The 57,671-nt window shown below is 54.5% G+C and carries 46 protein-coding genes and 1 tRNA gene; 21 read left to right on the top strand and 26 right to left on the bottom strand.

The features are described from left to right. Positions 1-629: 629 nt before the first annotated feature. A complete protein-coding gene (locus SACSAC_RS07320) occupies positions 630-1,019 on the bottom strand; it encodes a RidA family protein (protein ID WP_037284993.1) in 390 nt (129 codons plus the stop codon). A gap of 440 nt (positions 1,020-1,459) precedes the next feature. Next, on the bottom strand, positions 1,460-2,854 hold the full coding sequence (locus SACSAC_RS07325; RefSeq protein WP_037284995.1) for an ATP-binding protein: 1,395 nt from the start codon (positions 2,852-2,854) through the stop codon (positions 1,460-1,462). A 235-nt stretch (positions 2,855-3,089) separates the two neighbouring features. On the opposite strand from SACSAC_RS07325, the gene SACSAC_RS07330 reads away from it, so the two are divergent. The 3 genes from SACSAC_RS07330 to SACSAC_RS07340 are packed head-to-tail and all read left to right on the top strand — an operon-like array spanning position 3,090 to position 5,319. Continuing rightward, positions 3,090-3,947: a carbon-nitrogen hydrolase family protein gene (locus SACSAC_RS07330; protein WP_037284997.1), complete on the top strand. Its 858-nt coding sequence runs from the start codon at positions 3,090-3,092 to the stop codon at positions 3,945-3,947. An 8-nt stretch (positions 3,948-3,955) separates the two neighbouring features. Next, a complete protein-coding gene (locus tag SACSAC_RS07335) occupies positions 3,956-4,669 on the top strand; it encodes a GNAT family N-acetyltransferase (protein ID WP_084777955.1) in 714 nt (237 codons plus the stop codon). After that, entirely contained in the window at positions 4,651-5,319 is a 669-nt protein-coding gene (locus tag SACSAC_RS07340; RefSeq protein WP_037284999.1) for a hypothetical protein, read from the top strand. Before SACSAC_RS07335 ends, SACSAC_RS07340 begins: the two co-directional genes overlap by 19 nt. A gap of 29 nt (positions 5,320-5,348) precedes the next feature. Here the strand turns inward: SACSAC_RS07340 and SACSAC_RS07345 are convergent, their stop codons facing one another. Together SACSAC_RS07345 and SACSAC_RS07350 are read right to left on the bottom strand one after the other, a co-directional pair. Beyond that, positions 5,349-5,603: a hypothetical protein gene (locus tag SACSAC_RS07345; RefSeq protein ID WP_037285000.1), complete on the bottom strand. Its 255-nt coding sequence runs from the start codon at positions 5,601-5,603 to the stop codon at positions 5,349-5,351. Between the two features lie 110 nt (positions 5,604-5,713). Next, positions 5,714-5,941 (bottom strand): CsbD family protein, encoded by a 228-nt coding sequence (locus SACSAC_RS07350; RefSeq protein WP_211251331.1) that lies wholly within the window; start codon positions 5,939-5,941, stop codon positions 5,714-5,716. A 355-nt stretch (positions 5,942-6,296) separates the two neighbouring features. Between SACSAC_RS07350 and SACSAC_RS07355 the strand changes: the two genes are divergently transcribed. The 7 genes from SACSAC_RS07355 (at position 6,297) to SACSAC_RS07385 (ending at position 14,654) form a co-directional block, all read left to right on the top strand. Beyond that, on the top strand, positions 6,297-7,232 hold the full coding sequence (locus tag SACSAC_RS07355; RefSeq protein ID WP_037285002.1) for a hypothetical protein: 936 nt from the start codon (positions 6,297-6,299) through the stop codon (positions 7,230-7,232). A gap of 139 nt (positions 7,233-7,371) precedes the next feature. Continuing rightward, complete coding sequence (locus tag SACSAC_RS07360; protein ID WP_037285004.1) at positions 7,372-9,249, top strand: FAD-dependent oxidoreductase; 1,878 nt, start codon at positions 7,372-7,374, stop codon at positions 9,247-9,249. A gap of 216 nt (positions 9,250-9,465) precedes the next feature. Next, positions 9,466-9,897, top strand: a complete 432-nt coding sequence (locus SACSAC_RS07365; protein ID WP_037285006.1) for a hypothetical protein — start codon at positions 9,466-9,468, stop codon at positions 9,895-9,897. 2 nt (positions 9,898-9,899) lie between these two features. Next, entirely contained in the window at positions 9,900-10,880 is a 981-nt protein-coding gene (locus tag SACSAC_RS07370) for a polyprenyl synthetase family protein (RefSeq protein WP_037285008.1), read from the top strand. Between the two features lie 899 nt (positions 10,881-11,779). Further along, on the top strand, positions 11,780-12,256 hold the full coding sequence (locus SACSAC_RS07375) for a heme-degrading domain-containing protein (RefSeq protein ID WP_037285009.1): 477 nt from the start codon (positions 11,780-11,782) through the stop codon (positions 12,254-12,256). Between the two features lie 209 nt (positions 12,257-12,465). Next, positions 12,466-13,302, top strand: coding sequence for an SDR family oxidoreductase (locus SACSAC_RS07380; protein ID WP_037292302.1), 837 nt, complete (start codon positions 12,466-12,468; stop codon positions 13,300-13,302). Positions 13,303-13,328: 26 nt separating this feature from the next. Further along, positions 13,329-14,654 carry a methyl-accepting chemotaxis protein gene (locus SACSAC_RS07385; RefSeq protein ID WP_037285011.1) on the top strand — a complete coding sequence of 442 codons (1,326 nt, stop codon included), beginning with the start codon at positions 13,329-13,331 and terminating at the stop codon, positions 14,652-14,654. A gap of 109 nt (positions 14,655-14,763) precedes the next feature. Here SACSAC_RS07385 and SACSAC_RS07390 read toward each other — a convergent pair whose 3' ends face one another. The 8 genes from SACSAC_RS07390 to SACSAC_RS07425 all read right to left on the bottom strand — a co-directional run bounded on the left by SACSAC_RS07390 (position 14,764) and on the right by SACSAC_RS07425 (position 23,144). Beyond that, positions 14,764-15,636, bottom strand: a complete 873-nt coding sequence (locus tag SACSAC_RS07390) for a UbiA-like polyprenyltransferase (RefSeq protein ID WP_037285013.1) — start codon at positions 15,634-15,636, stop codon at positions 14,764-14,766. Then, a complete protein-coding gene (locus tag SACSAC_RS07395) occupies positions 15,633-16,967 on the bottom strand; it encodes an aspartate aminotransferase family protein (protein ID WP_084778431.1) in 1,335 nt (444 codons plus the stop codon). The genes SACSAC_RS07390 and SACSAC_RS07395 overlap by 4 nt, the downstream gene beginning before the upstream one ends. A gap of 140 nt (positions 16,968-17,107) precedes the next feature. Continuing rightward, positions 17,108-19,186 carry a peptidase U32 family protein gene (locus SACSAC_RS07400; RefSeq protein WP_037285015.1) on the bottom strand — a complete coding sequence of 693 codons (2,079 nt, stop codon included), beginning with the start codon at positions 19,184-19,186 and terminating at the stop codon, positions 17,108-17,110. A gap of 265 nt (positions 19,187-19,451) precedes the next feature. Beyond that, positions 19,452-20,288, bottom strand: a complete 837-nt coding sequence (locus SACSAC_RS07405; protein WP_037285017.1) for an energy-coupling factor transporter transmembrane component T family protein — start codon at positions 20,286-20,288, stop codon at positions 19,452-19,454. Beyond that, on the bottom strand, positions 20,273-21,322 hold the full coding sequence (locus tag SACSAC_RS07410) for an ATP-binding cassette domain-containing protein (RefSeq protein WP_051506945.1): 1,050 nt from the start codon (positions 21,320-21,322) through the stop codon (positions 20,273-20,275). Before SACSAC_RS07410 ends, SACSAC_RS07405 begins: the two co-directional genes overlap by 16 nt. Continuing rightward, positions 21,279-22,166: an ATP-binding cassette domain-containing protein gene (locus SACSAC_RS07415; RefSeq protein ID WP_084777957.1), complete on the bottom strand. Its 888-nt coding sequence runs from the start codon at positions 22,164-22,166 to the stop codon at positions 21,279-21,281. Before SACSAC_RS07415 ends, SACSAC_RS07410 begins: the two co-directional genes overlap by 44 nt. Positions 22,167-22,198: 32 nt before the next feature. Beyond that, complete coding sequence (locus tag SACSAC_RS07420; RefSeq protein WP_037285018.1) at positions 22,199-22,753, bottom strand: Gx transporter family protein; 555 nt, start codon at positions 22,751-22,753, stop codon at positions 22,199-22,201. After that, positions 22,737-23,144, bottom strand: a complete 408-nt coding sequence (locus SACSAC_RS07425; RefSeq protein WP_342666450.1) for a NusG domain II-containing protein — start codon at positions 23,142-23,144, stop codon at positions 22,737-22,739. The genes SACSAC_RS07420 and SACSAC_RS07425 overlap by 17 nt, the downstream gene beginning before the upstream one ends. Before the next feature lie 568 nt (positions 23,145-23,712). On the opposite strand from SACSAC_RS07425, the gene SACSAC_RS07430 reads away from it, so the two are divergent. Continuing rightward, a complete protein-coding gene (locus tag SACSAC_RS07430) occupies positions 23,713-25,002 on the top strand; it encodes an Rv1352/Rv1906c domain-containing protein (RefSeq protein ID WP_156950965.1) in 1,290 nt (429 codons plus the stop codon). 792 nt (positions 25,003-25,794) lie between these two features. Here the strand turns inward: SACSAC_RS07430 and SACSAC_RS07435 are convergent. Genes SACSAC_RS07435 through SACSAC_RS07465 form a run of 7 tightly spaced genes read right to left on the bottom strand, consistent with a single transcriptional unit; the run spans position 25,795 to position 36,988 of the window. Then, complete coding sequence (locus tag SACSAC_RS07435; RefSeq protein WP_037285021.1) at positions 25,795-26,178, bottom strand: hypothetical protein; 384 nt, start codon at positions 26,176-26,178, stop codon at positions 25,795-25,797. 26 nt (positions 26,179-26,204) lie between these two features. Next, positions 26,205-28,007, bottom strand: a complete 1,803-nt coding sequence (locus SACSAC_RS07440; RefSeq protein WP_037285023.1) for a hypothetical protein — start codon at positions 28,005-28,007, stop codon at positions 26,205-26,207. A 56-nt stretch (positions 28,008-28,063) separates the two neighbouring features. Beyond that, positions 28,064-28,669, bottom strand: coding sequence for a hypothetical protein (locus SACSAC_RS07445; RefSeq protein WP_037285025.1), 606 nt, complete (start codon positions 28,667-28,669; stop codon positions 28,064-28,066). Positions 28,670-28,714: 45 nt separating this feature from the next. Beyond that, positions 28,715-32,251: a DUF4132 domain-containing protein gene (locus SACSAC_RS26905; protein ID WP_051506946.1), complete on the bottom strand. Its 3,537-nt coding sequence runs from the start codon at positions 32,249-32,251 to the stop codon at positions 28,715-28,717. A gap of 23 nt (positions 32,252-32,274) precedes the next feature. Next, positions 32,275-33,417 (bottom strand): VWA domain-containing protein, encoded by a 1,143-nt coding sequence (locus SACSAC_RS07455; RefSeq protein WP_037285027.1) that lies wholly within the window; start codon positions 33,415-33,417, stop codon positions 32,275-32,277. After that, a complete protein-coding gene (locus tag SACSAC_RS07460) occupies positions 33,402-35,900 on the bottom strand; it encodes a DUF5682 family protein (RefSeq protein ID WP_051506947.1) in 2,499 nt (832 codons plus the stop codon). Before SACSAC_RS07460 ends, SACSAC_RS07455 begins: the two co-directional genes overlap by 16 nt. Continuing rightward, positions 35,888-36,988 (bottom strand): ATP-binding protein, encoded by a 1,101-nt coding sequence (locus tag SACSAC_RS07465; RefSeq protein ID WP_211251360.1) that lies wholly within the window; start codon positions 36,986-36,988, stop codon positions 35,888-35,890. Before SACSAC_RS07465 ends, SACSAC_RS07460 begins: the two co-directional genes overlap by 13 nt. A gap of 382 nt (positions 36,989-37,370) precedes the next feature. Between SACSAC_RS07465 and SACSAC_RS07475 the strand changes: the two genes are divergently transcribed. Then, on the top strand, positions 37,371-37,613 hold the full coding sequence (locus SACSAC_RS07475; RefSeq protein WP_037285033.1) for a hypothetical protein: 243 nt from the start codon (positions 37,371-37,373) through the stop codon (positions 37,611-37,613). Between the two features lie 83 nt (positions 37,614-37,696). On the opposite strand, the gene SACSAC_RS07480 is transcribed toward SACSAC_RS07475, so the two are convergent. Further along, positions 37,697-39,313 carry a sensor domain-containing diguanylate cyclase gene (locus tag SACSAC_RS07480; protein WP_051506948.1) on the bottom strand — a complete coding sequence of 539 codons (1,617 nt, stop codon included), beginning with the start codon at positions 39,311-39,313 and terminating at the stop codon, positions 37,697-37,699. A 221-nt stretch (positions 39,314-39,534) separates the two neighbouring features. On the opposite strand from SACSAC_RS07480, the gene SACSAC_RS07485 reads away from it, so the two are divergent. Then, positions 39,535-40,119, top strand: coding sequence for a hypothetical protein (locus SACSAC_RS07485; RefSeq protein ID WP_037285035.1), 585 nt, complete (start codon positions 39,535-39,537; stop codon positions 40,117-40,119). Between the two features lie 331 nt (positions 40,120-40,450). Here SACSAC_RS07485 and SACSAC_RS07490 read toward each other — a convergent pair. Then, positions 40,451-40,522 (bottom strand) — tRNA-Thr (locus SACSAC_RS07490). A 116-nt stretch (positions 40,523-40,638) separates the two neighbouring features. Next, positions 40,639-40,959: an MTH1187 family thiamine-binding protein gene (locus tag SACSAC_RS07495; protein WP_037285036.1), complete on the bottom strand. Its 321-nt coding sequence runs from the start codon at positions 40,957-40,959 to the stop codon at positions 40,639-40,641. Positions 40,960-41,383: 424 nt separating this feature from the next. Between SACSAC_RS07495 and SACSAC_RS07500 the strand changes: the two genes are divergently transcribed. The 7 genes from SACSAC_RS07500 to SACSAC_RS07535 all read left to right on the top strand — a co-directional run bounded on the left by SACSAC_RS07500 (position 41,384) and on the right by SACSAC_RS07535 (position 51,953). Continuing rightward, a complete protein-coding gene (locus tag SACSAC_RS07500; RefSeq protein ID WP_051506949.1) occupies positions 41,384-43,426 on the top strand; it encodes an anaerobic ribonucleoside triphosphate reductase in 2,043 nt (680 codons plus the stop codon). 43 nt (positions 43,427-43,469) lie between these two features. Then, entirely contained in the window at positions 43,470-43,991 is a 522-nt protein-coding gene (gene nrdG, locus SACSAC_RS07505; RefSeq protein ID WP_037285038.1) for an anaerobic ribonucleoside-triphosphate reductase activating protein, read from the top strand. Between the two features lie 361 nt (positions 43,992-44,352). Next, positions 44,353-45,195 (top strand): TerC family protein, encoded by an 843-nt coding sequence (locus SACSAC_RS07510; protein WP_037285040.1) that lies wholly within the window; start codon positions 44,353-44,355, stop codon positions 45,193-45,195. Between the two features lie 260 nt (positions 45,196-45,455). After that, positions 45,456-45,905, top strand: coding sequence for an IDEAL domain-containing protein (locus SACSAC_RS07515; RefSeq protein ID WP_037285042.1), 450 nt, complete (start codon positions 45,456-45,458; stop codon positions 45,903-45,905). Positions 45,906-46,554: 649 nt separating this feature from the next. After that, positions 46,555-47,850 (top strand): serine--tRNA ligase, encoded by a 1,296-nt coding sequence (serS, locus tag SACSAC_RS07525; RefSeq protein WP_037285045.1) that lies wholly within the window; start codon positions 46,555-46,557, stop codon positions 47,848-47,850. Between the two features lie 353 nt (positions 47,851-48,203). Next, the gene (locus tag SACSAC_RS07530) at positions 48,204-49,790 is read left to right on the top strand and encodes a methyl-accepting chemotaxis protein (RefSeq protein WP_037285046.1); all 1,587 of its coding nucleotides are present in this window, start codon (positions 48,204-48,206) and stop codon (positions 49,788-49,790) included. 168 nt (positions 49,791-49,958) lie between these two features. Next, complete coding sequence (locus SACSAC_RS07535) at positions 49,959-51,953, top strand: methyl-accepting chemotaxis protein (protein ID WP_037285048.1); 1,995 nt, start codon at positions 49,959-49,961, stop codon at positions 51,951-51,953. Between the two features lie 142 nt (positions 51,954-52,095). Here SACSAC_RS07535 and SACSAC_RS07540 read toward each other — a convergent pair whose 3' ends face one another. Continuing rightward, positions 52,096-53,760: a bifunctional ADP-dependent NAD(P)H-hydrate dehydratase/NAD(P)H-hydrate epimerase gene (locus SACSAC_RS07540; protein WP_037285050.1), complete on the bottom strand. Its 1,665-nt coding sequence runs from the start codon at positions 53,758-53,760 to the stop codon at positions 52,096-52,098. A 79-nt stretch (positions 53,761-53,839) separates the two neighbouring features. Then, entirely contained in the window at positions 53,840-54,472 is a 633-nt protein-coding gene (locus SACSAC_RS07545) for an NAD(P)-dependent oxidoreductase (RefSeq protein ID WP_037292322.1), read from the bottom strand. A 338-nt stretch (positions 54,473-54,810) separates the two neighbouring features. Between SACSAC_RS07545 and SACSAC_RS07550 the strand changes: the two genes are divergently transcribed. Next, the gene (locus SACSAC_RS07550) at positions 54,811-55,740 is read left to right on the top strand and encodes a hypothetical protein (protein ID WP_037285052.1); all 930 of its coding nucleotides are present in this window, start codon (positions 54,811-54,813) and stop codon (positions 55,738-55,740) included. Positions 55,741-55,907: 167 nt separating this feature from the next. Here the strand turns inward: SACSAC_RS07550 and SACSAC_RS07555 are convergent, their stop codons facing one another. After that, positions 55,908-56,381, bottom strand: a complete 474-nt coding sequence (locus tag SACSAC_RS07555; protein WP_037285054.1) for a DUF4385 domain-containing protein — start codon at positions 56,379-56,381, stop codon at positions 55,908-55,910. A gap of 12 nt (positions 56,382-56,393) precedes the next feature. Then, positions 56,394-57,461: a lactonase family protein gene (locus SACSAC_RS07560; RefSeq protein ID WP_037285056.1), complete on the bottom strand. Its 1,068-nt coding sequence runs from the start codon at positions 57,459-57,461 to the stop codon at positions 56,394-56,396. Positions 57,462-57,671: the final 210 nt, after the last annotated feature.

Consider the following 57,671-nt stretch of genomic DNA (forward strand, 5'->3'; position numbering starts at 1 on the left):
CGGCTCGGCTCGGCTCGGCTCGGCTCGGCTAACGGATTCTATGTCCTTTAGAAGCCGAAATCAACCCTCTTCGCGATTTTAACGGATCGTATTGCTGTTAGAAACTCATTTCCCCGCTTTTTCCGCAAAAATCAAGCCAATTCCTGCTCTAAGCGTCATATGAATCCGTTAGAATTTTCAAATCGCTCAAAACAGCCTCTAAGCGTCGCCTCGATCCGTTAGATTTCAACCCTTTCCTTAGACGCTCGGCCTCCCGTCAATTCCCCAAAACCCAAAAAAGACGAAAGGCGGCATCCCGTCCGCCGCCTGTCGTCTTTATCTTTGCACTCCCTACAAAAAAGAAGCCGACTGCATAAAGCAGTCGGCTTGATTCGGCCGGAGAAACCTCCGGCCAGGGAAGGCCCAGTGGGCGCAGGGTGTAGTTGTGTAGGAGTTAAAGACTTTCGAAGAAAGTCACATCGTAAGCGTAAGCTATAGCGTTCGCCTTTGCTTTTGGAAAAACCCATCAGTCAACCATTCCAATTTTCCAAAAGCAACACGCGACCGAAACAACTACACCCGGAGCCCGCGCCCCGCCTTCCCGCACGCCCGGTTTCTAACCCGGCCGAGTCAAAAGGCCGCCCCCGAAATCACTCGGCGAGCGCGATGACTTCAACTTCAACAAGAGCGTCCTTCGGCAGACGAGCCACTTCGATCGTGCTGCGCGCCGGGAAAGGCTCGCTGAAGAACGTGCCGTACACCGCGTTTGCTGCCGCGAAATCGTTCATGTCTTTCAGGAACATCGTTGCTTTCACGACGCGGTCCAGGCCGCTGCCCGCCGCTTCGAGCAGCGCGCGGACATTTTCCAGCGATTGCTTGGCTTGCGCCTCAACGCCGCCGGACGGGAATTCGCCCGTCGCAGGGTCCAGTCCAAGCTGTCCGGAAGCAAAAATGAATCCGTTCGCCGCAACGGCTTGCGAGTAAGGTCCGATTGCGCTTGGTGCTTGGTCGGTAACGATTGGCTTTTTAGTGTTCGACATGTGATCCCATCCTTTTCGGCTTGTAATATAATCTGCTGGCCAATAAGCGTTTAAAACGCTTTATTCCGCTTCGCATATAGGCCTATTTTAAGCGGTGAACCGCCTTCCCGCAAGCCGTCCGTGAAGGACGGACGTCTCTTGCGAGCACGCAAAATCACAATATCAGTTTTTTTCAAGCCCCCGCAGTCTTTCGTCTAGTCAAACGTCGCAACAATGAAGCGCCCGTGCGTTTTCCGATTAATACCCGGCGTCCAACCGTAACGGAAAACGCAAGCAGCAATCCGCCGATCAGCTTCCTGAAAAACGACAAAAAGCCGCAGCTCGGATAAACGAATCATCCGGCAGCGGCATGAAACGGGTTTCGTCGGACCGTTCGAACAGAAATTCCGGGAATTTCGGCAGCGCCAAAATAGGCATCCGATATCGCGAAACCCGCATTTTCAGGAAAGAGGCAAGAACAGCTCAAACGTACTGCCTTTTCCTTCCGCGCTCTCCACCCGAATAAATCCGCCAAGCAAACGTGCCAAATCCCGACTGATCGACAGACCGAGGCCCGTTCCGCCGTATTTTTTGCTCACCGTGCTATCGGCCTGTTGAAAAGCTTCGAAGATCGTAAAATGCTTCTCCGCCGCAATGCCGATACCTGTATCACTGACCGCAAATACAACCCATTCCCCTTTTAACTGCGGCTCCTCGGCCTTGTAGATATTCAGCTCCACCTTGCCCGTCTCCGTGAACTTGAACGCATTCGCGAGCAGGTTGCGCAAGATTTGCTGGAGTCGCTGCGGGTCGGAACAGATCGTATCAGGCAGGTCCTCTTCCACCCGGATATCGAACGTTAACTGCTTGCGCTCGGCGGTAAGCTCGAAATACGGACCGACCCAAGTCGGAATCTCGACCAGACTGATATCTTCGGTGACCACTTCCAACTTGCCCGCTTCGACTTTGGACAGATCGAGAATATCGTTGATGATCTTGAGCAAATCCTCGCCCGAGTGGAAAATGAGCTGTCCGTAGCGGTGCATCTCCTCGCTGCTCGTATCGTCGGCCGAATCCGAGATGAACTGCGCCAGATTGATGATGCTGTTTAAGGGTGTCCGAAGCTCGTGCGACATATTGGCCAAAAATTCCGATTTGTACTGCGAGGCGAGCTGAAGCTGCTTGGCCCGATCTTCCAAAACGGCTTTGTTTTTCTCGAGCTCCTCCGTTTGCTGACGAAGCAGCCGATTCAATTTGCCTAGTTCGACGGCACGATGCTGATCCTTTTGAAAATCCCTCAGGATAAAAGCGAAGAACGAACACAACAACAGGCTGGTCGGCAGCGTGTACGGCAAGATATGCAGCAGATATTCATCCGCGGGAATAACGCCGAAAATCGCGATGTTCACGCAATTCAGCACGTTCATGACGCCAAGCGCAACGGCCGCCTGCCGCAAAAAGCTCCAGTTCACGCCGCGGAGCCAACTATTCAGTAACGCTCCCACGAGGCCCAAAATCGTCAAATTAATAAAACCGGCCAACGCCGCGTCGGTAAAACCGAAAGCAAAACGCGTCAATCCGATGCCTAACCCGACGACAAAGACGACAGGCGGACGTTGATACACGAATATGGCAATCAATAGCGGAACGATGCGCATATCGAAAATAATGCCTTCGCGCAATTCAAAACCGAAAAACGTAGCGGACCAGCCGCCTGCGATCAACAACAAAACCGAACCTATGTATTTCACGACACCCGACGTGCGGTAAATCGCATATTTGTAGATGAGATTGGCGATATAAGCAAACGTAACGAGAACCGCCATGTTTTGAATGAACATTTTGGAAAATTCCATCTCTTCGCCTCTGTTTCCTGGATCTCCCGCTCCGGCATTGTTGGCCCCATCATACCACGAAGTTTCGGTTGCGGATATATTCACCTTTTTTCGAACGTATGATCTTTTATTTTTATACACGATACATTTTTTGTCAAGAAAAAAGCGGGTTTGATAAGTGTTTTCCTAACATTTCCGCGTCGCCCCCGAATTTGCTATGATGAAGCTATCTTGAATTCAAGGAGGTTTCACGCCAATGAAAATGCGCGCAGCCGCCGTGCAATATCACCTGCATTCGATCTCGTCCTTCGACGAGTTTGCGGCGCAGGCGGAACACTATGTCAAAACCGCTCAAGAGTTCGAAACCGAATTTTTGCTGTTCCCCGAATTTTTCACGACGCAGTTGCTATCCATCCCGGACGAGCAGGGCAATGCCCGCGGAATCGAAAGTCTCCCTGATTATACGTCGGCGTACCTGGATTTGTTTCGCGACCTCGCTGCCCGCTCGGACATGCACATCATCGCAGGCACGCATGTGGTGCGCCGGGAGGGCAAGCTTTACAATACGGCCCACCTGTTCTATCCGGACGGACGGGTAGAAACGCAAGAGAAAATCCATATCACGCCGACCGAGGTCCATGAATGGAATATGGCCAAAGGCGACGGACTGACCGTTTTCCAGACGGAAAAAGGCACCATCGCGATGTTGACCTGTTATGACATCGAGTTCCCGGAGATCGTCCGCATGGCACGTGCCAAAGGCGCCGACGTGATCTTTTGCCCATCCTGCACGGACGATCGGCACGGTTTCCATCGCGTCCGCTATTGCTGCCACGCGCGCACGATCGAGAACCAGATCTACATCGTGACGACGGGTACTGTAGGCTCTCTGCCGACTGTCGACTTTATGCGCGGGAACTTCGGTCAAGCCGCCGTCCTTTCGCCGAATGATGTCCCGTTCCCGCCCAAAGGCATTGTCGCCGAAGGCGAAATCAACGATGACATGATTATCGTAGCCGACTTGGATCTCAGTCTTTTGGATCAGGTACGAGAAAAAGGTTCGGTCACGACATGGCGAGACCGCCGCACGGATCTGTATACGGATTGGTCCTGAGGTCCCCCATGAGCGAAACGGTGATCTACGAAAAAAGCTGCTATGTTTTCCGAAATGGACATCCCGAGCGATTACGCATTCGCAACTATGCGGAGCCGGACATTGAAGCTCTGATCGAGATTCAGCGCGAATGCTTCCCGCCGCCCTATCCATCCGAGCTGTGGTGGAACCGGGAACAACTACTTCAACACATGGAAAGATTCCCGGCAGGCGCATTATGCGCGGAAGTCGATGGGCGTCTGGTCGGATCGCTGACTACCATGATTACGTCTTTTGACCCGGCACACGCTGAGCATAGCTGGGCTGAAATGACAGATAACGGGTACATTGGCACCCACGACGCGGCAGGCGATACTCTATATGTCGTCGATATCAGCGTCTCTCCTGCCGCGCGCGGTCTCGGATTGGGCAAACAAATGCTTCAATCGGCCTATGAGCTTGTGGTCGCATTGGGACTCACTCGTCTGCTTGGCGGGGGGAGAATGCCCGGATACGGCGCGGTGCAGCATGAAGTCACGCCCGAGCGTTATGTAGACGACGTGCTGCACGGACGCCGACGCGATCCGGTTATCGGCTTTTTGCTCCACTGCGGACGCACGCCGCTTGCCGTCGTGCCCGATTATCTGGACGATGAGGAATCGGCCAATCATGCTTTGTTGATGGAATGGCGCAACCCGTTTCAATATAAAGGAGGAATCGTCGAATGGAATACACGAGAGTAACCGATATTGCCGATCCGCTCTTTGCAGGGCTGCATCGGCTGATGAGTGAAATTTTCCCGCCGGAGGAAGTGCTGGCGTTCGATCTTTGGAAAGAACCGCTGCAAGATCCCGGCATTCGAGTATTCGTGGCCGTGCATGACGGGGAAGTCGTAGGTGCCACAGAGTATCGATATTATGCGGAAGACGATATTGCCATGACTGATTTTACGATCATCGGTCGCTCCGGGCTCGGAATCGGGCCTTTCCTGGCTAACCGTCGCGAAGCTGATCTGAGAAGACTGGCTAGCGAAGCAGGCGGAATGCTCAAAGGCATGTTTGCCGAAATTTATGATCCCTATCAATCGCAGGAGCATGAATTTGGCAGCGTAAAACCGATGGATCCGTTTGTTCGCCGCGAAGTATTGGCCCATCTGGGCTATCGTCGTCTGAACTTCGGCTATGTGCATCCTTCCTGGCAGGGCGACGGCGAAGCCGTTGGCGGTCTTGACCTATGCTTCCTGCCTTATGAAGACACTTCATCCCTCCCCGGAAGCTTCATTGCCAAGTTCCTGCGCACGTATTACAGCGTTTTAGAACCGAAGCCCGCGCAGTGGACCGAGATGGTCGAGGCACTGGAACAGCGGGATGCTGTAGAGATGCTTCCTTTATAAAGGCTCAAAAAAAGAGTGCGACCGCGCCGTCAGGCGCGGTGGGCACTCTTTTTGTTTCCATGTTTTTTGGGAGCGGAGAACGCCTGGCGTTTCCACTTGGAAAGCACAACGGGAAAAGCGACTGAACGAAGGTTATTCTCCGCCCTTTCGCCTTCCGTCGTCTCTCCTTCCGGAAGTTTGTAATAACGAAGGTCATAGGAGCTTACAAGTCCGCCTTGAACGGTAATGACGACATGGCCGCGCTGCTCGATAATCCTGCCGGATACGACATGAGATTCCACCATGGCTGCGTCCCCTCTCTTCTGCTTCCGGATTTCAACCCGTGATCCCGCACGGCTTCCGCTTAATTCCGCTTCTACCCGGTGCGGACGCCGATTGGTCGTTTGTCCTTATATTAGCGATCGCTGCCCGTCGTGAGCGCGGACGCCCAAGACTTGTATTCCAATTCGGCCGCTTCGGCATCATGCCCGTAGCGCTCGCGAACTTTCTCGATCAGCTTTTCCTTGTCTCCGTTTATATACTCCAAGTCCGCTTCCGTCAGTTTGCTCCATTGTTTCTTCGCCTCGTGCTGCGTCTGATTCCATCTGCCTTTAATCACTTTGGTTTCGATTGGATTGGTCATGAGGTCAGCTCCTAACTAATTGGAAATCGGTTTAATTTGAATTACCCTGGCTTCCATTTGCTGAATCCGGACAAGGGTCGTTAAAGCCGTAAGCATGGGGTGAAAAAAATCGAAATTCGACACGGAACGCGCAGAATGAGACATATGCCACATACTTTGTGATTATTATCACATGAATACTTCAAATTGTATGTTATTCTGATATCGAAAACGGTGACGGACGGAGAAGGAACCCACGCAGCATCCGCATTCCGGAGCATTTTAGCCGGTTGAACACCGCTCTGACGGAATCGTTTTCGGTAAATCGTTGATCGTTCGGAACGATTCATTCAGACAATGACGGAGGGGTTAAGGAATGGGTAAAAAACATTGGTCTATCATGATGTGCAGCGTGCTGTTGTTGGGCGTATTGGCAGCATGCGGAAGCAACAACGAAACGGCAACAACAGCGGAACCGGCAGCGCAAACAGAAACAGCGGCGGAACCGGCGGCAACTACCGAAACAACGGAGCCGGCCGAAACGGCAGCCGAACCTGCTGAAGCAACATCCGATCTGCAAGACGGCATGTACTTCGCGCAAGGCGAAATGGACGCGAACTCCGGTTGGCAGCCTTACGTGATCCTTCAAGTCGAAGGCGGCAAAATCACGGATGCAACATGGAGCGCATCGAGCATCAACGCGGGTCTCGACAAGAAAACTTCTTCCGAAGAAGGCAAGTACGGCATGAAGGCAGGCGGCGCTTCTTCCGAGTGGCACGAACAAGCCGAGAAGATCGAACAATACCTGATCGACAACCAAGATCCGGCGAAAATCACGACTGACGCCGAAGGACATACGGATGTCGTATCCGGCGTGTCCGTACACGTGAATGATTTCACTGAGCTTGCCGCAAAAGCGCTGGCAGCCGGACCGGTTGAAGCCGGCCCTTATAAGGATGGCGCTTACCATGCGGAAGCAGCCGATTTCGATGCGGAAAGCGGTTGGAAAGAAACGGTTGACGTGACCGTTGCCGCCGGCAAAATCGTGGCCGTTAACTTCAGCGGCGTGAACGCGGCCGGCGAAGACAAGAAAACGAACTCCAAGGACGGCAAGTACGGCATGAAAGCGGGCGGCGCTTCTTCCGAATGGCACGAACAAGCCGAAAAAACCGAACAGTACCTGATCGAGAAGCAAGATCCGACGGCTGTCGAAACGACCGAAGACGGCAAAACGGACGCAATCAGCGGCGTATCCATCCATATCGGCTCTTACCTCAAATTGGCCGAAGAAGCTCTGGCAGGCGCGAAGTAATCGAAGCTGCCTGTCTCGCAACGAATACATTTGCATATTTTAATCTGAAACAACGGACGGGCTGCCGCCTGCCCCTCGCGAGCGATCGCGAAGGCCGGCGGGCGCGCGAAGTCCGTCAACGGAAAGGTTGGTTTTCCTGATGAAGAAGATAGTCGTATTGGGCGGCGGTTACGGCGGCGTTCTGACTGCAAAAAAATTAGCGAAAAACTTTAAAAAAAATGACGATGTACAGATTCAACTGATTGACCGCAATCCTTATCACACCATGTTGACCGAGCTCCACGAGGTCGCGGCAAACCGGACTTCCGAAGATGCGGTCAAAATGGATCTCAAAAAGATTTTTGCCGGCCTCAAGGTCGACGTAGTCCTCGATGAAGTAGAGAACATTGACTTCAATGCACAGTCTCTACAGGGGAAACGGTCTTCCTACGCGTATGACTATCTCGTCATCGGAACAGGTTCCAAACCTACTTTCTTCGGTATTCAAGGCGCTGAAGAAAACAGCTACACGCTATGGTCTTACGACGATGCCGTGAAACTGAAAGATCGCTTCCGCCAGATGTTCACCGAAGCTTCGAAAGAAACCGACAAAGCGATTCGTCGCGAAAAACTGTCATTCGTCGTGGTAGGAGCAGGCTTCACCGGCGTCGAGCTGATCGGCGAAATGGCCGAATACCGCAAAGAGTTGTGCCGCGAGTTCTTCATCGAAGAATCCGAAGTTCGCATGATCGTTGCCGATATGGCACCGAAGATCCTGCCTCTGCTGCCGGATAACCTGATTGCCAAAGCCGAAAAACGTCTGAAAAAGATGGACATCGAGATCATTGTCGGCAAGCAAATCACCGGCGTATCCGAAACGGGCGTCGACCTCGGCGATCAAAAGCTGATTGCCCGTACGGTCATCTGGACGGCAGGCGTCGAAGGCGCGGGCATTCTCGATAAGCTGGACGTTCAACAAAAAGGCCGCAAACGGATCGAAACGAATGCGCATCTGCAAAGTTTGGATCACGAAAACGTCTACGTCGTCGGCGACAATATCTTCTTCATTCCGGAAGGCGAAGAGCGTCCGGTTCCGCAGATGGTCGAAAACGCCGAGCACGCCGCACCGCTGATCGCGCACAATATCACGGCCGATATCAAAGGCGGTACGAAAAAAGAATACAAACCGGCTTTCCACGGTACGATGGTATCGATCGGCAGCCGCTACGGCGTCGCAAGCGTAGGTCTGCCGGGCAAATTCTTCCCTCTTACCGGACTGTTCGCGATGTTCGCCAAGCATGCCATCAACGTTCTGTACCTGTGCACGGTCCTGGGCTTCAATAAAGTCTGGACGTACATGATGCATGAAGTCTTCCATGCCCACGATCGCCGCACCTTCCTGGGCGGACACTTCTCGAAGCGCTCGCCGAACTTCTGGCTCGTTCCGCTTCGCGTATTCGTCGGCTGGATGTGGCTGCATGAAGGTTGGGATAAGCTTCAGAAGATTATTGACGATCCGAATAAAATTTTCCTGATCCCGGCTGACCCGCGTGCGGACGTCGTCAGCGCCGCTTCTCAAGCGGTGGGCAACGTTGCCGATACGGTCGACGCTCAAGCAGCCGCTTCCGCGGTTCAAACCGCTGGCGAAGCCGTTACGGCGATTCCGGTTCCAGGCTTCGTATCGGATATGGTTCAATCGATGATGAACCTGATGTTCTACACGGGCGACGGCGGCTATACATGGCTCGCTACCGCTTTCCAAATCGGCATGGTCGCCGCTGAAATCATCTTCGGCTTGATGCTGATCGCCGGTCTGTTCTCCGCGATTGCTTCGCTCGCAACGATCGCGATGGGCCTCATGATTTGGTCGTCCGGCATGGCGCCGACCGACATGTGGTGGTACTGGTTCGCGGCATTCGCTCTTATCGGCGGATCGGGAAGCATCTTCGGCCTGGACTACTACGTCCTGCCATGGCTCAAGAAACATTGGAAGAAAACCTGGTTTGCCAAACGCTGGTATCTTTATACCGACGACTGAGGCGTTTCGATAACGGAATCGCTATAACCAACCGACTTTGCGTTACGGGCGGGGTCATGTGCAGCTTACGACGCACATGACCCCGCTTTTTTTCAAACCGACCTAACAGTTACGCTTTGCATAATCAACGAATTTGTCTCATAATGTGGGGGAATCCGAGTGAACACGGTATATCAGCCGATTCGGTATTTTGTTAGTCCGTCAAGGGGTGCTTCAATGAACGACATAATGATCCGGGAAGCGCTGGAACGCCTTCAGGCCGAGATCGACCCGGTCACGCGCATCCGCCTCAAACCGGAAAAGTCGGTGCTTGTCGAAGCGTTAACCGCCTTCGAACGCTGCGGCGTAGAACCGCTGCGGCGACCGAGACTGTTGGCGATCTATACGCTTTTGGCCTCAGCGTTCGCTCGACATTCCGAGCCGCTGGAGTTGGACGATGCAGAACTGACCCGCCGCATCCTGGACGGCGATTATCTGTATAGTCTCTACATTCAATATGCCTTAAAATGCAAGGAAGAATCATTGCTCCGCGACTTGTCTCCGTTCGTCAAAAAAATCCAAATTGCCCGCGCGCTAGACCAAGACGAACAAGTTCCTCTTCTGTCGGCCTTCGAGCAAATCCTTCTGAATCATAAGGAGGCGAATTAGGCATGCCGTTGCACAAAAAGTTACGAATCGACCTGCGCCGGATCGATCGGGAGATGAAGCGGATCGTGAAGCACGACAAGGATGTGCCGCCTCATTCGGAACTGGAAAAATCCCTGTTGCAAACGATCAACGCAGGCGGAAAACGGCTGCGCCCGATGCTGGTCATGGTCGGAAGCCGCTTCGGCAGGCGTCCGAACGACAACCGAATCGTACAGCTTGCCGCGGCTGCCGAATTCATTCACACCGCCTCGCTGATTCACGACGACCTGATCGACCGCTCGCCGCTGCGGCGTGGGGAGCCTTCTCTGCACATGCTTATCGGTCCGGCAAAAGCAGTCTATGTCGGCAACTATATGTCGGCACGCGTTGTCGAGCTGTTATCCCAAGTGGACGAAGAGCCGGAAGGCGATCGACAAAGCTTCACCGCCGTCGCGACTGCGGAACTGTGCCTGGGCGAATACGAACAATTGGAACATGCCTACAACTACAACATGAGCCTGGATGATTATCTGTTGAAGTCCAGGCACAAAACCGCCCACCTCATGGCCGTCTCCCTCGAATTCGGTGCCAGAGCCGCCGGAGCCCCGGAACCCGTCTGCCAAAGCCTGTATCGGTTCGGCGAGCATTTGGGCCTGTCGTTCCAAATCCGGGACGACCTGCTCGACTTCACTGCTTCGGCGAAGCAGCTCGGCAAGCCGGCGGGAAGCGATCTGCTCGGCGGCCAAGTTACCCTTCCTGTGCTATACGCGCTCGAAGACGCGCAGCTTGCTGCGCAAATTCGCAGCGTAGGCCCGCATACGAAGCCGGAAGACATCCAGCCCCTGCTGGAACAAATCCGCACGAGCGGTGCTCTAAAACGCGCCGAGGCATTCTGCGACGCAGAACTGCAACGCGCCCGCGATATCGCTCTCTCTCTGGGCGATTATGCCGCCCAGGCTGATCTGTTGTCTTTGGCCGACTATTTCGGCGGGCGGACGTTTTAGAGGGGAAGCGGCGAGGCGGCTTCCGGGGCGAAGTTACTGTTCGTTTTTTCGCCTCCGGCGGGGCTTCGGGGGAGTGCGTTCCGGGCGCTGTCTCAACCGGGAAGCGGGATCGAATTACAGCGGAAGCTTCCCGATTTCAAAGGCGCCCTTCACCCACTCCCCTCCGCCCGGTCGGCCGACTTCAAAAACCGGAACTTCAGAAGCAAACCCAAAAGGCCGACGGACCCTATACCGTCGGCTTTTGGTTTAGATTACAGGCTAAACTAAATGCAAAATATCGCAGCAGGGCATTTTTTAACGGATCGTCATTCCTTTAGAGCAGCTTTTTGAACGTCCGGCGAGTTTTAACGGATCCACGCGACGCTTAGCGAAGAAAACCGTGCTTTTCGAACCCTCAAAACCCTACTTTTACCTGCTAAGCGTCATCTGTATCCGTTAAAAACTCCCGAACCCGAATTTTGCGCGCTAAGCGTCCCCTCGATCCGTTAAACTTCGCCCGTTACAAAAATCCTGCCTGCTGTCGCCTAAAATTCGATAATCCGTAACTCCCTCGCTTCTCCCTAACTCTCGCAACGATATGCAACCAAGCAACTGCTCCTTTCCAGCGATGTTCCAAAGGAACGAGCCTGTTCCCTACCTCTCCCCAATGAATACCTCCGTCCCAAAAGTTTGTCTCAATCAGATGTAGCTTTGAGTGAGTCTGAATCGCATTTAAACCGTATGCGTTTCAAACTCACTCAAACCATCATTAGAATGAGACAAACCACCAGGAGAGTGATTTCCTTTTAGAGCGACTTTTGGCTTTCCGTAGGAAAACAACCCGGAGCGATAAAAGGAAATCACTCTCCCCGCGTCGAATACCCCACATCTCAGCACATAATAAAGGAGCTACTCACCCCATGACTACAGACGAACAGCTGGCGCAAATGCGGCAGGAAGAAGAAGAATTACGGTTTCGCGCTTTTGACGCGGAAACAGCGCTTGCATTAGGTTTGACTTTGATTGAAGAAGCACGTCGAACCGACAAAAAAGTTACGGTAGACATCACTCGCAAAGGACATCGCCTTTTCCTGCACGCGATGGAAGGCACCTCGCCGGAAAACGAAGACTGGATTCGGCGCAAAAACAATACCGTCGGACGCTTCGTCAAAAGCTCCTGGCACACCGCACTCCAGCTTCGCAGCGAAAACAAGACCTTGTCGGCAGACTTCGGACTCAGCGACAATGAATTTGTACTCGCCGGCGGAGCTTTCCCGCTGATCGTAGCCGGAGAAGGCTTAATCGGAACCGTCACCGTATCGGGCCTCCCCGATCAAGAAGACCACGATCTCGTAACCTCCGGCATCCGTCGTTTCCTCAGCGAGAGCCAGAATTGATATAACGAACATATTCATTAAACCTTTTCAAAAGACGCGCACCCTGCACGCGTCTTTTTTTATTTTCCCAAACCTCCGATCTTAACGCAGCGCCGCCCCGCCATGTTCCTTCCGTTTTGTTTAGCTTGAGTTTACCCACCGAGCTTATGATGACTTCAGCATTCAAGGCCCAAGCCGAATTAATCCTGAACAGAAACGGGTGGATGAACATGCAGCAAGTATGCGTCATTACCGGCGGCGGCGGCGGAATGGGGCTCGCTACCGCCAAGCTAATCGGACAAGAAAACCAGTACATCGTCATCGCAGGCCGTACTTTATCCAAGCTTCAAGAAGCGGTACGAGAACTGCAAGCCGAAGGCATTCAGGCCGAAGCCGTAGTCTGCGATATCGCTTCTGCCGAAGAAGTCCGCCGTCTGGCCGCCTATGCGCGAAGCATCGGGCCGATCGCTTCGGTCATTCATGCAGCGGGCATGTCTCCTCATATGGGCAACCCACTGGAGATCATGACAGCGAATGCGATCGGCACTTTGCATGTTCACGCAGCTTTTTATGACGTGCTTGAAAAAGGGTCCTGTCTGGTCGACGTGGCTTCAATGGCCGGACACCTGATTCCGCGCTTTATTTTACCCATTCGCAAATATCGGCTGGCAAACGTCAACGGGGAACTTTTCCTGCGCAAAATGATGGCACGCGTCAACCTGTTCCCGGTTCGGCTTCGCTCGGAGGTTGCCTATGGCATTTCCAAACACTTCGTCATTCACTACGCAGAACGCGAGGCCGCAAGATTCGGAGCAAAAGGAATACGCGTCCTATCCGTCTCGCCGGGATCATTCGATACCCCGATGGGCGAAGTCGAAAAGGAAACCGCCTCCTTGTACACCAAATACTGCGCAATCCCGCGGTTCGGACGTGTGGAGGAAGCGGCTTATCTGCTCGCCTTTTGCGCGGGAAACAAGGTTGCTTATCTGACCGGAACCGACATTCTATGCGATGGGGGATGCGTGGCCTCCGGCTTCAACCCGCTGCGCGACCGAGCCAAAGCCTAAACACTATTGAGGGAGAGATCAAGACCGTGACCAACAAAAAGCCGTCCAAACGTTTCAATTCCATCCAATTCAAATTGGTGATTGTCGTGCTGATCGTACAAATGGCAAGCTCTAACATCGGAGGCATCATCAACAACTCCATGTATCATGGCAAAAAAGCGCTGGAGCAGATGGGCGTCGGCACGTATTTTCTGGACGGCTCTTTCGGTGTCGCAATCTCGGCAGTGCTCAACATCATCATCTGCTCTTTTCTGATCGTGCTTATGTATGACCGGTTGATTCTGAAACGTTTGAAAAAAGTCATGGCTCACGCGGAAAACTTAGGAAGAGGCGACTTCTCTAAAAAACTGGACTTCAAAGGCAGCGACGATATCAGCCAATTGGCCTTTTCCCTCGATCAAGCGGTCGGTAATGTACAGGAGCTGCTCGGCGATATCTCGGACAGTTCCCGTTCCATGAACGCATCGAGTGCGGGACTGCTCGGCTCGGTCAGCCATGCTTCGACTTCGATTCAGCAGATCAACGACTCCGCTTCGGCACTGGCCGGCGAGACGGAATCGCTCAGCGCGCATATGGAAGAAGCGTCGGCCGCTACGGAAAGCATCCGACAATCGGTGGACGTACTGCTGGACCGGGCCAGTCACGCGGCAGCAGCTTCCGAACAGATTCGCAGTCATGCCAAAGAAACCAAAGCCGAACTGCTCCAATCGATTCGCAAAGCCGACGACATGTATGCGCAGCGCCATAGCGAAATCATGCAAGCCGTTGAACGGGAAAAAGTGGTCGACGAGATTGAGACGATTGCCTCGGCGATCCGGAACATTGCGGTCCAAACGGGGATTCTTGCTTTGAATGCTTCGATCGAAGCCGCGCGATTCGGCGAAGAAGGCAAAGGCTTTGCCGTAGTCGCGGAAGAAGTGAAAAAGCTGGCCGAGCAATCCGGGGCGGCTGTCGGCAATGTCGATCAGATCGTCGCGCAGATCCGCCAGGTCTTCACCGACCTGTCTTCCAGCTCCCGAAACGTACTGGATTATATGGAACAGGAAGTGAAACCGCAGTTCGGGATGCTTTTACAAACCAGCGCCAGCCATGAAGAGGAGGCGCAGCGCATGCACGGCATCGCCTCGGCGGTCAACGAATCGGCGGAGACCGTCGGCCATTCCGTCCAGGATATCGGTAAAGTGATCGAATTCGTCACCGGCCTCTCCGTGCGCACCGTCGATAACGTGGAAGAAATTAACGCCAGTTTGTCCGGCATCTCGGCGGCTTTGCAGCAGACCGAACATTCGTCGCAAGAGCAGAACGCATTGGCGGATCGGTTAAGTGAACGAGTGGGACAATTTACGATCTGAATCCGGGGTGCTTGAAACGAACAAAAGACTTCACGTTCCGCTTTGTCGCGAACGTTGAAGTCTTTTTTCATATCCCGAGTACAGCTTCCTTTTCAACCCTCGATGAGTTCTATAGGAAATAATCCAGCATCGTAAACAACAGAATCAGCATACTGACCACTTGGTTCAGGTTGTACGAAGCGATCTTCATGAGCCGTCGATTGTGCGGTTTAACGATCCCGTGTTCTAGCATCAGCAGGAATGCAGCCAGCACGATCCCGATCAGATACAGCCAACCCAGATCGCGGAAAACGAACAAGAACAACAGCAATCCGATCATCACCGCATGCAGGAAACGCGAGATATACAGCGCAGGCTTCAATCCGAAAGTACTCGGAATCGAATACAACCCCTGCTTCCGATCAAAATCAATATCCTGCGTTCCGTATAAAATATCGAACCCGCCGATCCACAACATCACGATCGTACCGAGTATGAACGGCGTAAACGCGAAGGATCCGGTCACCGCGAACCAGGCCCCAATCGGTGCGGACGCAATCGTAAATCCTAGATACAAATGGCTCAGCCACGTAAAGCGTTTCGTATACGAATACGACGAAATCAGGAAGATCGCGACCGGAGACAGGATCAGGCAGAGCGTATTCAGCATCCCCGCCGCCACGATAAAGATCGCGTAATTGACGACGACAAAGATCCAGACTTCGCGCACGCCAAGCAGCTTTTGCGGCAAATGCCGATGGGCGGTGCGAGGGTTGGCTGCGTCGAACTCGCGGTCCGCCAACCGATTGAACGCGTTCGCGCCGTTGCGGGCGGCGACGAGGGCGATCAGCGACCAGAGAATAACGCGCCATGAAGGCACGCCGCCCGCTGCCCATACAATCGAAATGATCGCGAAAGGCAGCGAAAACAGCGTATGCGAGAACATGACCAACGAACCGAAATCGCGTGTTTTTAGAAAAGCACTCCGGATCGCCGCACTCATGGCTGACCGTTTGGCGCAGAAGCTTCGCTGTCTCCGCCTTGTTCCTGTTCGATTGCCGTAAGCCGTTCTTGTTCAATCGCTCCCAGTACGGCATCCAGCGCTTCCAGCATCAGCTCGATGTCCGACGCTTCGATCACGACCGGAGGTTGGAACGCCAGTACGTTGCGGGACACGCCGTTTTTGCCGATCAGGAAGCCGCGGTCTTTCATTTCTTCCAGCACCCGATCCGTCATCATTGCGCCATAAGCCGGATCTTCCGCGTACAGTTCGGCTCCCAGCATCAAACCAAGTCCGCGCACTTCGGATACGATATGCGGGTAAAAGACGCGCATACGTTCCAAACCGAGCTTCAGCGCCGAACCCAAACGTGCCGCGCGTTCCGGTAGCTGTTCCTTCTCGATATAATCCAGCACCGCCAGCGCCGTTTCGGCCGAGATTGGATTGCCGCCGAACGTCGAAGCCGAAGGCACGTTGAGCGAAGCCGCGACTTCTTCCGTCGCCGCGAACGCGCCGATCGGAATGCCTCCGCCGAGCGCTTTTGCCATCGTCACGATATCGGCCTGCACGCCAAGCTGCTGTGAAGCGAGCAGCTGTCCGGTACGCCCGAAGCCGGTTTGAATCTCGTCCGCGATCAGCAGCACGCCGTAGGATTCCAGCATTTTTTTCGCGCGGGCCAGATAGCCTTCCGGCATGACGATCATTCCGCCATTACCTTGAATCGGTTCGATGATCATCGCCGCGATGTTGTCGCCGGCTTCGCGCAATACGTCTTCCAACGCACTCAAGGAACGTTCCGCCGCTTCCTGCGGATCAAGGCCATACTCATATGGACGAGGAATGAAGTAGACATGGTCATCCGGGAACGGATCGGTCCGCCACATTTGCAGGCCGGTCACGCTTGTCGTCAGCGAAGTTCGGCCGTGCAGCGATTCGGTCAGCGAGATAAAGCCTCTGCGCTTCGTGTGCCGACGCGCCAGCACCAAAGCGCCATCGTTCGCTTCCGAGCCGCTGTTGCAGAAAAAGACGCGCGGATAAGCAGGCAATAGCTCCGATATCCGTTTGGCGAGTTTGGCGGAAGGCTCGGTCAGATAGATCGTGGTCGTATGCTGAAGCTTGCGCGCCTGACGAACTGTCGCTTCGGCGATCGCGGGGTTACAGTGACCCGTCGCAACGACGGATACGCCCGCGAAGAAGTCCGTATACACCTTCCCTTCGCCGTCCTTCACATGCTGCATAGAACCGGAGACCAGCACAGGCGGGTTCTTATAGAAATGCTGGGTACACGGGAAAAAGTGGACTTTGCGCAGTGCGACGACTTCTTCGGGCGTCATGACGGTCTCGACGGATGCGGTCGGCGCCGCAGCTGCATGTCGCGTTTGTTCTCCGAACTTCTGTGTGGGATTCGCTTCGGCATCAGTCAACGCTCCGGCTGCGTTTGGCCGTTGATTTTGTTGTTCGCTATTCATTCCGCTCACCCTTTCGTTTCTTGAAGTACCGGCTGTTTGGCAGGCGCGACCTTCTCTTCCGACGCTTCCTCTGCCGAAGGGACCGCATCCAGAGCTGTCGGCAAGTTCGCCGGCGTGCTGCGGTCCGCACGGCGGAAGGCCAATGCGCCCAGCGTGAATCCGGCAAAGGTCGGCTCAAGGCTAGTCGCCAGTTCAACCGCGCGTTCCGGCGCGTTTAACGCTGCACGATAAACCGCCAACACTTCGCCCAAGCGCTCCGGCGTATAAGTCGAACCTTCAATGCGGAAGTGCGAAATTCCGGCCTGCATTAGTTCGGCGACGATAGGCAGCATGCAGATTTCTTTGGACGTCGTGAGGTGGCAGCGGCCGTGAACGTCTTTGTACACCGGGCTTTCGCCTTTGTCGGTCATCAGGACCAGGATATCGTCGCGAACGTAGTGGTTGCTTTCTTCGGCGATCGGTTCATAGACTTCGGTATTTGCATACAGGTCATGCTCCATGTACATTACGACTGGCGTGCCGTGTACGGTCAGTTCCATTTCTCCTTGGGTACGACCCAGCAGAGCAGCCAGGTCGGGCAAATTGGCTTCGATCGAAGCCGTCAACCGTTCTACGCCAAGCTCGCGGTACATGTTTTCAGCCATATGATTATACAGATTGAGCGACAGGTCGCCGATCAGCGGAAGACCAAACCCTTTGAAACGACGCACCGCGCCGATGTTGGTTACCAACAGCGCGTCCAAGCCGGGTACGCCGCGCGACAGCAAAGCATCATATTGTTCAAAGTGAATTTCGTTCATCATGCGCGGCGTTGCCAGCACGAGGCGCGTATTGCCTTTGATCGCGGCCAATTCGGCAATTTCTTTCCGGCCGAAAGCCCGATCCGGCAGCAGGACATCGCCCGACAAGAACAGTTCGTCTACACCGGCTTCCAGTGCTGCTTTGGCCTGAGCCATATTATTGACGCGAACCGTGAGTTTCGGAGCGGTGGATGCTGTTGCGGAACTTTGCAGCGCTGCTGCTTTTTCCGCCGCCATGTTCGTCAGCCATTCGCGAGCGGTATTCACTGCCGATTCGCTCGTCTCGCGTTCCGCCGTTGGCGTGCTGAACACTTTGCCTGTGCTGTAGAACTTGCCCGTGCCTTCAAAGCGCTGATTGATATTGGATAAGCCCGGCGTACCGAACGCGTAAGCCGTGGAAAAGTCGCGTTTGCGCTCCTTGTGCATTTTCTCACTTTCCACGTCGCGTTCGAAGCCTACCGGATCTTCGAGATAGCGGTCGATCGCTTCGCCGTAGCTATTGACCAGGGAAGCCATGAATTCTTTATCGCGCATCCGACCTTCGATCTTGAACGAAGTGACGTGAGCATCAATCAGCTCCGGCAGGTGCTCATACATGTTCATGTCTTTGGCTGCGAGCGGATACGGAGTGCTGTAGACATAGCCGTCTTTTTTCATGCGGTAATCCCAACGGCACGGCTTGAGGCATTTGCCCCGATTGCTGCTCATGCCGAACAGATGCGAGCTGATGTAGCAATTGGCTCCGTGCACCGAACACATGTCGCCGTGGACGAAATATTCGATCTCGATGCCGGTTTGTTCTTCGATGATCCGGGCTGTTTTGAGATCCATCTCCCGCGAGGTTACGACCCGGGTCACGCCGAATTCCTGAAGCGCGCGGACCATCTCGACGTTATGTACATTCAGCATAACGGAGGCGTGCACCGGCAAAGTCAGCCCTTGCTCGCGAAGCAACGACGGGACGGCCAAGTCCTGCACGATGATGGCATCGACGCCGGAGCGATCGAGGAAACCCAGATATTCGCCCGCTTCGGACACGTCCGTTTCGCTGAGCATATTGTTCACCGTGACATAGGCTTTTTTGCCGAGGCCGTGCGCGATGTTGACGGCTTCGACGATGTCTTCGCGGGTAAAGTTGTAGCCTTTGCGCATCATCCGCATGTTGAGACCGGGGCCACCGAAATAGACGGCGTCGCAGTTGGCGCGGATGACGGTGTCGAAAATCTCGAAGGTTCCGGCCGGGGCTAGGAGTTCGACTTCTCTTCCTTGGAAATAACGTGACATAAGTGGTTCCTCCTTGAAGCAAGTTCCTGTTCGGGGGAAGCGCTGGGGCGCTGCGGGGGAAATTCGTTCAAGGCGCTGTCTCACTCGGAAACGTCGATTAAAATTTTAGTGGAATCTTTCCGAGTTCAAAGGCGTCTTTCACTGAATTTCCCCCTCCGCTTGGCGCTTCGATCGAAGCAGGGAATTGCTTCTTCTATTTAGGGTGTAGGTGTTTAAAAAGATTCGAGCAAGCAAGCTCAAAATCTGATGAAGCGAGTTTGTTTGGTTATACGGTCAGTCGCATTAACAACGCTCCTACGGGCAGTAAAGCGAACAGGAGCGTAAACCACGTATCGGCGGAGCGCCAGATGAGTTGGCGGTAGGCCGTTCTGGGGGCGCCGATGCGGTAGCCGCGGGCTTCCAGGGATGTCGTCAGTTCTTCGGCACGGCGGAAAGCGCCGACGGTGACGGGGACGAGCAGGGACAGGAGCAGGCGGGCTTTTTCTTTGAGCTTCATTTCTTCGTAGTCTGCGCCGCGTGCTGCTTGAGCCTTAAGGATGGTTTGCGCCTCTTCCAGCAGAGCCGGGATAAAGCGGAGGGCAAGGCGCATCATGAGCGAGAAGCGTTCCGCTCCCGTGCCTTTGCGGGAGAGCGGCTTCAACATGCCTTCGACGCCGCGGCTGAGCATGGACGGCGTTGTGGTGAAGGTCAGCATGGCGGTAAAGACAATCAATAACGCCATGCGGCTTACCGCAAGCAGAGCGCTGGAGAGAACGGCGGATGTTAGCGTGAACGGTCCCCATGTCCCGCTCCAGAGCAAAGGGTCGGCGGCAGCAAGGTTTACAGTGCCATTTCCTGCTCCGGCAATCAGTTGGAACAGGAATACGAATAACATCAGCCAACGCAGCGGGCGCAAAGCGCGCAGATACGTTTTGGCCGGAATTTTCGTTGCGGTCAGCACCAGAATCGATAAGATCGTAAGCGCGGCGAGCTGCGGCCAACCGTTGGAGAGGATGAGCGCCGCCGTGAACAGCAGCATCGCTGTGATTTTGGATCGCGGGTCCAGCCCGTGCACTCGTGAACCTGTAGGAATCATTCGTCCGATAATCAGCTTGTCACGCATGCGCTCACCTCCTTTTCGTGTCTATACGGTGCGTCCATTGAAGAGTCGGCTTGGTCGTTCAATTCCTGTGCCGACTCTTGCTGAGAGCCTTCTTTTGACGCTATGTTCGTACTCTCGCACTTCTCAAAGCCGTGAACGGCTTCTTCGATTCGACGCGCCATGTCTTCAGCCGTGCGGGGAAGCGGCAAAGCCGCCAACTGCGGCAGCCGAGCCGTCCACTCTGCCCAGCAACGAAGTTGTTCGGGTACGGCTACGCCCCAATGATCCAGCTCTTCCGAACGGTCGGCCAACTCATCGGCATCTCCTTGGAAAACGGCGCGGCCTTCGTGCATCACGATCCACTCGTCCGCGACCTCCATCAATTCCTCGATCCGGTGCGTCACCATCAGAATCGTCCGGCCTTCTTCTCGGCATAGCCTCGCCAGCAGCGCAATCAGTTCCCGGCGCGCCGCCGAGTCGAGCGTCGCGGTCGGTTCGTCGAGCATGACGATCTCCGGACCGGCGGCCAGCACGGAAGCAATGGCGACCTTGCGCATCTGTCCGCCGCTTAACGTCAACGGGTGACGCTTCAGCAGCGCTTCGTCCAATCCCATCGACTTGAGCGCCTCAACCGCTTTCGACTGTGCTTCTTTACGCGACGAGCCAAAGTTCATCGGGCCGAACATCAAGTCTTTTTCCACCGTATCCTCGAACAAATGCTGCTCGGGAAACTGAAAGCTCAGCCCGATCCGGCGACGCAGCGCATTCAGCCTCGGTTTTTGCATATTCGGCAGCAAGGTATGGTCCAGCACTTTAACGGCGCCACCCGTAGGCAGCAGCAGGCCATTCAGCAGTTGCAGCAGCGTGGACTTGCCCGATCCCGTGCCTCCGGCGATGCCGACGAGCGTGCCTTTGCGAATACGGATATTGATATCATGCAGCGCCGTCGCGGCGAACGGACTGCCTGCCTGATACGTGTAATCGACATTCGTTAATTGGATTACCGCTTCGCTATTCGATTGGTCCCCCGCGTTTCGTCTCGTCCAGCCGATCACGACCGTGTCCCCCTTCAACTGCCTGCTTAACTCGCTTATGCGGTATGTTCTTACTGATAGCTGACTGCTCGATGCCCCGTGCTTGGAGCTGTTGTTCCAGTCTCAAGCGAAACGGAAGCTCGATCCCGCAGTCGCGCAATAACTCTATATCTTTGAAAAAAGTTTCCGGCGTGCAGTCTGCGCGAATCGTGCCGTTTTGCAATGCTATGATTCGATCCGCCGCCAGCATTTCGTCCACGTCGTGCGTGACGGAGAATATCGTGTAATCCCCTTGTTCCTTCATTCCTCGGATCACGCCCAGCAGCTCGCGCCGCGAACGCTCGTCCTGCATCGAAGTCGCTTCGTCGAACACGACGATCTCCGGCTCCATGGACAGACACGCGGCAACCGCGCAACGCTGCTTTTGCCCGCCCGACAGTTCGCCCGGATGTTTCGGCAGAAGCGAAGAGATGTTCAGCTTATCCGTATAGGCTGCAATTCGCCGCTCCATCTCCGCACGCTCCAGACACAGCCCTTCGAGTCCGAACGCAATATCTTCTTCGACCGTCTCCCCGATAAACTGGTTGTCCGGATTCTGGAACACCATGCCGATTCTGGACCGAACAAGCGGTGCGTTATGCTCGGTCAATTCTTCGCCGAAAACGGATACTATGCCGTTTTGCGGCCGCAGCAGTGCGTTTAACAGCCGGACCAGCGTCGATTTCCCGCAGCCGCTTTCCCCCACGACCGCGATCCATTCGCCTTGGCGAACGCTCAAGTTTACGCTTTTGAGTACCGTTTCTTCTTTCGTATAAGCGAATTCGATATCCCGAAGTTCGACCAAGACCGCTGTTTCGCGTTCCATGCTGCTTCCCCCTTCCTGCCGCATCGCCCAGATCAATACTCGTTCGGTACGAACGGCGCGAACAATTTCATATGGCCGAGCGCGTTTACCAGATACCGAACCGCGATGCCGACCACGATCCCCGTTGCCACGCCCGCGATCATCAAGACCGGCAGGTAATAGAAAATGTTGAGCGAGTCGATCACGATCGCGGCAGCCGCGAGCTGTCCGATATTGTGCGCAATCCCCCCGGCGACGCTGATCCCGATCAAACTGAGGCGTTTACGGCTGATCTTCATCAATCCGTACATGACGCCGAAGCTGAGCAGAGCGCCGAACAAACTGAACAACAGCATCGAAAACGTGCCCAGGATCATGGCGGTCAGCAGCGTTTTGAGTACGACCAGCATCAGCGTATCCTTACCGTTCAAGAAATATAGGCAAGTCAGGATCATGATGTTCGCCAAGCCCAACTTCGCGCCCGGCATCATAAAGCTTCCGACCGGAATCATGGACTCGATAATGCCCAACACGACCGCCGCCGCAGCGAAGATCGCCAGAATGACCGTCTTTTTCAGCAACAACGATTCTTCAGCCAACGACGTCATCGACTTCCAGCTCCTCTCCCGATTCGACTCCGATAAAGACCGATACGCGGTGCGGCAAGCACACGATCTGCTGCCCCGGACGCGTTACGAACCCAAATCCCAAACACAATTCGTCCGGACAGTCCGCATCGATCATTTCTACGCCTCCGTTGTGAATTTTGATCTGATTGAATCCGTCTTCGGTCTTGATCATGACGACCTGCTCTTCTTCCGTCAGCGGTAGGGTCTGGTAAGCTTCGCCATTCACCTCGATATGCACGAAGCGATTTTCGATGTGATTTTTTTCACTTTCATTGCCACCCCAATAACGCGGAACGATAAAAGCAAGCGCCGCAATGACCACGATTCCGATCAGAATCAAGTCACCCCTCTTCATCATCTTGCCTTTCATGGCCTAACTCCTAATCCGTACTTTGCACCTAATTTCACATGAATGTGCAGAAAAATGCTTTCTCGCTGCAAAATACTCTTTTTTTTGAATACCTAAATCTTAGATGCCTCCATTATACGCCCGCATCCAAGATTCGACAATGCTTACGCCAACAGCGGCAGGGTCGTTTTCAGGTCTTTTCACAATTTGCTCAATATTAGATAAAAATTTAGGTAAAAATGAAGACGATTCCTAGGATGAAAAGGCGGTAAAAGTTGCACGTTGGCAGGTTTGAAGACACGCCCTAGGCAGGGAGCAGCGATGGCGACAACGTCTAAGGAGGGCGCCGAGTGCGGGAAATGCGGCCGCGGCCGCTTTCCCGCTTCGACAGGCCTTGCAGGGTGGAATCTGTTAAAATGATGAAAGACGCGCGCAAATGCGCGATTGCAACACATGAAGCGAACCCTGCGTTTATAGATATGAGCATTGCTCATCGCATCTGATTTTATGATGAGGCGTTCAGGGATGCCTTTCTTATCTCGATAGATGTTCGACAGATCGCGATTCTTCAAGATCGGAGGAACGATAGATGAGACGAATGGGAATATTGCGCTTAGTAGGCGCGGCTTTGGGCTCGGCGGCTTTGCTCGCCGCGCTTAGCGCCTGCTCGGGAGGCGCACAAGGCGAAGTGGCGGACGGCGGGATTTACTCCGCCGAGCGCCCCCGTCCCGCCGATTCGGGCGGGACGGCGGCCGCGGAATCTTCGCGGCCGGAAGCCGACCCGGCGCAGACTGCCGGGTCCGGGGCGGACGAGCAGTCGCGTCCGCCGGAACAGAGCGACGGCGGCGAGGCCGAGCCGTCGGAGCGCGGCCGACCGGACGAGTCGGACGCGGAGCCGGGAACCGGCGCGGGGTTGGCCGACGAGCAAAGTCGGCCGGAAGGCGAAGCCGCGGAGAGCGCCGACGAAGTGGCGCGCGAGGATGCAAGCGATCCCGCCGAGCGGAGCGCGGCGGGGAGTGCCGCGGACGAGCGGAGTCGGCCAAGCGATGCGGGCGACGCCGAGAGCGAAGCGACGGATTCGAGCGAAGGCAGCTCCGCGAGTGAACAGAATCGGCCTGTCGACAAGAGCAACGACAAAACTCCGCAAAACAAGGATCAATCGGTCAACAAAGAAAATCAGCGGCCAAGCGATTCCGGTACCCGCACTACCGAGAATCCATCCACTGACGAGCAGCAACCTGCCAATCAGGAGCAGCAAAGACCCGAGGATAAAAGTTCGAACGATTCGAGCAACAAATCCGCGCAGGACAAAGCCAAAGAACCTCAAACGGATGAGAAAAACCGTCCTGTTCAAGCACCGAAATGGAACGGCCCGGATCAATCGTCCGAGCAATCCCGAACAGACGGTTCCTTTTCCGGCAGCGGACATTATCTGGTTACCGAACATTTGCGACCGGGGTTGTATCGCTCGATCGGCAACATCGAATATTGGGAACGAACCTCCGGCAAATCGGGCACGGAGAAGGACCGGATCGTCCGAGCGGAACCTGTAGGACCTGCCGTTGCGGAAATCAAGTCTTCGGACGTTGGCTTCATTTCCAAAGGATCAGGAACCTGGAAACCCGTATCCGGAAAAACAGGCGCCTTCAAAACCGAATTCGGAGCCGGAACCTACATCGTCGGCGTCGATATCGAACCGGGCCGTTATCGCTCACCGATCGGCGCCACGCGTTGGGAAACCTTATCCGGCTTCGGCGGCGAGAAGTCCGACCAACTACGCGGCGCTTCTCCCGGAAAATCCGCTCCCGTAACCGTCGAAATCAAAGCAACAGACAGAGGCTTCACCTCAAGCGGCGCTTTATGGATGAAAGTAGAATGAGTAACGCTTTAGGGAGTGCCTTCAAAACTGCCGCCATGAAGACTTGAAGACACTCCCTAAATTCAAATACCTGCAAATCTACAGTTATTTCATCTGATCGATAGCCAACGACTGAAATAAATACATATCTACAGTTATTTGACGATTGAATCTTGATGCAAAGTAAAAACCAAACGAATAACTGTATATTTGTCGTTATTTATTCTGGAATCGTCGATATCAGAAGATTAGATGGATATTTGCAGGTATTTGAATAGAATGAGATTCAGCCGCCATTCTATTCCCTACTCGACGCACACCGCAGGCGTGACGGAGCACGTCAAGGGAAAGTGACGAAGCCAGCGGCGAATACTTGCACGTTTCAAGCAGGTATTCAGCGATGCTGAAATCGTAAAAGCTTTAGGTACGATTCCAATATCGCGCGGAAAGGCAGCAAAAGATGTCCGGCGATATTTCTGAGCTTTTAAAACGTTAACGGAACGAGGTGGCGCTTAAAACGGTTATTGAGCAGATTTGGATTTTTAACGGAACGACACGCCGTTAGCGGGAAAAACCGGGCTGAAATCCTCGTTTTTTCGCCTTTTTTTCTCGCTAAGCATCCCCTCGTTCCGTTAAAAAATTTTCGCAACCTAAAAAGGCGTTGTAACGGCTATACGATCCGTTACAACGCCTAAAGTCGGTGAAGTCGAAAAATAGACTGCGCGATCCTGTTGCCGAACGATTCGCTGGCCCCTATGCAAATGCGACGCCGCGCGTAAGAGAGCTTTCAAACCAACGCGCGGCTGTTTCCACTCAAACGTCCGCGTCCTCTTCCGCAGAAGCAGCTTCGACTGCCTCGTCCGCACCCGGGGATTCGCCCGATCCGCCAACGCCTTGTCTAGCCAACTCTGCATAACTGCATAGACGAAAAAATAAGCCGGCGAACTTCGACGTTTCTGCATGTTCTACATCAGAAGTGGCAAGTCGACTCTGTTCCCCGGATCGCCCCAGCTTACGCAGCAAATCCTCTAACAGCTCCATACCTAATTTTTGTGCTTCATCCGCTAACGCTTCCAGTCGTTTGGCATCTTCCAAAGCAAACTGACTTCCTCCGCGCAGCAGCAGATCCTCTGTCCAATCTTCCACTCGGCTGAGCAGACGATTTAATTCGATTCCCCCTGCGTTCTTCCCGTTCATGCGCTATTCCTCCGTTTTGAACAACCCTATCCGTCCAGCTTCAGATTCAACAGTCGATTGCCTTGAAGGAAACTGATCGGATACACGCCTTCTTCACTGATCGACGCAAAGATATAGAACTCATCTTCGCTCGGCAGTCCTCGGCCCGATTCCAAGCGAGTGATCGCCGCACTCCAATCCGAGTGATACGGCAACACCAGCTCTAATCGTTCGCCGTCCGGATCTCTAACCGTAAACTTAAGAGCTTGCGAGGCGCGATCGTAGACCGAACCTTCGATCCCTGCCGCTCTCAGCAGCTTGAAGCGCCGCGGAAGCCCACCGAACAAGCCCACTTGAACAGGCTCCGATGCCAGCTCCGCAAAAGAAGATACCCGTAGTTTCCCAAAGTCGAACGACTCCACCGCAGGCCGTTCCGGCAGCGTCAGTACAGGTGAACCTCCGGAGGATAAACGCCCTTCGCTGCTCACTTTGACGGCGCGGAAGGACAGCATGGAGCTGCTGGCCTCTTTCATCAACAGATCCGGCTTCCACGGGGAACGCTCGCGATAATATCGAGAGAAGTCGAACTCGGCCCCCTCGTAATAAGCAGGCCGGGCCTGACTATAGGTATACATCCCGCCGTCTTCGCCGCAGTAGAAATAATACGTAATCCCTCGGTATCCCGAACGCGTCTCCCACGGCTCGGCTCCCAGCGCATAAAGGTCAAGCCTTGGCACCGTATAGTATTTGCCCCGGAAGCGTCCGGCTAATTGCGCGCGGCGAGCCGGGCCGATCTCGCGCTCGAGCGCATCCAGCATCAGGCTCACGCGAGACAGGCGGCTCAACAGCACACGTGCCGAGAACCGAACATGACGCGCAAAAAACAGCTCCAGTTCGCCATGAATCCCGCGCGCTTCGCGCTCCAGATTCGGCAATCCGCTGCTGCGGGCCGCGATTGCGAGAAGCTCGAAACGATCGGCGAAGCTATACGGCAAACGCGCAAGGCCGTTACGCAGCAGCTCGCCGATGCTTTCGCGGAATTCGCCCAGCGTTTCCGGCGGAAATTCGGTCGGAGACAATTTTGCCGCTAAAGCGTCGCTATCGTTCAACCCTTTGCTTGCCCGGTAACGCAGCAGTGCTTCAAGCTTATACATCTCGCCGTCCGTACCCGAAACCGCGCATAAAGCACGATCAACCTCGGGTGTATCGGTAAAAGCAACCTCCACGCCGGAACGCTTCATCTGCATGACCAGCAACGAGCCTTCGCGTACCTCCAGTTCTTCCACATATCGCAACCGAAACGCGGCCTCTTCCACTCTCGAAGTTGAAAAAGGCGCGACTAGCTCGCCAATCTCCCGTTCCGTCAGCCAACTGAAATCCAGGATCGGCGGCTCCGATTCTGAGAATCTTCCTGACGCAGCCGCAGCATCCGACCCGAGCGTTTCCGATCTTTTTTCGCCCCCGGAATCTGCTGGCGCTCCATCATCGTTAGCCAGACTGTATTCCTCAGGCTTCGCGCCAGCTTCTTGCTCGTTCTCCGAGACCCCTCCATCCTGACTATCCGCAAAGCGCGGATAATCCAAAATCCCGATTAGCACATGCTTGCAGATTTTATCCGATGGACAACTGCAAACAAACGAATCGATGGAATCGGTCAGTTTGCAAATCGTGTCGTCGCTTAGCGTACAAATCACTTCGTTTTCGCTAAAATCATAATGAACCGTAACGCCTTTTTCCATATCTTTAAGCGCTCTGTTGTACAATCCCTTATTGGCATAACGGATCAAATAATCTTCTGTACCGAGTGCAACCAGTCTTGCAAACCTCTCCTGCATATCGCTTCCGCTCATTCGAATTCACCTCCGCTCTTGCGTCTGATTGCGAGTGTCCGAACGCTGCTAAGTATCTATTCCGCTTCGTCCACATAGTTCTCCAGATACGCCGCTAGCGCCGCATCGTCCCGAAGCTCAAGATGCACGCCCCAGCTCCAATCGGCCAACGCAAGCGTTGCTAGGCCAGCCAGCGTGCGCAGAAGTTTGAGGCTCCATTCATACCGATCGCGATCCTCGAATTCCAGCGTCAGCCAGGCTTTATATAAGATTCCGTCCTTATGCTCGCAAAAAAGTACGGTCTCCTCATTCGGTCCAAAAGCCCGGATCTGAGGACATTCCACGCGGTACGAAGAACCATAGCCCGTCGATACGACATCGTACGGCTGAGCGAACGATGACACTGCCGCCTCAATGTCCGCAATGCGAATGCCAAGTTCGGTCAGACCGTCCGTGTCGCTTTTTCGCACATAAACATCGGTATACCCGGCTTCCGTACGATGCTCTTCCGAAAAGGTGGCGATGTGCCCCATCTCTTCTTCCACTTCGTTCTGCTGTCCTAACAGAACCAGCTCCAACATGCAGTAATCGTCCTCATGGAAAAACAACTTTCTTACGTCGGAATCCGCAGAAAGGGAGGCTTGCGCCGCTCCTTTCTCCGAATCGCGTTCATGACTTGTCATGCTTGCAGCCTGCCTTTCTTCTGCTCTTTCCGCCCAGCGCCGGGCTTACTGCCCGGTTGCACGCAGAATATCGTAGACGGTCTCGCTGAATACGCGGTTCGGTACATTTTTCATCGGATGACCGCTTGCGGAGGTGTAGTAATAGTCGTCGCCTTTGTTGTTGAAAAACTCAAGCTCTTCAAGCGAGACGTCCTCCATGCCTTCGTAGTATGCGATGCTCGTACCGCTGAAGGTCAGGCGCGCCATCAGTTTGCCGTATGACTTGAACAATTCGTTGTAGAATCCGCCGTCCATTGCCCGTCCTTTGACCCAACCGTATTTCTCCAGCGCTTTCGGGAAGCCTGTCGGCGAATATTCGCCTTCCGGCAGACGGCTGTAGGTGCGGCGCTCCAAATCATCTTCTTCAGGCAAATACACCGGGCGATTCAACTGGATAAACGGCTGCACGATCTCGTAGTCTTCCAACTGCGTTTTCCAAGCGCTCAGCGTCTCGGCGTCGAGTTCCAGCGGATGCACCAGACCGATCTTCGCCGTCTCGGCCAGTTCATATTCGTCTTCGTCTACCGTATTGAATGTGCCGTCTTCCATATAGCGGAACGTGTCTACGACCGTCGTTTCTTCGCTGCCGATTGTGTAGACGCCCCAGATCAGACCGACCGCGAAGCGGCGCATCACTACATTGTTTACGAATAGATCCGTCCACTCCGACGCGGTCCACAAACGCTGCTTGGAGAGAGACTCTTCCAGACGCTGCGCCTGAATGCCGACCATCGTTTTGAGATCCTTTTTGAGCTGGGTAAAACGGGATTTGGATTTCGCGGCAAGTTCCGCATCGTCTTTTTGTCCCGGTGCAGGCAGGCTTTTCACGGCTTTGCCCGTCTCGTCGTTCACGGCGGACAATTGAAGATCGGCGCTGACTTTGACCGTGAAGGAACGCTCTCCGTAACTCAGCACTAATTCTCCTTTTTCATCAAAGCCAAGCGTCGTGATCAGTCGGTCGGCAAGTTGGTCTTTGGTCAGACCCTGATTCTCGGCCGCTAGTTGCAGTGCTTCTTCGGCCGCCCCCTTGACTTGGCGGTTCTTGATCGAGCGTCCCAATCGGTCGATCGTCATCAGCGCCGCCGCATCGTTCATGAACGCCAGCGCGCGGACGGCATCGGCCGCTATCGCGCCTCGGCTGCTTTCCGCCCAATCCTTGATCTGACGGCCGAGCAAGTCCACCACGTCACGGCCGCCAAAACGAGCCGCAAGCGGCAGTACCCACTTTTCTTTGGCAGGCGCTTGAGCGTCGATCCAAATACGCAGAACCTCGGTCGTGAACGCGGCAAGCGACGCCGTATCCGCATATTCCGCAACCTCGTCCAGACGCGGGTTCGGCTCGGACGCAAAATCAACGGATTCCGTCAGCACGTAAGATTTGATTCCGTCAGCCAGCTTATGTCCGTCGTTGCCGTGAAGCTCAGGCAACTGATCGAGCGACAACCAAGATAGACGAGCCAGCTTTTTGGCGTCCGCGTGTTCAGCCAACGCAGCATGCGCATATTCGGCGGGCTTGCCCAGCGTATCGGACAACGCTTGCAAACGAGCTTTCAACGCCGCGGACTTTTCTTTTTTCAGCAATTGCTCGTAAGCTTCGCCTTCGCCCACAATCCCGCGCAGCAGATCGATCACGACTTCGCGCACGCTCGCTTTTTTCTCCGCCAGATACAGCTTTACATACAAATCTTTGTCCGGGCGGCGAATCAGTTCGGCACGGGCAATCTCGCGGGAACGTTTGGACGAATCGCCCAGTCCCATGCGAAGCGCTTGAATCAGCAGCTCCTCGTTCTCTTCTTCGCTGACCGACAGAGCCGTCTCCAGGACCGTCTGCCGCACTTCGCCTTGCAGATCATTATAGAAGTCCAGACTGGCGGGCAGTCGGTGCCGGATGATGCTCCGCAGCTCTTCCTCCGGAACCCGGGCATAATAATACTGGTTCAGTCCGTTCAGCAGCAGCAAACGAAGCAGCAGGCGTTCGCCGTCGACATCCGGATCTGCCTCGACCCGCGCCAGCAGCTTCTCGCCGTTGAAGACCGGAGACTGATACAGATACGACAGGAACGACGCTGTCCCGATCTCGGGATGTCCGGCAACCTTGACGAATTTGGCGTACAACTCCGAGTCTTCGGACAGGAAGGTTACGGCGATCAGCAGATTGCGACGGCGAGTGTCGTTGCCCCTGACGTCGTCCCAATCCCGGGAGGGTTTGTGCTTGGCATACGTTTCGAGCGACAGCTCCCCCGCCAAATATTTCGCCAGGCTATGACCGAGAATATTGCCGTGAAGCTTGTCGGACAGCGCTTCGAGCACCAGCTTCTCGATGCCGCCTTCGCTCTCCGGTGCGCATCCTTCGTCCAGCAGCACGCGGTACACGTAAGCTTTGAGCATCGGACGGCGCAAGATGGAAAAGAGATATTGGGCACGCTTGGTGTCTTTGACCAGCTCGGCCCGCAGCATATTCCAGGCTGGCATATAGCTGTCGATCTCCCGTGCCAGCGTAGCAATCAAGGCAAACGGTTCATCGGTACGAACGACGCCGTCCAGTACGAGATCGGGGTCCTTGCCCGTATTTTCCATCAACAACAGCTCGGCACGCATCTCCAGCGGCAGAATCTCATGCACGTCGCGCACCAGATCAAGCACCGCCAAATCAAGCTCCGATGACGATTTCAGCAGCCCTTCTTTGCCGCCGTTAAGCAGCAGTATGTAATAAAAGGCCATGCGTAGCTGCGTCAATACGGCATTTTGCTGCTCCCGGCGAAGCTGCTCGTTCGGATCGAGCGTCGAATCCGGGAATAGACGGGCCCTCAGCGCGGAGCGTCTGGCTTCCACAAACTCAGGCGCAAGATCAAGCTGCGTCAGCGTGTCTTTGAGCGGAAGTTGGCGGATCGCCAAAGGTTCAATCGCCTTGAGCAGATATTTGCGCAGACGTTCGGCATCCCCGGCAAGCAATGCCTGGATCGAATGCGGCAGCTTCAGGATCATTTCATCCGCAAATGCCGAGTCGATCTGCGCATACAGCTTCAACAGCACCAGCGTATCCGCACTCGTCTCCAGCGGCGACACGGATTTGCCGTTCTGTTGCATGGAGCTGATTCGGGAACGGAACATTTTCTCGATATGCTCGGCGCCCACGTGCATATACATCAAGCGAAGACGTTGAAGCGACTTTTCCATCCGTTCTTCCACATCGTGGATTTGGCGCGCGCCCAAGTTGATGCCGACCAGCAGTTCATCCGTACAAGCCCGGTACAGCGCGCTTTCCTGATACCCGTATCCGCCGTTGCCCATCGTCCGGAGCAGCACGGCCGCAGCCCGGAAAAAGACTTCTCCCTTTTCGCTCCGACCCAGCTTTTCCAGCGCGTCGATCGTCCGATACAGATACCGATTGGAGCCTGTGAGCATGTCCGGAAACTCTTCCGACGCCCCCGTCACATAATCGATGATCGAATCTTTGCGATCTACCGCGAGCGAATAATCGTCCGAGCAAGCTTTAGCGAATTTCTCGATCAAAGGATCAACCGTATGGTTTTGCAAACTCATGAGTAAGCCTCCTAAAATAGAATTTAGTTAACGATACGTCCAATCCATTCGGCGAGAGCATCCGGCGTCAACGCCGCGACCTCCGCCCCCATATCCGCGAATGTGCGCGCCGCATGTTCGTCGTACATCGCGTGGCCTTCAAAATCGAGCGCGGTCAACACGAGTAGGCGGCAGCCCGCGTCGAGAATATCTTTTCCCGCATGATACATCTGGGACACCGGATACCCTTCTACCAGATCGCTGACCAGAATAAACAAGGTGCGTCCCGGATTTTCGATCAGCGTCTCGCCGTAGCGCAGTGCTTTGGCGATGTGCGTGCCTCCGCCGAGCTGCACGCTCATCAGCACATCGACAGGGTCTTCCAGCCGCCCGCTCAAATCGACGACTTGGGTATCGAAGACGAACAGGCTGGTTTTAAGCGAATTCAATCGGTAAAAGATGCTGGCCATCACCGAGCTGTAAATCACCGAATCCAACATGCTGCCGCTCTCGTCCACCGCGATGATGACATGCCATTTGTTATAAGGCTGAACGCGTCCGTCGAAATAAAGCCGATCCACGACGAAGCGTCGATTCTCGCGATCATAGTTTTTCAAATTGCGGGAAATGGTCTTCTTCATGTTGAGGTTGCGCAGCGTGCGAACACGTCCCGAGGTATAGCGGTTGCGCTTGCCGACAATGCTTGCTCTGGCGTCGGACTCCAACTTGCGCCGCAGATCCTCGACCACCTGACGGACGATCTCTTTGGCGCTCGCGACCACTTCGCCTTTCATTCGACCTTTGAACTGTAAAATGTTCTTTAGCAGGTTCATGTTCGGCTCCAGCGATTCGAGCACGGCTTTATCGGTCAGCAGCTCGTTCAGACCGTAACGGCCCAGCGCCTGCTTTTCCAAAATTTCGACCGTTTCTTTGGGAAAAAGTTCGCGCACCTTGCCCAGCCAGCCCGGAACGGTCAGATTGGAGCCGCCGCGTCCTGCTTGCTTGCGCCGGTATCCTTGCTCTTCGCCGTATTCGCGGTCGTACAGATAGCCGAGCAGCTCGTCCAGATCTTGGTAAGCGAAGCTGTCCGCGGCATAACTCTCCGTCTCGCTCAATGCCTCATCGGCTGAAGGGCCTAGCAGCAACCGCCAACGATTCAACGTCTCGGTGCTCATTCCAGTTTCCATAAGGCAAACTCCTCCCGTATCGCCCGATCCAGCTCCCGCGCCGTACGCAGCGTATGCTCATCGACGGCGGGCATTTCCAGACGCGAAGCCGGAATACCATGTAATCCGGCAACTTTTGCCGCGATGCGCGACGTCTCCGGCGGCGTGAAAAAGGTAAAGGCCAATCGCAGTTCCGGCAGCATCCGCAAAAACTCTTCATGCGGCAGTCGTTCCAGCAGGATGCTCAGATCGGCAATCAATTGATCGTCTTGCATCAACGCATCCCGTGCCAAGGCGAACAAGCCCTGCAAATACTCGGCGCTCTTGATCGCTTGATCCGGCGAACCCTGCATATAAGCACGTGCCCGATTCGAGATTTCGCTTCGCTCCCGCTCACCCAGACGAACCAAAATGGCGACGACGGCTCCTTCCAGCCGCGGAGCCAGATCGGATACCGCCAGCAACTCGTTCAAGCGGTCCCGGAAATTCTCGTCCGCTGCCGATGCGCCTTCCACAGCGTCCGTTCGCCCGACAGCGTGCATATAAAGCAGCTTCAGCCCTTCCACCGCCTGCGGCTGCTCGTCCGGATTCAGACCGTTCAGTCCGGGTAATCGCGATACGGAGGCGGCATAAGATTCATTCGCCAATCGGCGCAGCCGAACCTCGTCTACGACGCCCAGCAATCTGCGGTGCGAGCGAATCCGGTCCAGATTGTCGAGGGTATCGCACAACGACAGGAAACTGCCGTCCTGGCGCAACGCAGATTCAAGACGTTCAAACAAGCGTGACGACAGGCTTTCCAGCCCCATCACTAATGCTCGCAGCAACCATAAAGCAACTTCGCCGCTATGATGCTCGGGCACTTTGTCCAGTTCTTCGACGATCCGGGCTTCTGCCGCTTCGGCCACCGTTCCCCCGTAGATCGAATTTTCGATCAGACGGGCTTCGGTACGCGAAGAATAGGAATAGGTCCAGCTCTCTCGCACAAGATTCATATCCCGCCGCGCAATCCAGTCCGGTCCGGATTCGCGCTTGGCAAATTCCGAACCGAGAAACTCGGCGCAATGCAGCAACCGGCTTGTTTCGCGATGCGCAGGCTTGGCGTAAGGCTCCAGCGTCCGGCGATGCCGGCCTGTCGATTTCACGTTTAGGCGACAGAGGGCGGCACGCTTTTTGAAGTCTTCCACGATCGGCACCGCGAACTCGTTCGGCGCGACTTCCCCGATTCGGTCGCCGGTCATCAAGCCGAGCAATTTTTCCAACGGGCGATCCGATGCCCGTGTACGTTCGCCTTTGATAAACGAAGCCGTCACCGCATCCATCAGCTCATAGGCACCGCCCTGGCTTTTGTTTCGAAGCGCCGCCAAACCTTGCATCATACCGTAAGCTTCAATGCCGTCCGCGGTCGATACCGCTTCGGATTCTCCCCGAAGCTCTTTGCCGAGTTGGGACAAAAGCTCAAGGCCTGTCCGGTCGTAGGGCTTGGGTTCGCCTTTGACGATCTTTTCCCAGGTTCGATCGTAGTATCCGACATGGGGCATACCGCTGGCATAACCGTTCAGTCGATCGGCTTCCTCGAAGGTAAATACCATCGGGTACATTTGCTTGCGAATAACTTCAGCCTCTTGGGAGCTTGCTTGGGCGCCGAGATCGGTTTGAATCGTATTGACGTCTCCCGAAGCGCTTGCTTTACCCTGGGCTGACGATTCCGGTACTTCCTCCGGTTCAGCGACGATCAGCCCGTAAGTATGAAAGCCTCCGGTTACAACCAATATGCGCGAATACTCGGCACGCGCTGCCCGGATATGTTCGCGCATTCGGACTTCGCGAGCCAGATCGCCTTCCGACGCTAAACGTTCAGACGAATAAGTCATGCGGGACAACGTGCAATAGGTGAACACGCTCTGGACAAACTCCCGGGTATCCCGGCTCAAGCCCCCGACCTCGAAAGCCCGCTCCCACAATTCATCGAAGCTGCGCGCGCGGCTGGTTCGGCACAGCCGCCCCATGAAATCGGAACCCGCCAGCAACGCCTCGTCCTGAGCGGACGCTTTGCCTCCCTCGTCTGCCGTTTCCCGTCGTCCCCGGTAGTCGAGATCGATAAAGCGCGCAGGTATTCCCCGTGCAGACGCTTCGCGGATCGCCACGTATTCCGGCGAATAATCAAGCATCGGGAAATAGCAGGAACCCCGGCCGTTCTCGTCTTCATACCCGTGATAGAGACTGACCGGGGCTTGGGTAGCCGGATCGGCCAGTACCGGAATTAACGGGCTCCCGCTCTCCGGCCCTTCAATCAGCACAATGTCCGGTTGATAGTCTTCAAGCGTACGCAGCAGATGATACGAACAAGCCGGACTATGATGCCGAATCGGAAAATGCACGACCGGCCCGCTCAGATCGAAGACTTTTTCCGCAAATACGGCCTTGAGCTTCGCAAGCTCTGCCTCCGTATCAGGAGGCAGCGCAAGCTTTTCGCTCTCCGCCGCCGGATTCAGCCGATCCATTTTTTCTCCTTATAATACGCGTCCCATAGACTTTCGGTACGCGCGCGCTCCTTGACCACTTTGGAGAAGTAAGCCTTGAGCACGCTCAAGTCCTTGGTGCTCTCCTTCGCGACGGTTCCCAGCATATTCTGCACCAGCCGCTCCATCGACAGACCACCTTCTTCATAATAGTAGGAAGTCATGGCGCTCTGGACATAAACGGATACCGCTTCGGCCGTACTCATGACCGCCTGGGGAACCTCGATCTTATAGCCTTCGCGCGTGCGTCCGGTACGCAGCTCAATGAAAGTGGTCGCCAGCAGTTCCACGACGTCCGGATCTACCTCAATATCGACGCCGCTGTGGCTGAGCAGGTTGGATGCTTGCGATTCGATGATCTTCGCTTCCATTTTGACGTTCTCGATCGGGCGGATGGTCTCGAAGTTGAAGCGCCGCTTGAGCGCGCTGCTCATCTCGTTGACCCCTTTGTCGCGAATATTCGCCGTCCCGATCACGTTGAAGCCCGGTTTGGCAAACAGCACGCCGTCCGCAAGTTCAGGAATATTCATTACTTTATCGCTCATGATGCTGATTAGGCTGTCCTGCGCTTCCGACGGACAACGGGTGATTTCCTCAAATCGGGTAATCAAGCCATGCTTCATCCCCTGGTACAGCGGAGACGGCACGAGCGCGGCTTCGGAAGGTCCTTTGTCCAGCAGCATGGCGTAGTTCCAGGAATACTTGATCGTATCTTCCGTCGTGCCTGCCGTGCCTTGAATGGTGTTGGTGCTGGTGCCCGAGATCGCCGCCGACAGCAGCTCGCTCAGCATCGTCTTGGCCGTGCCCGGTTCGCCGACCAGCATGAGTCCGCGGTTGCCGGCCAGCGTCACGACCGCCCGCTCGATCAAGACATCGTTCCCGTAAAACTTTCGCGTAATATGTATCTTTTCTCCATCCAGCTCAACCGGCTTTTCCCGTCCGATCAAAAAGTCGCGTACAGCGGCGGGAGACAGCTTCCAATTGGGTGGGCGTTTGCCGAGTCCTTCTGCGGCCAATGCGGCCAATTCCCGCTCATGCAATACTTCCGCAGGCGGCTTGATCATCTCGATGGTCATAGCGTTCCTCCTCCAAACAGATCATACGTTCTCATTTTTCTAATATGTATTTTATCATATCTGACTGGGCATTCGCGAGAATCTATAATAGAAATGAGCGGGATGTCCTGTTCCATTGCCGACGATTGGGACATCTCATCCTCATAACGACGGGTTTCCGGGACCAAAGTCGCTCTCTTTCGTTGCTTTTCCCGCGGCTGCACGTCAATACGTCGAAACGCGAACTCAAGCTTCCTACGTCTCCAAAAAAGCGCCTTCATCTTTTTTTTCAAAAAAACGAACTCTCTTTCCTTTCCGCGCGTATATGAAGCAAGGAACGGAAGCGGATCGCTCGTTTCCTCCCTTAATTTTTTTACCCACTAAAGGAGGCTACCGCATGACATTCTTCTGGATTTTGTTGATTTTCGTCCCTGTCGTTTTGTTGATATCCGCCCTTAATCCCAACCAAAACAAATCGCGTTCGCGCAGAGACTACCGCTCCGGATTCATGCACGACTCGGGCAGCAATTATTCCGGTGATTACGGCAATCATCACTCCTCGAATCACTGCACCGGCTCTCATTCCTCTTCGTATGACGGCGGCAGTTGCGATTCCGGCGGCGGAGGTGGCGGGGAATGAGCTCCGAAGACGAACATGCAGCAAAAAGAACGCGTTGAATCCCGCAGTCGGGAAGCACGCGTTCTTTTTAAATGGCGAAAATTCTATACGACCACCCGATCGCGACCGCTCTCCTTCGCCCGATACAGCGCACGGTCCGCCAGCTCGAACAGATCGTCGATCCGCGTCGATTGCAGCGGACTGACCGCCCCTCCGATGGATAAAGTAACGGGAATGCGCAGTTCGTTTTCATGCGCGGCCACGGCCAGACGAAGGCGCTCCGCCATTTCGTACGTCTCCGGCAGATTGTATCCCGGGAGCAGCACCATGAATTCTTCGCCTCCGTAACGCCCGCACAATTCCCGATTTCCTACCGTTTCTTCCAATGTGCGCGCCACGCCGCGCAGCACCGCGTCGCCTGCCGAATGACCGTGACGATCGTTGACGGATTTGAAGCGGTCGATATCGATCAACAGCAATGCAAACGGACGGTTGTCCCCCTCCATCTTTTCCAATATTTCATCCAGCGCACGTCGATTCAAGAGTCCGGTCAGCGGGTCTTTTAACGCAAAATCGTTCAGATCCCGGTTCTGCCGTTTCATCTCGCGCACCGTGCGCATGACGGCCCGGTTCAGCAGATCCGCCTCGCGGTTCCAGTGACGCCTGACGGAAGGCATGGCTTCGTCCTGCGGACGGTCGGCTGCGCGTACCACGAAGTCGGCCAACGATACGAAAGGAGCCGCCAGACGGCGAGCCAAGAACAACGCGGAAGCCGCCAGGATCAGAAAAGGTCCCAATACCACAAGCAGCGTCCCCCGCATTTGCTCCAATTGCTGCGCCGTAATGAGGCTGGTCGGCGTCTGCACCACAATACCCCAGCGCGTGGCCGGGACATAGGCGTAACCGACCAGATACCTTTTGCCTTCCGTGTTGATCAACTTCTCCTGCCCGCTGTGCCCTTGAAGCAAATGCGCGACCGCCGGATTGCCGCTGACGTCCTCGCCGGTTCGATCTTGATCGGGATGGTAGACCAGCCTGCCCTCGGCATCGACGATATAGCAATACGAACCGCTGGCATCAATCTGATTTTCCCCGAACAATCCGCCCAGCAAGTTAGGAGCTTCCAAATGAAGCACGCCGCCGACAATGCCCAGATAGGCGCCTTCTTCAGCGAAGATCGGTTCCGTCACCATGACCGCCATGCCGCCGTGAACATCCCGGTAGGGCGGCGACTGAAACTGAAGTTTGGCGCCGAGGGCTTCGCTCATAAGAGCAGGATCGATATCCATCGCTTTGCCGCCCTGTCTGCCTCCTTCGTACGTCGCGGTCAATTTTCCGTCCGTTCCGGCCACGAACACTTCCGCAAAATAACCTCCGCTGTCGTACAGCAGTCGCAGTTCGTCTTGCGTTTCGGACGATACGCGCAGCACCGCCATCTCGGCAAATTCGCCGGCGAAGGCGGTTAAACTTTTGCTGATCGAGACGAACAATAAGTTCATCCCATGCCCTACGCGTTCCGATTCCCGGAAATTTGCTTCCAAGGTCCGCTCTTCCAATAACTGTTGTTCCGAGCGATACGAAGCAAATAACGTAATGACAAGCGTCATTACAAATGTCAAAATGACGAGGCCGGAAAACAGCGCACGCAAACTGACCCTGCCTTTTGTTTTGAAAAGCCCGTCGTCATGCCCCTTTTTCCGATCGCCCGCCTTCGTTCTCACTGTGTCCCTCACCTTTTCGATCGATTGAATTCTTGTTGCCGAATGACTTTCTTTCTATATATTACGGCACAATTTGTCGATTATTTAGGGATTTTATCGAAGAAGTTGGTGGAGGGGGAAAGAAAGCATTGAATCTGAAGAGTATAGTTGCTACAGACAATGTAATGCTATATAAAATGACTTAAAGCTACATTTCGTTTATAGCGATAGGAGGATTCATATTGTCATACTTTTTATCAATTCAAATTTGGCCAGCCATAGTTATTCTTGCTATCCTTATGTTACTTGAGCTTATAGGACTGATGCGTTTTTTTAAGCACTTGAAAAAGGTCTTTCGAAGAATCTCGGCTCCAATTCCTTCAACTCCATTCAAAAATATAGAAAAAATTTTCGAGTCTTATAGGTTAGTTCCCGAAAGAAACCTCGATTTTTTTAAATTATCTTTAGAATCTGAAGATTATAGTAATGATTTTTTAAACCAACTTATCGACTACATTCATAAATTAATTTTTACAGTAGCTTTAGCAGGACTAACTTTTGTTATAACCATTACTGTGGCACAATTGACATTTTTCAAAGACAATAGAGAGCTTCAGCAAGATCATGCTAAATGGATAGAGTCTATTGAAAGTATGTTTGAAATTTTAAACCAGGGAATAAACGGATTCAGCACAATTCTATTCTATTGTTTAATCGTGTTTATTTTTGCTTGCTTTCATGCATTTGTAAGCCATACAAAAGAATCGCATAGAAAAAAACATCTTAAAATTATCGAGAAAGTGGAACAGCAAAGAATGAACCAATAAAATACATGCTCAAAAAATTTCACAAAAAAAGACATAACAAGAGAGGCTCAGCGCTGGTTTCCCGTCTGAGCCTCTTCCGTTCCTCAACCTAGGTTGTGGTTTGACCGTGTGGCGACGCCACATCTAGAAATTACCCGGAATGCAGATAATTATTCGGCACTTTATGCATAAAAAAATAAATAAAATTAGAGTTTATTTTTACTGCTTAGAAAGCCTGTCGTTGATTCAGAAATTTCGCTTTAACCAACTAAAGGTTAGAAGTTTGTTAGAAGTTTTCTCAAAAATGCAAAAACGCGGACTCCCGAAAACCGGAAATCCGCGCCATGCTTAATGCTGATGAAGGGAATTGAACCCCCGACCTACGCATTACGAGTGCGTTGCTCTACCCCTGAGCTACATCAGCATACTCTGTTAACCTTGCTGTCTTAGCAGCAACGAAATACATTATACACCTTTCTCGGGGATGCGCAAGGTACTTCTCCAAAAAAGTAAAAATAGGTCTTTCTCCTTCATTAATCCCTATTCTGCCGCGCCTCGTTCAGCCAACTTGGCTTGGACCGAAGCGAGCTTTTGCACGGACGAACCCGCTTTGTCGCGGCGGTCGTCGATCTTGATCGACGTCGAGACGCGCTGCGCGCCGGATTCGAAAGTATGTTCATGCAGTTCTTTGACCGCGGCCAAGATTCGATCCAGGGGTCCTTCAATGATGGTACTCATCGAAGTCAGCTCGTACGTTACGCCTTCGATACTCGCCAGCTTCCGCTGCATGTCCGCCACGTACCCGCTCAGACTGGTGTTTCCTGTTCCGATCGGGATGATCGTCACCTCTGCGATTGCCATTTCAATCTCCTCCTTATGGCTTGCATCACCCTCTCCTTGTCATGAAAAGGATGAGCTGTCAACTCCGTTTTTGCGTCTTTTTATTGTACCGCGAACCCGTCCGAAAATCGAATTTCGACGCAAACCGCACCACTATGGGCTTCGCGTAAAAAGGGCGTTTTCAACCTTGACGATTTGATTAAATTTTCAGCCGGAGTTTGTGTCCATTATGTGGCAACTCGTATCATTTCGCTTCACAGATACCATATATAGGTGTAAATTAAGTAGCCGAAGGCCAAATATGGTGTTTGGTATAAAACGTACAAGACCGCGATTCCTCATTTCGGAACCGCGGCTTACATATTTTAAGACATAGAGATTGCTTCCCGGCCGCACTACGGACAGGCATCGGAAACGAACTCATATCGAAAGGACGGAATCCACAATGAGCACAACTCTTCCACTTTTCCCGGCGACGCGCAGCAAAGAAATCGACGCGCTTGAGGAAATCACCAAACTCGGACGCGATATCGCGGACAGTCTCGACACCGAGACGCTGCGCGAGAACGCGAACCTGAACGGAGACAGTTTTTCCGGCAAAATGAGCAAATTCGGCAGCGAATACGCGAAATGGTACGCGCGCCTGCATATTCTGCCGAGAGAAGTGGAAGCCGCCATTCGCGGGAACACCGTCTATGTGCATGACCTGGATCATTATGCGGTCGGCACGACTAACTGCATTTTCATTCCCTTCGACAAATTGCTTGCCGAAGGCTTCAGCACCGGTAACGGCGATCTGCGCACCCCGCGCACGATCATGACGGCGATGGCGTTGGTCGCGATCATTTTCCAATGTCAGCAAAATGCGCAGTACGGCGGCGTGTCCGCGAACAAACTCGACCACGATCTGGCGCCTTACGTCGGACGTTCCTTCATTAAGCATTTCCGCAAAGGACTGTCGTACTTCGAAAGCTTCAAGGAAGGCAATGAGATCCTGACAGGCGCTGCTGCTCCAGAAGGTCCTGCCGATAAAGAAATCTATATGGATAACACCGATCTGCGCGACCGCTATCCGCATGCTTACCGCTACGCCTACCAAGAGACGCGTCAAGAGACGTTCCAGGCGGCGGAAAGCCTTGTCCATAACCTGAATACGATGTCGAGCCGCGGCGGCGGCCAGATTCCTTTTACCAGTATCAACTACGGCACGTGCACATCGAGCGAAGGCCGTCTGGTCATGGAAAGCCTGATGGAATCGACGATGCGCGGACTCGGTCAGGGACAGACGCCGATCTTCCCGATTCAAATTTTCAAATGCAAAAAAGGCATCAACCAGGCAATCGGCGAACCGAACTACGATCTGTTCTTGAAAGCGATAGAATGCTCGACCAAGCGCTTATATCCGAACTTCGCCAACCTCGACGCGCCGATCAATATGGAATATTACGTGCCGGGCGATCCGAATACGGAATTCGCGACGATGGGCTGCCGGACTCGCGTCGTAGCCGACCGTTTTGGTCGCAACCACCTGTCGGGCAAAGGCAATCTGTCGTTCAACACGATCAATCTGGTGAAGCTGGGCATCGAGAACGGTATTGCGCTCGGCGAGCGAAAATGGGCCGACGAAGAGGGCTTTTACGAAATGCTGGACGAAGCGCTTGATATCGCCATGACGGGTCTGCTGCACCGTTACCATATTCAAGCGAAACAACCTGCCAAAGCGTCCGACTTCATGATGCGCGAAGGCGTATGGGAAGGCGGCGACGCGCTGGGTCCGGACGATAAGGTCGAAGATTTGCTCAAACACGGCAGTCTGTCGATCGGCTTCATCGGCATTGCCGAGTCCATGAAAGCCATGTACGGCAAGCATCATGCGGAAGACGAAGACGTCTATGCCAAAGCGCTGGCGGTCGTTCGTCATATGCGCGCTTATTGCGATGCCATGAGCGAAAAGCATAATCTCAACATCACGTTGTTCGCGACTCCGGCTGAAGGTCTGTCGGGCAAGTTCACCAAGAACGATGCCAAAGAGTACGGACCGATTCCGGGCGTAACGGATCGCGAATATTATACGAACTCGTTCCACGTGCCCGTCTACTTCCAGACGCCGGCGGCGCGCAAAATTTCGCTCGAAGCTCCGTTCCACGAAGTCTGCAACGCAGGCGCGATCTCGTACATCGAGCTGGACGGCAATGTGCGCAGCAACCCGGAAGCGTTCCGTAAGATCGTGGCCTATGCGCTGGATCAGAACGTCAGCTACTTCAGCATCAACCACCCGATCGACCGCTGCACGTCATGCGGTCACGAAGGGATCATCGGAGAGTCATGCCCTTCTTGCGGGAAAAAGGAAACGGAAGTGCATATCTCCCGCCTGCGCCGCGTTACGGGTTATCTGACGGGCGATTACCAGACTCGTTTCAACGGAGCCAAACAAGCCGAGGTGCGCGACCGCGTGAAGCATGCCGGACAAGCAGCGCCTCGACAATAAAAAGTTGCCAGGCCGCTCTTTTGCGGTAAGGAGGTGTTCGATCATGAATCTTTGCGGGTATTATCCCGAGTCCATTAATGAAGGAGAAGGTCTGCGCGCCTCGGTCTTCATCAGCGGCTGCAAGCATTATTGCAAAGGCTGCTTCAGCGCGCGCACCTGGAATTTCGACTACGGCGAGCCGTTCGACGACAAGCGCCAACGCGAAATCATTCGGGAAATGGCGGAGAATCCCCTGCTCGACGGACTGACGCTTGCCGGCGGCGATCCGTTCTTTTCCGCGGCGGAAGCAAGTTCTTTCATTGATCTGGCGCGCGAGAGCATCCCCGAGCTGAACGTGTGGATGTATACCGGATATACGTTCGAACAGCTTTCGGCTACACCGGAATCGGACGAATACGGACTTCTTCGGCGCGGTCACGTCTTGGTAGACGGACGCTTTCAGCAGGAATTGCGGGACGTGTCGCTGCTGTACCGGGGAAGTTCCAACCAGCGGCTGATCCGCATTCCCGAAAGTCTGGAGCGCGGCGAGGTCGTATTATGGGAGCGGGAAGCTATTCTTTTTTGACCTTATGTAAACATTGCCCTATATAAATCCAGTTCAGTATTTAATTGTTGACAACCGGCTTAGTCTTGAGTAAGATAAGCTTAAATTTACGCAAGACCCCACAACCGCATACTTGATCTTTCCTTAACCGGGTAAGAGGGAGTAGCTTTTACATCAAAGTCGTCAATACGGGATCGCATCCCCGGCTTTGTTGGCAACCATCGTTGTTAGCGAGACTTTTACCGCTTTAGGTTACGTTTGTTTATTTGCGCATGGTCGCATATTCATTCGTACCCTTTGGCGGTAAAAGTCTCTTTTGTTTTATTGGGGTCTTTTCGTAAACAGAAAGGGAACTCATCCCACATTAAAAGGAGAGAAGCAGATGGATTTGTCGTTGATGCTTGAATACGGATGGGTACTGCTCGTACTGATCGCGCTGGAGGGCCTGCTTGCCGCGGATAACGCGCTCGTACTGGCCATCATGGTTAAACCGCTTCCGGAAGAACAGCGTAAAAAGGCTTTGTTCTACGGTCTTGTCGGGGCGTTCGTGCTCCGTTTCGGTTCTTTGTTCGTCATCTCGTTCCTGGTCGACGTCTGGTGGATTCAGGCGATCGGAGCCGCGTACCTGCTGTTCATTTCGTTAAGTCATATCATTAAAGCCATTCGCAGCAAGCAAACCGAAACCGACGAAGCGGAAGAATCCGCGGAAGGCAAAGGCGTCGGCAAGAAAAAAGTCAGCTTCTGGGGCGTCGTATTCAAAGTCGAACTGGCTGACCTTGCATTCGCGGTCGACTCCATTCTCGCAGCCGTAGCGCTCGCGGTCGCATTGCCTCCAACCAACTTGGGTACGATCGGCGGTCTGGATGCCGGACAATTCGCCGTTATCTTCGCAGGCGGTTTTATCGGTCTCGTCATTATGCGTTTCGCGGCCAACCTGTTCGTAGGCCTGCTGCACTCGCGCCCGGGCCTGGAAACAGCAGCGTTCGTTATCGTAGGTTGGGTCGGCGTTAAGCTCGGCATGCATACCTTGGGTCACGAAGCCATCGGCCTGGTTCCTCATGACTTTGTCGAAGGCACGATCTGGAAAACGACATTCTATGTCGTTCTCGTCTCTATCGCTTTGATCGGCTGGTTCACGTCGAAGAAGATCGAAGAAAAAGTCGACGAAGAGCCGATTCGCGAAGTCGAAGAACAAGCGAAAAAGCTTCCGAAACTCGATAAGTAATAGATGCAATAGACGATGTTCCCGGTACCGGAGGAGTCCTATAGGACCCTCCGGTACTTTTTTGCGTCCGTGAAAAGAAGCGCGTATCGGAAGAAGTTCCTATTAATCTTTTACGAGTAGATTTTGCGAAATCTTTTTAAAAAATCTATAAACTTTCGTTTCCCTTCACCGATAAATAAAATATCAAAACAAAACAACAACAAAAATCGACAAAGTAATCTACTAAACGACAAATAATGAAAGAGAGAGGTGCAGCAGTCATGATCACGCTGAATACACAAGGAATCAAGGAAGTTCTCCATAAACAAATTACGAAGTTTTTCGAAGCAGAGCCGGTTATGCTCGAACTGACGCAGGACATTCAAAATAACGATGCCGAAGCTGGACAGACGCTGCACTTCTCCAACCCGCACTACTGGGTGAAAGTGATGGATTGCTCCTTCGAGAGCTACGTCAGACCCGTTATCCTCTGCGAAGTGATCTACTTCCTGAAGAAAGAATACATGGACGCCGAAGTCGAAGTGAACGTGGATATCGACCTCTCCGCCCCTGCCGACGAACGCATCACGATCTCCGCGACGGTCAGCTTCAACGACCAAGTCGACCTGGAGCGCACGGAGCTGAACAACCTGATCGACCTGGCCCTGCAACTCAAGGACAAAGAATGGTTCGAAGAGCTGTCGAGCCGCTACAACGCCATCAGCGCTTAATTTCGAAACCTAACCGCAAAATCCTGTTCCGGAACGTGCCGGACGGCAAGCAAGTTAATCAGCATTCGACAAAATCGGACACTTTCACTTCCCATCGTCGCTCGTCCAACATTCGAAAGATTTTGCAGCTTTTTCACCTTAGGGTGTTCCGCGGCTTCCCGGCCGGTATCTCTCAACTGGACTTCGCTTCCGACGCCGAGACCCGCTTCATCATATCTTTTTCTTCTCCTTCCCTTCCGGTGCATCTCTCCCCGACTTATACGTAAACGAGATGCGCCTTCAGGCTCCGGATTCCCCCGAATCCGGGCCTCTTTTTGTTTGGCCGAACTCACGGTTGACGGCGCTTCGCTCCGGCGTTATACTAAAAAACATAATTTTAGAACTCCACTATGCCGATGAAGAGAATCCAACTCCGAGGCGTTTTCGTCAAGGGTCGACAGCCGGTTCCGACAAAGTACGGACTGCCTGTCATCGACCGCCTAAGTCAACCGGCATTCGCCCGTTATCGCGAAACTCCAGAGCGGATCGCTCCTTCGGGAACGGTCAAATTGGGTGGCACCGCGAGCGTAGATAAACGCCCCTCGTCCCAAACGAGAGGGCGTTTTTTGCGTTTTTTTCACACCAATCACTCAGAGGAGCGTGTATGAACATGATGGATATTCGAACGATTCGGGAGCAAGCGGCACAATTTCAAGCGGCAGCGGACGGAAAAAAAATCGCGATTTCGATCGAAGAATTACTGGAGACGGATGCGCGCAGACGCGAGCTTGCAAGGCAAGCCGAGGAGCTACGCGCGCGGCGCAACCGTCGTACCCAAGACATCGGCGCGAAGATCGCGGCAGGCAAACAAGAAGAAGCGCAGGCGGAAAAAGAACAAATGCGCTTGGATCGGGACGAATTGGCGGGGATCGAAGCCGAACTGGATACCGTGCTTCAGCGCTATCGCTATTTGATGGAACGCGTGCCGAATCGGGTATCGCCGGATACGCCGACAGGCCGTTCGGACGCCGACAACGTGGTATTGAGCGAGAACGGCCAGCCTCCGCAATTCGATTTTCAAATGCGAGATCATGTCGAACTTGGCGAATTGCATGGATTATTCGACATCGAGCGCGGAGTCAAAGTGGCCGGCAGCCGCAGCTACTTTTTGAAAGGGGACGGGCTTAAGCTTCAGCGCGCCGTCCAGCAGCTTGCCCTCGATGTGCTGGAAGAACGCGGCTTTACCGCTATGGATGTTCCGCTCATGGTTCGGACGAAAGCGATGCAAGGCACCGGGTTTTTCCCGACCGGGCAGGATCAGGCGTACCGAATCGAAGGCGAAGACGCTTGGTTGGTCGGCACGTCGGAGGTTCCGCTGATTGCTTACTTTGCGGAAGAGACGCTGGATGTCACGGAACCGATCCGCGTCGCCGGCATCTCGACCTGTTTCCGCAGCGAGGTCGGATCGGCAGGTCGGGATGTGCGCGGACTGTATCGGGTGCATCAATTTGCCAAAGTCGAACAAGTGGTGATCTGCCGGGGCGAGGACGCCGAATCGGAACGCCTGCTGCAAGAAATCACGCGCAACGCCGAAGATTTGCTGGACCTGCTTGAGCTTCCTTATCGCAAAGTCGCGGTCTGTATCGGGGATATGTCGCAGAAAAATTATAAACAGTACGATATCGAGACCTGGATGCCGAGCCGCAATGCTTACGGCGAGACGCATTCGGCATCGAATGTGGGCGACTTTCAGGCCAGACGTGCCGGATTACGCTATCGGGACGAAGACGGTAAACTGAGTTTTTGTCATACGCTAAACAACACGGCCGTCGCGGTTCCCCGCCTGCTCATTCCGCTGCTCGAAAATCATCAACGCGAGGACGGATCGATCTATATCCCCCCTGCGCTTCGCCCGTATATGGGAGGCCGCGAAATGTTGCCGACTCCGGTTACGGAGACTGAATAGCCTTTTGAAAGGCGCGCCGCAGCTGCTTTTCCTTCGGGAAACGCGGCTTTTTTGTATTGCTGACTGTCTGGGTTTTGATAGATATAAAATATATTTTTTTACAATTATGAGGGTTTGCTCTCAAAAAATAAGAAGCACCGGACGAAAAATACATTATCAGCTTTTGAAAAAAAACCAGGTACAACCAACCACCGGGCAAACCGCCATCCGATCCGCACCACTGCGGTACCTCCTTCCGAAATCCCGCCGACCCGACGTTTTCCATGAACCCGCGGGGGGAGCTTTGGTAGGGATCGGACGATTTGCGCGACGGGAAGGCTGAACCTAAAAATAATAAAACGGAGTGATTCGGGATGCAGTGGTTCAGAAATCGAAAAATTTTTACCAAACTTATGGTGGTCGTCATGACGCTTACCGCTCTTACGGCAGGCGTCGGTCTGTATGGTCTGTACAACATCAATATGATGAAAAGCAATTTGAACGAGCTTTACAGCGACAACATGATGCCGCTGCGCCAATTAGCCAATACGGAAACGTCGCTGCTTAAACTTCGAGTGACTTCGCGCGATATCGCGATTGCCGAAACGCAAGCGCAAAAAAGAGAAATCGCAGATACCATCGCTCCGCTTAGCGAACAAGTCGATACCAACATGAGCGCGTACCGTACCAGCACGCTGAGCGCGGAAGAAACTTCGCTGCTTCAAGAATTCGACAAGTATTGGTCCGAGTATCAGCAATTGTATGCCAATGCCGTTCAAATTGCGGAAACGTCCACTAATGCGGAATTCCAAACGTACGTGACGGATGAAGTCGGCCCGACCAGTCAATCCCTGTACGAAACGATCGAAAAATTGGGTGCGCTGAACGAACAACAAGCGACCACGACCGATATGCAAGCGCAAGAAGACGTATCCCGCGCCACGCTGTGGACAACGGTTATCATTGTGGCTTCGATCGTGTTCGGTCTGCTGCTCGTTGCGCTCGTCACGGCCATGATCAGCAAGCCGGTGAAAAAGATGGTCGGCATCGTGAAAAATATCGCCGACGGCGACATGCGCGAAAAGTCGGAATATCAAGCGAAAGACGAGATCGGCGATTTGTCGCTGTCCGTCAACAAAATGGTCGATACCCTGTCCGCACTGATCGGCGGTATCCAGGATTCCGCGCAAAACGTGGCGGCTTCCTCGCAAGAAATCTCGGCGAGCACGCAACAAATTGCCGGGGGTACATCGATTCAAATGCAGTCCGCTCAAGCGATTAACGAACTGTTCAAAGATATGGCCGTTGCAATCGAGGATGTTGCCAAAGGCGCGGAAGGCGCTGCCGAATTGTCGAACGAAACGGTAGAAATGGCGCATTCCGGCGGCGAAACGATTCAACTCGCCCTGAAAAGCATGGAAGACGTGACGCAGCAGGTCGGCAAGCTGGAAGAACACTCGGCCAAGATCGGCGATATTATCAACGTGATCGACGATATCTCGGCCCAAACGAATCTGCTCGCCCTGAATGCGGCGATCGAAGCGGCCCGCGCCGGCGAATCGGGCCTCGGCTTTGCCGTGGTTGCCGACGAAGTCCGCAAACTTGCGGAACGCAGCGGCGCGGCGACGAAAGAAATCACGTCCATCATCCGTTCGATGCAGCTCAATATCGAAAAAAGCGTGACCGCCGTCAATACCAATCTGGAGCATGCCAACGATTCGGGCCGGGCGTTCAACGAAATCATTGACCGTCTCGGCAATACGTCGCTCAAAGTCAACGGCATCGCCGCGGCCAGCGAAGAACAAGCGGCGCAAACGGCGGAAGTAATGCGGACGCTTACGGGAATTACGATTGCCAGCGAAGAGTCGGCAGCAGCCAGCGAACAGACCGCTACGTCTTCCCAAGCCCTGGCGCAGCTCGCGGACCAACTGCATCTGTCGGTATCGACGTTCCGGGTATAACCGCTTTTTACGTAAAATCATAAGGGCCGCCGCCGTTGTGGAAGGTTTGATCTTCCGACGGATGCGGCCCTTTCTTGCTGCTCTTTTCTTCGTATGTAAATACCGACCAAGCACCTGCCGATATAATACCGGTCGGTGATACTTAAATAGAGAGAGGGAAGAACGGATATGACATCCATGAAAACAAAAATGATCCTTCCGCTAGTGATCGTAATGGCGCTCGTTTCGGCAACCATTGCCGGTGTCGCTTACAAGTTGACCGAGGACAGTCTTCTCCGCAAAGAAAACACGACGTTGATTACGGCAAAGATCGGATTGGAGAACGCGATCATTGCCCGACAAACCGCGGAAGACGTCATGGAACAGGAAATGATCGCACAATCCGTTCTACTCTCGTACATGTACGAAGGCGATGCCCTGAATTATGAAACGCTGCAGGCGCTTGTACAAAAATCCGGTATCGATGAAGTGTGGATCTCCGACGAGCTGGGCAAGCTTGCCTTGACCAACTTCGGACAAAACGTCGATTTCGATTTCGGAGCCGATCCGAACGCGCAGGCTTACGAATTCATGCAGTTGATCGAAAACGGCGAAGCTCCCGTGTCTCAACCGGCCCAAAATCGTACGGTCGACGATAAGCTATATAAGTTTGTCGGCGTCTCCGGCTGGTCTGCTCCACGAATCGTTCAAGTGGGACGGGACGGAGCGAAACTGGCCGACCTGGAACAGAAAATCGGAGCGGGAACCGTCCTGACCTCCCTAAAGGAACAGCTCGGCGAAGACGTCAAGTTCGCGGGCGTACTCGACGCTTCCGGACAATTGACTTTTTCTACCGAAGCCGAAGGCTTCCAACCCGATGCCTCGCTCGCCTCCCTGCTGCAAACCGGCGCGAACGGCGGACAGGCCGTGCTGGATGCGTACAACGGAGAAAAAGCCGCTTACCACTTTGCCAAGCTCTCCAACGGCGAAACGCTCGTGTTAGTCTTGTCGGACGAGGTACTGGACACGATTCTGTACATCACCCTGCTGACGGCGGTAATCGGCCTTGCGGTCGCGGCAGGCCTTCTATTCTTTGTCATCGGACGGCAGATCAAACGAATCGGCGCCCTCCGTCAAGCCGTAACGGAAATCGCGGAAGGCGACGGAGATCTGACGCAGCGGCTGACCGTCGGCTCGAAAGACGAAATCGGACGGTTGAGCGAAGCCACCAATCTATTTATCGCCAAAATTCAGTCTATCGTGTCGGAAGTGAAAGAATCGACGCTATCAGGCGCTTCCGGAGCCAAAGAAATCAATCAAATGACCGGAGATACAAGAAAAATCTCCGTAGATATTCACGGATCGATTCAAGAAATCGCTTCGTCCACTTCGACTCAGGCGGAATACGTCGAGCAAGGAATGCGCGAAATTCAAGGCCTGGCCGAAGGCATTTCGAGCAGCCGTTCCCATGCGGCGGAATTGAACGAGCAGAGTCTGTTCGCGATCGAACAAGAAGGCAAAGGAAATCTGCTGATGAGCGACTTGCTGGACGGGGTTCGCACGAACGAAGCCGCTTCGCTTTCCGTCGAAGACAAACTCGGAACGCTGATGCGGAATATCGAATCGATTCACGTCATGGCTGCCGATATTCAGCGCATCTCCAGACAGACCAACCTGCTCTCGCTCAACGCCGGCATCGAAGCGGCGCGCGCGGGAGAACACGGCCGCGGCTTTTCGGTCGTGGCTAGCGAAATCAACAAGCTCTCCGAAGAAGTCGGAGTCTCCGTGAACCGCATTCAGGATCTGGTTGCCAACGTGATCGAGTCGGGAGCGCAGACCGTCGAAGCGATCCAAGCCTCCAATCGGCAGACCCGCGCCCAAGAAGAAAAAGTCCGCGACGTGTCGGGAATTTTCGCGGGCATGCGGGTTTCGCTTCAGCAAATGAGCAGTACGGCGCATGATTTGACCGCCGAAATGACACATATGAATCAAGGCAAAGAACATATGCTGGAATTCGTTCAGATGGTTTCCGCGCATGCGGAACAAGCCGCGGCGAGCACCGAAGAAATTCTGGCAGCGATCGAGTCGCAGACCTCCGGGTTCGAAAGCGTGGACGATCGTTCGACACGCCTTCGCTCGACGATGGAAAGCCTTGAAGAAGCGGTGAACCGTTTCAAAATATAAAAAAACTCGCCAGTATTCTGTATCAAGTGAAGGTCAATCCGAAAGTCGATGGCCTTCGGCATTCGGCTATTGTACCACTCGAAAAAAAGCCCGCGAAAACGCGCTATGCGTTTTCGCGGGCTTTCATTTACAACCGCTCAAGCTACAGGGCTTCGATCACGTCGCCCGCCAGCAGGGACGCCGGATGTTCGCGCAGCTCGGCGGCGCGTTCTCCCGCCCGTCCGTGCAGATAGACGCCGAAAGCGGCCGCTTGGATCGGAGAAAGCTTCTGCGCAAGGAGTCCCGAAATCACGCCGGTCAGCACATCGCCCGTACCGCCGGTCGACATGCCGGGATGGCCTGTCGTATTGACGAACACCGTTCCATCAGGCGAAGCAACGACGGTGCGCGCTCCTTTAAGAACGAGCGTCACGTGATGCTGCTTCGCGTACTTGCGTGCCGCTTCGATGCGGTCTTTTTGCAGTTCGGCCGTCGGAATGCCCAGCAGACGTCCCATTTCGCCGGGATGCGGAGTCAGAACGACATCTTCATGATGTCCCCAATCCGCGATGAAATCGCCCGCGTCGGCCAGCATGTTCAATCCGTCGGCGTCGATGACAAGCGGCACGTCGGATTCCGTCCATAACTTTTTCAGCCATTCCGTATCGCCGTCAAATCGTCCGAGACCCGGCCCTACCGCCAGCGCGCTCATCTTCTCGGCCAGCTTCAGCACGGTATCCGCGGAATCGCGGTTCCAAGAGTCGCCCGCCGCCGCTTCGGCAACCATAAGCTCGGGGACATGGCCGACAATGCCGGGCAGCAAGGCTGCCGGGAGCGCCCAGGTCACCAGACCCGTGCCGATCCGAAGCGCCGCGCGCGAAGCCATGAGCCCGGCTCCGCTCATCAAGCGGCTGCCGCCGACGATCAGAGCGTGACCGTAGGTGCCTTTGTGGCTGTCTTCTTCGCGGTTGCGCGAGGTATCGATGTTCAAGGCACCGCGCAGCGATTGTTCCGTGATCAGGTAAGCGTTCGGCAAGTCTTCGATCCGGGACGCGGCAAGCTGCGGAATTCCGACCGCCCGCACGCGTACCTCGCCGGCCGCTTTCGCTCCCGGATACTGCGCCAGACCTGTTTTCAAAAAAGCAATGCATACGGTCCGTTCGGCACGAATGCACGTCTCCGCCGTCTGCCCGGTGTTTGCATCCAAACCGCTCGGAATATCGGCCGCCACAATCGGAAGACCGCTGCCGTTGGCGGCTTGAATCAAGCTCGCGTAAGGCTCGCGAGGTTCGCCTCTTGTTCCGATTCCGAGCAAAGCGTCGACGATTCCCGTATACGGAGCAAAATCGACGTTCGATACTTCGCCGGAACCCGGCACCGTTTGTACGGGGATGTTTGAACGGCGAACGGATTTCAGCTGCGCGGCGGCTTCTTCGGAAAAACGTTCCGGACTTTCCGCGCACAACACGGACACCTGGATTCCGGCATCCTGCAAATAACGCGCCGCGACCAGACCGTCGCCGCCGTTGTTGCCTTTTCCGGTCAAGATCAGCCAATGTTCGCGCTCGACTCCTTCGAACGGAGCAATCAGCGGATCGTTCAGTACGGGAGCCGCAGAGGTTACGCCGCGCTTCGCCGAACCGTCAGGCCGCGTCCCCGCGCCGCGATTGCCGGTGACGGGCAAATCGCGTCGCTGTCGGATCAAGTCCAATACTTCTTCGGCGATGGCTCGCCCGGCGGATTCCATCAGGGAAAGCGACGGAATCCCCAATTCTTCGATCGTATAGCGATCTATGCTTTTCATTTGCTTCGGCGTAACGATGAGCATGGTTGTCACATTCTCCTTCCGGAATTGCCGAATTCAGTCAGGGCTTGGCAAGCGTCGGACATTCGGTTCGGTCACGCGATCAATAAGCCACCGTGAAACGCGAGCGGATAAAGTTCGGATCGTCCAGTTCGTCGATGACCGCTGCGGCAAAATCTTCGATGCTGATCCGGCTGTGTCCCTCGTCATCCGTCACCAGCATCGACATGCCGACGCGGAAATTGCCTGTGCGCTTGCCGGGTTCGATCCAGGCAGCCGGGCTGACATAGGTCCATTCCAACTCGCTTTCGGCAAAAATCTCATACGCTTCGGCATGGGCTTGCGCCAGCGGAAGCAGTTCTTCCGGATAGTCCGGCGCGTCCATGACGCGAACGCCGGGAGCCGTCAGCAGCGTGCCCGATCCTCCCGCCACAATGACGCGCTCGACGCCTGCCGCATGCGCGCCTTCCAAAATCAAACGTGCCGCTTCCGACAATAAAGGACCTTCGCCGGGCTCCGTTCCGAATGCGCTCAAGATCGCTTCGCAACCAGCCGCCGCCGAAGCAATCGCGCCCGGCGCAAGCAGGTCTCCTTCACGCACGTGCAAAGCTGCGTGTTCCTCTTGAAGCAGGGACGGGTTTTGCATCAGCACCGTCACCTCGCATTTGCGATACAATGCCTCTTTTACCAAGCGGCGGCCGATCGGCCCGTCCGCGCCCAATACCAATATTTTCATCATTTCCAATTCCATTGTCGATTCCGTCCTTTCGCTGGCTGCTTGCGCAGTCCTGTATTGATCCGATAATAAAGCCTTCTTGATTCCTATACCCGTTTCTGGGAAATATCTTGCTTCCCCGCGAAGCGAATTGTACGCGCACCGAACCTTTTTGTCCATGCAACGTTGCAAAGAAGAACTCAAATCCGCCATGACTCCCGGCTTCGTGCTGCGGAATGGCGAGCAATAAGCTTTGCGCATTGAGCAAATTCGAACCTTAGAAGCTTGAAGCCGCCCCGGGCTTGTGTAATAGTGGGTAAGACAGGTTTATGCGATGCGCGAGAGGAAGGCGAATCAGAATGGAAACGGTGATCGGGCTGGCTATGGCAGCCTTTGCGATATGGATTTACGAACAAGCCCGCCGCGCTTTGGAACGGCGGGCAACCAACCGCGAGCGAAGGCTGCGCTCGGCGCTCTCAGCGTTGGGTTCGGCGTCTGCGCTGCTCGATGAAGCATTGGACGCCCCGCTTGCTTCCCTAGCTCCGGAATTGGAAACCCGGCTGCGGGAACGATTGCTGCTGTGCCAAGGCATGCAAGGCTTTGCATCGGATTTGGACGGTCAATTGGCCTTGTATTTGCACGGCGAAGAGAGCAACCGCTTACCGCTCCTCCACGAAGCGCTGCATCGCGAGCTGGAACGGACCCGCCACGAGCTGGCCGTGCTGCTCGAACACGAAGAGCGCCCGTCCTGGGGCGGCGGATTCGTCCGCCTGCTTGCGCCGGCGCTCGTGCCGGCGCTGCTGGCCGCGGCCGGAGCGGCCGGCTGGCAGTTCGCCCGGGAGCCGGAGCTTGACGGCTCTCCTTGGCTGCCGCTGCTTCGCCTGGCTTCCTGGCTGCTGGCGGCTTTGCTTGCGGCGCGGCTGCTGGAGCCGGGCTATCGGGCCGAACGGCCCGTCTTGCGGCGCGTCGTGCCGCTGCTGGCAGCCGCTCCGGCGCTGCTGAACCCGGCGCTGGGCCTCGAAGCCGCGCCGTGGCTGCTCATCGCGCAGCTGCTGCTCGCGGCGGCCGGATTCGCCGCGCTGCGCCCTGCCGCCTCCAAGCGGCGGGAGCGCCCTTACGCCGGGCACTCCCCGCAGCTGCGCCCGGTTGCGGCGCAGCCCAAAGCCGTCCCCGGTCCCAGCGCCGGGACCGAACTGACCGCTGCGCCGATCGGCTCGCGCAGCGCTCGCCCGGAGGCGCCCTCCTCCGGCAACGCCGCCGACGCAAAGGCCGCATTATCTTCACGCTGAGTACGATCCCGGCCCCGAAAGCCGTACATCTTGCGGCTCTTAAATGTTAAAACCGCAAAAAAGGCCGAAGAGCGTCAATCTCAAGCTCTTCGGCCTTAATGCGTCAAGAAAGTCTACGGTCGCCGTAAGCGAGAAAAGCGCTCTGCGATTAGGGCGTGTGCGCAAACTTAACGATGTGCATCTTTAGCCGCCTTTTCGTGCTTCTCTTTATGCTCGTCTTTCATCCGAAGATAATCCTGATCCGTCTTTGCCTTTTCCAATACTTGTTTGAAAATCTCCGCAGACTTCGCCTTCTCGGGATCGCCTTTGTTGATCGACAACGTCCCGTTCTCCGCATATTTGCGGCCGCCTTTATAATTCGTATAACGCCGCGCCCGAGTATGACCCATCTGCAAAAATTTCCGAGCCATGTCCATGCCTACGAAATCGTCGTTCTCCTTATATTCAAGAAACATCTCATAGATCTTCTCCGACGACTCGCGCGCGATCTCCGGGGTCTTGAAGCGCCAATGCGGCAAAATTTCGCTTTTATAAGGCTGTACCAAAAGCACCCCCTGCTCTCCGCGTCCGACACGGTACAGCTCAGGGTGTTTTCTCAGATCCAAATTTTCGTAGTCGAGATCATAATCGAATGCTTTCATGCCTTTTGCCTCCTAAATGATCCAGTCTTCCGCTTCCGGAATCGGACGAATGCAAACAGGGCGATTCAGCTCCAACGCGTATCCCGTCGGCGTCAATCTTCCGTCCTCTTTGCCCGCGCGGAAAGAAACGATGCTGCCGCTCTCCTGGTTAGCGACCAGCAGCAATCCGTCGACCAAGGCAAAATGACGCGGGATGCGACCGCCCGAAGAAACTCGTTCGACTAAAGTCAAAACCCCCGTCTCCGGATCGATTGCAAATTGCGTCAGGCTGTCTTCGCCGCGATTCGAGACATACGCATAACGTCCGCATGGCGATACGGCTGCATGGGCTGCGGTATTCGCCGGATCGGCGGCTTGCGCTTCAGGCAGCAGCAGAGTCCGCTGAAGCGGCTTGAGCCTGCCGCTCTGCCGGTCATATTCGAAAGCCGTCACGGTATTGTCCAGCTCGCCGGAAACGTAAGCCCATTTCCCGTTGGGATGGAACACGAGCGTTCTCGGTCCGGTTCCCGGCGGCAGCTCCGTGTCATCCTGCTTGAACAACCGTTCGTCTTCACGCGTATATTTGGCGATCCGGTCAGTGCCCAGATCCGGAGCGAATAAGAAAGCTCCGTCCGGCGAAGGGACAAAGGCGTGCGGATGCGGACCTTCCTGACGATCCGGGTTAGGACCCGATCCGTTATGCTGTACGCAGCTCGCTTGCTCCAACATGCCGTGCTCCCGAATAGACAGCGAAGACACGCAGCCCCCGTAATTGGCAACCAGCAGCATTTTTCCGTCCGGCGTTGTTTCCACATAACATGGCGAAGCTCCCTCTGACGGCTTACGGTCGTTCAGATGCAGCTCTTTTGTCTCCGAATCGATGGTATAGGAGAAAATCTCACCATATTCCTTCTCGCTGGCCGCATACAGATGGTTTCGGCTTGGACTGACTGTCAGATATGATGAATTTTCGATACCTCCCATTCCCGAAACGACGCGCATCTCACCGCTGACCGGGTCCAGAATGCAATGGAACAAACTCTCTTCCTCTTCGGAAGCATAAGTGCCTACATAGAAATGTCTTTCCCGCTGAACCGTCATCTTTTCATTCTCCTTTATGATCCCGATGCTTGCTTGCCAGAGTGGGTATATGATTCTTATTAACGAGAAATAGCAACTCCTGAAACGAACTCGCCGAAATTCGCCTGAATTCGACAGTCGAACGGTGCATTACGACCGCTATTCGGCACAGAATCGCCCCGAAATTCGTAAGAGATGTCGAGAACGCAATGTTCGGGGTGTGCTTTTAAC

The sequence above is a fragment of the Saccharibacillus sacchari DSM 19268 genome, assembly GCF_000585395.1.
Taxonomy (GTDB): Bacteria; Bacillota; Bacilli; order Paenibacillales; family Paenibacillaceae; genus Saccharibacillus; species Saccharibacillus sacchari.

Bases quoted from the DNA above. Each gene is read 5' to 3' on its own strand.
- SACSAC_RS07320 (WP_037284993.1), bottom strand. From the start codon at position 1,019: ATGTCGAACACTAAAAAGCCAATCGTTACCGACCAAGCACCAAGCGCA.
- SACSAC_RS07325 (WP_037284995.1), bottom strand. From the start codon at position 2,854: ATGGAATTTTCCAAAATGTTCATTCAAAACATGGCGGTTCTCGTTACG.
- SACSAC_RS07330 (WP_037284997.1), top strand. From the start codon at position 3,090: ATGAAAATGCGCGCAGCCGCCGTGCAATATCACCTGCATTCGATCTCG.
- SACSAC_RS07335 (WP_084777955.1), top strand. From the start codon at position 3,956: ATGAGCGAAACGGTGATCTACGAAAAAAGCTGCTATGTTTTCCGAAAT.
- SACSAC_RS07340 (WP_037284999.1), top strand. From the start codon at position 4,651: ATGGAATACACGAGAGTAACCGATATTGCCGATCCGCTCTTTGCAGGG.
- SACSAC_RS07345 (WP_037285000.1), bottom strand. From the start codon at position 5,603: ATGGTGGAATCTCATGTCGTATCCGGCAGGATTATCGAGCAGCGCGGC.
- SACSAC_RS07350 (WP_211251331.1), bottom strand. From the start codon at position 5,941: ATGACCAATCCAATCGAAACCAAAGTGATTAAAGGCAGATGGAATCAG.
- SACSAC_RS07355 (WP_037285002.1), top strand. From the start codon at position 6,297: ATGGGTAAAAAACATTGGTCTATCATGATGTGCAGCGTGCTGTTGTTG.
- SACSAC_RS07360 (WP_037285004.1), top strand. From the start codon at position 7,372: ATGAAGAAGATAGTCGTATTGGGCGGCGGTTACGGCGGCGTTCTGACT.
- SACSAC_RS07365 (WP_037285006.1), top strand. From the start codon at position 9,466: ATGAACGACATAATGATCCGGGAAGCGCTGGAACGCCTTCAGGCCGAG.
- SACSAC_RS07370 (WP_037285008.1), top strand. From the start codon at position 9,900: ATGCCGTTGCACAAAAAGTTACGAATCGACCTGCGCCGGATCGATCGG.
- SACSAC_RS07375 (WP_037285009.1), top strand. From the start codon at position 11,780: ATGACTACAGACGAACAGCTGGCGCAAATGCGGCAGGAAGAAGAAGAA.
- SACSAC_RS07380 (WP_037292302.1), top strand. From the start codon at position 12,466: ATGCAGCAAGTATGCGTCATTACCGGCGGCGGCGGCGGAATGGGGCTC.
- SACSAC_RS07390 (WP_037285013.1), bottom strand. From the start codon at position 15,636: ATGAGTGCGGCGATCCGGAGTGCTTTTCTAAAAACACGCGATTTCGGT.
- SACSAC_RS07395 (WP_084778431.1), bottom strand. From the start codon at position 16,967: ATGACGCCCGAAGAAGTCGTCGCACTGCGCAAAGTCCACTTTTTCCCG.
- SACSAC_RS07400 (WP_037285015.1), bottom strand. From the start codon at position 19,186: ATGTCACGTTATTTCCAAGGAAGAGAAGTCGAACTCCTAGCCCCGGCC.
- SACSAC_RS07405 (WP_037285017.1), bottom strand. From the start codon at position 20,288: ATGCGTGACAAGCTGATTATCGGACGAATGATTCCTACAGGTTCACGA.
- SACSAC_RS07415 (WP_084777957.1), bottom strand. From the start codon at position 22,166: ATGGAACGCGAAACAGCGGTCTTGGTCGAACTTCGGGATATCGAATTC.
- SACSAC_RS07420 (WP_037285018.1), bottom strand. From the start codon at position 22,753: ATGACGTCGTTGGCTGAAGAATCGTTGTTGCTGAAAAAGACGGTCATT.
- SACSAC_RS07425 (WP_342666450.1), bottom strand. From the start codon at position 23,144: ATGAAAGGCAAGATGATGAAGAGGGGTGACTTGATTCTGATCGGAATC.
- SACSAC_RS07430 (WP_156950965.1), top strand. From the start codon at position 23,713: ATGAGACGAATGGGAATATTGCGCTTAGTAGGCGCGGCTTTGGGCTCG.
- SACSAC_RS07435 (WP_037285021.1), bottom strand. From the start codon at position 26,178: ATGAACGGGAAGAACGCAGGGGGAATCGAATTAAATCGTCTGCTCAGC.
- SACSAC_RS07440 (WP_037285023.1), bottom strand. From the start codon at position 28,007: ATGAGCGGAAGCGATATGCAGGAGAGGTTTGCAAGACTGGTTGCACTC.
- SACSAC_RS07445 (WP_037285025.1), bottom strand. From the start codon at position 28,669: ATGACAAGTCATGAACGCGATTCGGAGAAAGGAGCGGCGCAAGCCTCC.
- SACSAC_RS26905 (WP_051506946.1), bottom strand. From the start codon at position 32,251: ATGAGTTTGCAAAACCATACGGTTGATCCTTTGATCGAGAAATTCGCT.
- SACSAC_RS07455 (WP_037285027.1), bottom strand. From the start codon at position 33,417: ATGGAAACTGGAATGAGCACCGAGACGTTGAATCGTTGGCGGTTGCTG.
- SACSAC_RS07460 (WP_051506947.1), bottom strand. From the start codon at position 35,900: ATGGATCGGCTGAATCCGGCGGCGGAGAGCGAAAAGCTTGCGCTGCCT.
- SACSAC_RS07475 (WP_037285033.1), top strand. From the start codon at position 37,371: ATGACATTCTTCTGGATTTTGTTGATTTTCGTCCCTGTCGTTTTGTTG.
- SACSAC_RS07495 (WP_037285036.1), bottom strand. From the start codon at position 40,959: ATGGCAATCGCAGAGGTGACGATCATCCCGATCGGAACAGGAAACACC.
- SACSAC_RS07500 (WP_051506949.1), top strand. From the start codon at position 41,384: ATGAGCACAACTCTTCCACTTTTCCCGGCGACGCGCAGCAAAGAAATC.
- nrdG (WP_037285038.1), top strand. From the start codon at position 43,470: ATGAATCTTTGCGGGTATTATCCCGAGTCCATTAATGAAGGAGAAGGT.
- SACSAC_RS07510 (WP_037285040.1), top strand. From the start codon at position 44,353: ATGGATTTGTCGTTGATGCTTGAATACGGATGGGTACTGCTCGTACTG.
- SACSAC_RS07515 (WP_037285042.1), top strand. From the start codon at position 45,456: ATGATCACGCTGAATACACAAGGAATCAAGGAAGTTCTCCATAAACAA.
- serS (WP_037285045.1), top strand. From the start codon at position 46,555: ATGATGGATATTCGAACGATTCGGGAGCAAGCGGCACAATTTCAAGCG.
- SACSAC_RS07530 (WP_037285046.1), top strand. From the start codon at position 48,204: ATGCAGTGGTTCAGAAATCGAAAAATTTTTACCAAACTTATGGTGGTC.
- SACSAC_RS07535 (WP_037285048.1), top strand. From the start codon at position 49,959: ATGACATCCATGAAAACAAAAATGATCCTTCCGCTAGTGATCGTAATG.
- SACSAC_RS07540 (WP_037285050.1), bottom strand. From the start codon at position 53,760: ATGCTCATCGTTACGCCGAAGCAAATGAAAAGCATAGATCGCTATACG.
- SACSAC_RS07545 (WP_037292322.1), bottom strand. From the start codon at position 54,472: ATGAAAATATTGGTATTGGGCGCGGACGGGCCGATCGGCCGCCGCTTG.
- SACSAC_RS07550 (WP_037285052.1), top strand. From the start codon at position 54,811: ATGGAAACGGTGATCGGGCTGGCTATGGCAGCCTTTGCGATATGGATT.
- SACSAC_RS07555 (WP_037285054.1), bottom strand. From the start codon at position 56,381: ATGAAAGCATTCGATTATGATCTCGACTACGAAAATTTGGATCTGAGA.
- SACSAC_RS07560 (WP_037285056.1), bottom strand. From the start codon at position 57,461: ATGACGGTTCAGCGGGAAAGACATTTCTATGTAGGCACTTATGCTTCC.